Raw genomic sequence first — 57,671 nt, forward strand, 5'->3', positions numbered from 1 at the left:
CCCTGCGCGATGGTTTTACGGTTTCCTTCGTGCTCTCCCCGGTGACCGGGCTTTCTTGCCACCGTCATCTCTCGCGCGAAAAAAAGTTCGCGCGAAAAACTTAGCGCCAGCGTCGGGGCGCCAGGACCACACGACTTCGCCGTCCGCTGATGTTGCGTTCGCCTTTCGCCACACCAACGTCCACCGCATCTCACCGCAACGTTCGTGACGATCGCGAGCCGCCCCTCATCTTGGGTGAGCCGCGCGGAGTTAAATCACTGATTTGCCCGACGGCGAAAGCGGAATATTTTTCGCTGCAAGGGTGGACAGACTTTCGAGTGATTTGCCCGTCGGGTCGTTCTGTCGCGGGCCAAGCATCGAAATCGTCGTTGCGTCCGAAGCGAAGCAGGCCGTAGCGAAAACAGAATGCCGTCTCAGAAGTTCGGCCGAAATTCCCTGCATGTCCGTTTTTGGGCCGCATGCGGACTCATGCAGTGCAGCATCACTCAAACGATGGCAACTGGTTCAGACGACGGCGGTCGCAATAGCTTGCACGGCAAGTGCTTATGCGTTGCCGCTTAGCCGTCTGAGGGTTGCTGATGAACTGAAGCGGATTGAAGCGGAGCAGGGCAGTCCTCGTCGAGGATCTGCCGGACCTGCGTGAGTATCTCGCGCTCGGGGACATTTCGGCTGTCCAAGCGCAAGTGGATGCAGGTGAGACCGATCCTCGCCGAGGGTGTGTTTACCTTCGGAGTCCGTTTCTACGGATGCACGAGTAGTAGGCGTCTGCGCCAACAGCGTTTCCTTCGGCAGTGGCAGCGGGATTAGCAGAAGCATGCCCACTTGGGCTCTTGCCGCCTCATTGGCCTGCCTGAAGCATTGAGCACGTATCGCCCTAGTCCTATCCGTCTGTTGTCCTGTTTGCGCCGATGATGAGGTTGCAAGGAATGGAAGTATGGCGACTGCCAACAGCGTTCGCATATTCAGCATATTTTTCCTCCTTGAAGACGTTGGATAGCAGCGTAGTGCGGGTCTCGATCCGATCGGGGCGGGGTTACAACAATCCGAAAGGTTTTCAGCTCGCCCGCGCTGGTGCCAAGGCCGCCTGCAATAAAGGGAAGAACGGCAAGAACCACATATCGACGTAGATCAATGGCGCAGACCGGGCGATGTGTCCTGCAACGCTAGCCAAAGTCCCGGCCTTGCTGCATGGCGCACCAATTTGCGCCATACGATGCGGGCGAAGCCAAGGCTGGAGCCGAGCGCGCTGCTACGCGGTACCTTGCAGCGCGAGCACTTGATCTCGAGCCAGCCGTACCTCGCGTTGATCGCCTGGTCGACCGATCGGCCCGCCATAAGCCCACATGCGCTTGTTCGAACTCTCGGCGGCGAGAGCGTCCGCCTCGCGGATTAGCACCTCACCGGCGTCGCGCTTTTCGGCGGCGCGTTCGGCCAAGATCTTGGTCAAACGCCTGCGTCTTCGTCAGCCCCTTTGCGGGCGCTTTACGGTCGCCGCCGGAAAGGGCGTTGGATGATGTTTCGGGGCCGTGCCAGAGACAAGAGATCCGTGAACAGGCGTTAACATACAGACGGTTGGCAAGGTTTTGGCGGGTCTGCGAGGCATGGGTCCCAGCGCGACCGGCAATCAATGGATCGGCGACTTCAAGGAAGAATGATTCTCCTCGATGATTCTCCTGTGGGGATCATCTCGTGCCATCGTAAACCTCCCCGCGCACGCGCTATCGAGTTCCCTTCTGGTGAGTGCCTAAATTTCAGTCGGGCGTTGAGGCAAAATAAGCTAATTATTTCAGTGTGTTGGTCGATCACGCCCACTCACAGCGCCGTGATATTTGTGCAACATGCGTCCGAAAAGAAGCGGAGGTACCTGCGGACTCCTCTCTCTTTTGTTGCGCGTTTGGAGACCTTCGTTTCTTATGGAACAGCGACGGAGGGGGGCATCCCGAAGTCGTCCCGTTCTTGGTGGTTCGCTTAAGTCCCTCGCGTTTTCGCGGGAGTCCGAAAGCGCGAAGCGGCTTGACGGGTTTTGGGGGGACTAGGGAATCAGCTTCAGGGTTTTTACCCGGCGGATCCGCAGCTCTTCCTTACAGAGCAACTTGGAGGTTTAACATGAAGATGGTTAAGAGCCTTATCCTCGGCTCAGCGGCGGGTCTGCTCGCCATGGGCGGGGCACAGGCGGCCGATCTTCCCGTCAAGGCCAAAGCGGTCGAGTACGTGAGGATCTGTTCGCTCTACGGCGCCGGTTTCTGGTACATCCCCGGCACCGACACCTGCATGAAGATCGGTGGTTACCTGCGTGTCGACACCACGTTCAACGGCAGCATCTACAATCAGCCGGCGTGGTCGGGCGACCTCGGTCAGCAGAACCGGTATGCCGACTACTTCGCCGCCCGCTCCCGTATGGCGCTGACGGTCGATACCCGCACCGCGACCGAATATGGCGTGGTCCGTACCTTCGCTCAAGCCGACTTCCAGTTCTCGACGCTCGGCGGCAGCACCACCAACCCGAACTCGATCAACGGTTCGCTCCCGGTCGCGGGCTCTCAGTTGCTTGACACTCCCGGCGGCGGCTATGTCGCGGTCGAATTCGTGTTCATCCAGTTCGCGGGCTTCACCTTCGGTAAGTCGGCATCGGCCTACGCGACGCCGTGGCATGGTTATCCGGGCAACAACTCGTCGTTCCTGCTCGGCGGTCATGACACCGTCACCGGCGTGAACAACATCCAGTACACCGCGCAGTTCGGCAACGGCGTGTCGGGCACCATCGGCCTCGATGATCCGACCGTCTTCGACCGCACCGTCGTGGCCAACCTGACCGTGCCGCTCACGTCACAGGGCGCTGTCGCCAACGCCTATGCCGGCGTGCATGCGCCCGACGTCGTCGGTAACATCCGCATCGACCAGGCTTGGGGTCTGTTCCAGATTTCGGCTTCGGCGCATGAAGTCAACGGCTCCTACAATGTCCTGAATACGGTCGGTGCTCCTGCCGGTGCGGTCGGTCTGCCGGGTGCGGCGCCGACCAATCTGTCTGAACTCTCCGGTCACCCCGACACCAAGTGGGGCGGCGCGGTGATGGCTGCGTTGCAGATCAAGAACATCCCGACCGGTCCCGGCGACGACTTCAAGATCGATGCCACCTTTGCCAAGGGTAACACCAAGCAGGTGATCTCGACGTCGTCGACATCGCCTAACCCGTTCTCGATGTTCGGTAGCGGTAATTTCGGTTCCTTCGGGAGCATCGGCTTCGGGGCGGTGACGGACGGAGTATATGCACCGGCTGGCTTGGCGGGTCCGTTGTTTGGTGCTGATGGGAAAATCCATCTGACGACAGCATGGGGCGTCCGTGGTGCGTTCAACCACAACTGGGATCCCTACTGGTCGAGCAGCTTGTTCGGCAGCTACTCCAGCGTGAGCTACGATAACACGGCAAAATTCTTCGTCTGCTCCACCTTCACTGCTGCCCGCCTCACAGCGACCAGTGCCGACTTCAGCTGTAACCCCGACTTCAACGTCTCGCAGCTCGGTACGATCACCCGCTGGACCCCGGTCAAGAACCTGACGTTCTCGGGCGAATTCATGTGGTTCCACCTCGACCAGAAGTTCACTGGCTCTGCTATCCTTACCCCGTCGGCGCCGATGCCGACCGCTCGGTACGACTTCAAGGACCAGGATACGTTCAGCTTGAACGTTCGCGTTCAGCGCAACTTCTGATCCTCGTTTCACACGAAACTTAATCAAGCCCCCCGGCAAGCGATTGCCGGGGGTTCTGTTTGCGCGACAGGGCTTCAGTATGCGGTGCAGTGAGGACGTGGCCTCGGATAGACTGCGCTACGAAGGCAGCGGGGCCTTTTCGGCCGCGGCCTTTTCAAGCTGATGGTTCAAACTGGCGAGCCTGTCGATCACCCTGTCGAGTTCAGGGCGCCCAAACTCAGCCAGAACTAGCTCATGCAGCGCATCTTGTTCAGACGACAGCATCGCCAGATGCGAGTAGGCCGCTTCTGTCAAAGAGAGAGTTGCTAGCTGAGTGTTCGAGGAGGGGGACTCACGTTGAAGCAGACCCGCTCTCTCCAACAGATTCAATTGCCTCACGACAAAAGATGTATTCACCTGCAGTGTCTTCGCTATGGCCTCGACGGATACACCATCGCGTCCGTCTAACTCGGCCAAGGCAACAATAATGATCCACTGAGCATCGGTTATGCCCAGATGCTGCGCCCAGTAGTGGCGAATGGCCTCCAGACGACTGACCATTGCGGTGACTTCCGAAATGAACCTGCGGCTCGCTTCGTAGTTTCTCATGGAAACCTGCCGACGTGAAATCTCCGCGTGTGGAGATACTGATCTCGCGCTCAGGTTTTGTAAAGGAGATTCGGCTTGCCTGCTGCGGCCTTTGTCTTGCGCTCTTACAAGGAAGCTCGCGGCTCCTCGACCTGATTAATTGCTTAAGTAACTCTGTAGAAAGCCTCGCGAGAGAAACTGCGGAGGCTCGTGCACGTCAGTGAAAATGGATTATCCAGCAAACATTATTTTGCTCAGTCTGAACTTGCGAACCCCACTCGGTCCACGAGCTGACGATATCGCGCTGTCCCCTGCATCGCCTTGAATGCAGGATCGATAAGGATACCAAGAATATCCTGTTCCTGCCGCCTGATCGATTCCTCGAGATACTGGAGGGCCAAATCAATGTCGCCGAGGAGTGCAGCGCTCACCGCGAGCTTGTAGACGGGTTCACTGCCGAGGGCGTATTGGCGTTTCTGTTCGGCGAGCATCGCTTCCAGGAGACCTCGTTCACCGCCGCTGCGTAGGCCATTTTCAGCGGCGGTCGCGATTGCAATGCGCGCGTTGTTCTTGGTCATCTCGGCAGCCGTCCGATACTCACGCAAGAAGTCCTGGTAGCGCTGCTGACTGAGATAGATCGTCGCGAGATATTCGGGAGGCGCGCGAAGGTTCGGTTCGGCATCTGCAAGCTGCCGCAGGATCGTGACGGCGTCAGTGGACCGGCCTGCGTGAAACAGAATGAGCGCCTTGTTGGCCGAGATCACGCGGGATTCTGGATTGATCTCCTGCGCCTTGGTGATTTCCCGCAAGGGAATGTCGAACCTGCCGCTGTGCATCAGTGTCAGCGCATACCAGTGACGCGTTTGAGCGGAGGAGGGATCAAGCGCGATCGCTCGCTCGAAAAGCTCCTGCGACTGGGTGAAATTCCTTGACCAGTAAAACTCTGTGAACGCGAGCGACGCATATGCGTCAGCCAGATCAGGGTCCAGTGCGATGGCCCGTTCGGCCGCAGCCTTGGCACGGGGGTAGGCTTCGTCCGCAGGCATGAGCGTGAATTGGCTGATCGTATTATAGGCGTCCGCAAGCTTCGCATAGGCAACGGCATAGTGCGGGTCGCGGATCGTGGCCTCAGTGAAGTACTGAATTGCGCGCGTGAGGCCGTTCGATTGACGGGTGCCGAGATGGTAGACGCCTGTCAAATAAAGGTCCCGCGCTTCAGGCGAGGGTTCGTAGGGAGGCTTGCCGGAGTGAACGAGATCGATCTGGCGGGACGGCTTCAGGGACCGCTGGTCAAGCACGCCGAGAGCGGCAAACCCGAGTGCCGCAAATGACAAAACGATGACCGCCGCAAGTCGCCAGCGGGACGATATGGCCGTGAAGAAGAGACGCGGAGTTCTTTGATCTGGTTCAGCGCGTGAGGCAGGTGCCGTTGTTGCCTCAACGGCCAAATCTGCGGAAGGAGCTGCCGCAGACGCTTCGGTCCGGCGATCCCGAACATCTCCCGCCAGCCAGCGCTCGAGTTCTTCCTGGTAGGCGAAGACCAGGTTGCGCTCGCCTCCCGGAATGCGGTGAACGGGAAGCCCGCGCAGGCGCTCCCAGCGCCTGACCGTGCGCTCATCCCGATTGAAGAACGACGCAATCTCCTTCCAGCTTTCCAGCCGCCGTTTCTGCCCCTCCGCCACGCTGCTGTCCTGTTTTGCCCGCTTCTGCCCGCATACGCCCCACTGCGCATTCTGTCCCGAAAGCTATAGGTCGCAACGATTTAAGAGATTGATCCTGCCTCAGATTGTCCCGCATGCGTTCCGGGGTCAACGGCTCGGTCTCGTGGAAGAGGCTCACCGCCTCGTCGGCTGAGGCTGGGCATTTTTTGACCGACAAACAAGATTCACAACCTGGGGGGTGGGAGTTCGTGGATGCCATAGAGGCGTGCCACCAGGTTTCCACTCTCGCTCGTCTTTTCGCCCGCTCAGTCGCCGCCTACGGCTACTCGGCCTCGGCCTGCGGCGCCTTTCGTCCGATCGGGGGCGATGCAAAGCCCGAATTCTACTTCTGCAATTGGCCGGAGACGTGGACTGCGCTCTACACGCAGCGCAATCTCGCGCCCCACGACTTCACCATCACGGAGGTCCGGCGGCAATCCAGTCCTTACACCTGGCTGACGGCAAAAGCCGCGCGGCGGCTCTCTGCCAAGGAAGAAGCATTCTGGAAGGAAGTGACCGAGATGGGCTGGGCGGATGGATTGTCGATCCCAATCCACGGTCCGGGCGGACAACTCGCTTTCGTGACCATGACCGGCGGCGAGCGAACGGCAACACCTGTCCAGCGTGCGCATTTGCGATGCCTCGCAATTCTCACTCATGAGCGTGCGCGGAAATTGTGTGGCTTCGAGCGCGAGCAAGGGCCGCGTGACCTGCTGACCCCTCGTGAACTGGAATGTTTGCGCAAGGTGGGGGCGGGCAAGTCCGACCGCGCCATCGGCGAAGACCTCGGCATCGCGCGCACGACCGTCAAATATTACCTCGACCGCGCGCGCCAGAAACTTGGCGCGCGAACCCGCGCGCAAGCATTCGCGCAGCTCGCATTGTGGGGCGAAACATGAGTGGGATTTCTCGATGTCCCCCTCCAGTTGGCGGGGATACGGCTGGGAACGCTGCCGCTAAACATGGCGCTGGACAGGAATCGTCAGGTTGGGGATGGGGCGTGACGGATCGTTGGAATGCCGTGCGGACGGCGGCAGTGGCATGTGCAGCCGTTATCGGCTCGCAGTTTGCGCATGATGTTGCAAGTAATCGCGTCCTCGCCGCTGATGTCGAAATCACGGCCAACACACCGAGCGTAGATCTCGATACGTTCTCCGGAACGACAGCGCATATCGCCAATGGCGTCACGGTCGGCAGCGGCGGAACGGCCATATCGGCAACCCTGCAGCCGTGGTCGCTGACAAATGACGGTACGGTGTCCGGATCCAACACGATCGGGCTCAAGCAGGGCGGGACCATCACCAACAATGCTGGGAAGACAATCTCGGGGACTTTGACCGCGATTACCTTCGGCTATTTCGATTCCGTTGCCCATCTGCCCTCCGGTGGCGCGGGAGCGCTGAACAATTACGGGACGATCACTGGTGGTGGAGGGGAGGGCGTGACCATGTGGATGGGGGGGACGGTCAACAATTACTTCGGCGGCACGATCAAGACGGAGACCGGCCTCAATGCGGTCTCGATCGGGCAAGGAACATCACGCACACTCTTCAATAGCGGTACGATCAGTGCCACACGCACGAGCGGTTACAGCACCGGCGTGCTGATTCAGGGCGGCCCTTCGGCTTTCACAAATACCGGCACCGGCGTCATCCACGGCGATTTTAACGGCGTTTATGCGAGTGCCAGCGCTGCGTTCACGTCCTTTAGCAATGCGGGCACGATAAGGTCGTCGCGCGGATCCGCTGCCGAAATCTGGGGCGGCGGTACGGTCGTCAACAGCGGCACTATCGAAAACCTGGGAAGCGGCTCGGCGGCGGATTCGAACGGTATTCTGATTCGAAATAACGCTGCGGCCGAGGTGACCAACAGCGGCACCATCACGGGCGGGGTCAATGCTATCAACTTCGCGCTTGCTGGCGGCAGCCCCGCCGGCGCGACGCATACCTTGCGCTTGCAGACGGGCTCCGCGCTCAACGGCAATGTCGTGGGCGGCAGCGGCGCCGACAATCTGATCCTGGAAGGGACCGGCACCGAAAACATCGCGAGGTTTCAAAATTTCGAAACGCTGGCAATGAGCGGCGTCGACTGGACGCTGAGCGGCTCGGGCACGTTCTCCACGAGCACGACCGCGCAAGCGGGCATGCTTCGAGTGAACGGGCAGCTCAATAGCCCTGTCGTCAACGTGCAAAGCGGCGGCGCGCTCACGGGCAACGGAAAGGTTGTCGGCAACGTCACGAATGCCAGTGGCGGCAACGTGCGGGTTGACAGCGGCACGCTGGCATTCGACGGCAATTACATCCATCAGATGGGCGCGTTCTTCACCGTTGGCGTCACCCCTTCGAGCAGTGGCGCGCTCCAGATTACGGGGGCCGGCCATACCGCCACCCTCGACGGCGGCACCGTGCGCGTCTTTGCGAGCCCCGGCAACTATGCTCCGAATACGCAATACACGATCCTGACTACGACCGGCGGCCGCACCGGCGCCTTCAGCGGAGCCAGCTCGAATTTCGCGTTTCTTGATCCGTCGCTCGCCTACGACGCTAACAACGTGTACCTCACGCTGGTGCGCAATAGCGTCGATTTCGCCGGCATCGGCAGCACGCCGAACCAGATCTCGGCGGGACGCGGGCTTGAACTCCTCGGCATGAACAATCCGATGGTCGGCGCAGCGCTTCTGCTGACGCCGGACCAGGCGCGCGCCGCGTTCGACAGCGTGTCGGGCGAAGTCTATCCCAGCCTGCATTCGCTAATGGTGGACGAGAGTGCGCTGTTGCGCGACGCCATTCTTGGCCGGCAGCGGCAGGACACCGTGCAAGAGCCAGCCGGACAACAATCGATCGCGCTGGCGGGTGAGGACGATGCCGCGGTGTCTTATGCAAAGAAAGCGCGCAACGCCAAGGCCGGCCCCCAATGGCCGGTCAAAGCCCAGCCTCCTGTCATCGCGCCGGTCTATTCCACATGGGTTCAGGGCTACGGCAACTGGACGCGGCTGAACGGCGACGGCAATGCCGCGACGCTTCGTTCGGCCACCGGCGGCGCCGTCGGCGGTGTCGATGTTACGCTCGATCACATCTGGCGATTTGGCGTTGCAACTGGCGGCGGGAGGACGGACGCGCGTGTCGATGCTCGCCTCTCATCCGGCACGATCGACACATTCCACATCGCAGCTTATGGCGGTGGCCAGATCGGCGACATCGTGCTCCGCACGGGGGCCGCCTACTCGCATCACGGCATTTCGACGACACGAATGGTCGCTTTCCTCGGCTTCGGCGACATCGCCAAGGCGAACTACAGCGCCGGCACGGCCCAGATCTTTGGCGAAGCTGCACATCGCCTGCAGACCGGCTGGATGACCACCGAGGCCTTCGCGGATCTCGCTTATGTCCGCATCCGCAGCGACGGCTTCAGAGAAACCGGGGGACCGGCGGCTCTGACCGTGGCCGCCAACGACACCTCGGCAACGTTCACGACCCTCGGTCTTCGTGCGCAGGCTCCGATCCCTGCACCAGGGCCCTGGCTGACCACGGCTCGCGGCGCGCTCGGATGGCAGCATGCCTATGATAGCGTGACGTCTGCCGCATCGATGTCGTTCGCCGCCAGCCCCACGCCATTCGCCATCACCAGCGTTCCCATAGCGAGAGATGCCTTGCTTGTGGAGGCGGGTCTCGACACGTTGATGCGGCAAGACATGAGCCTGGCCCTGCTCTACACTGGCCGGATCGCCACTGATGCCAGTTTGCACGCCGTCAAAGTCAACGTCGCCATCAAGTTCTGAGAAATTGTTGACGATGCCCGAGACGAACCACATCGCAAACAGCAAACAGGTCGCGATGCCGACCCAGCGATGGGTGATGTAAAGCCACCGCCGTCCTCGCCGGATTATGGCGCGACGCATGATCAAAACTTCACGTTGATGGACACTTCTGCCGTGCGCGGCATGCCGAGCAGCCATTGCCCGGAAGGCGCGGACGTGGCGTAGACGGTGTCGAAGAGATTGTAGATACGAAGCGCGACCGCTGTTTGCTCGTCAGGCTTCCAGCGTAGTCCGCTGTTGACCACGGTGTAGGCGGGCCGAAGCTGGGTATTGGCGTTGTCGGAAAAGGTTTGCCCCACGATCTGCACACCGCCATAGACGGACCAGTCCGGCGCGAAATCCCAGGTCACCCAGACGTTCGATACCTGCTGCGGCACGTTGAGAGGAACGTTGCCGGCGTAGCTGACGAGTTTGCCGCCTACCACCTGGCTGAAGTTGTCGTACCTGGCCTGCAGCACCGCGAGATTGGCATCGACACGCCAGCCATCGTCTAGCGCTAGTCCGATCGACGCTTCGATCCCGCGCGAGGATTGCTGGCCGACTTGCAACGCTAGGCCGGCGGGATTGTTGGGATCTGGGACCAGCAGGTTGTTCTTGACGATTTGGTAACCTGCCAGCGTCCATTCACCACGACCGCCCCAGAACGATTGCTTGATTCCGATCTCGCTTTGCTTGCCCGTGGCAAGCTGGAAGCTTTTCGGCGTGGCCGACAGCGAGATGAGATTGGTGACGGGATCGACGGCTGTCGCATACTGTCCGTAAAATGCGAGGTTCGAGACCGGGGTGTAGACCACTCCGGTTCGCCAGCTCGTACCCGACAGCGAGATATCGAAATTATTCGTTGGTGTCCTGTAATCGGTGCGGTCGACATCCGGTCGGTCGAACCTGATGCCGCTGACAACGGAGAGCTGATCGGTTAGCGACAGCCGGTCCTCGGCAAACAATGCGTATTGATTGACGATCGCATTGTAGCCGGGCGTGGTTCGCGTCGTCGTGACCGCAAACGACCCCATGTCGCCAGCATAGGGGCTAACCGAAGACGCGCCGCCATAGGGCGAATTGTTGGTGTGGGTAAAATCCACCCGGTTGACGTCGAAACCCGCAACGAACTCGTTGGCGAAGCCCAGCAGATGGCCACGAAACGTTGCGTCCATCCGGTTGCCGACCTGAGCCTGGTCGTGGAAGATCTCGATGTAGCTGGTTCGGTTGATCAACTGTGTCGTAGGATTCCAACTATAATTCTCGACATCACGCCAGTGCCGACGGCTGGTCAGGTAGTAGAGTGTGTTCTGGACCTTGACTCCGTCCGCCGCGTCCCACTCGGTCTTGAACTGGCTCCAGTTATCCTGATAGCGGATCGCGCTGTCGAGCACGTTGTAGTTCTTGAACCGCAACGCGTCGTCGATTGCGCCGTTGATCAGCGGTGTGCCGAAATAGCGCGAGGGGCTTCGATTGCCGTAGTCGTTCGAGAGTGTGAAAGCGAGGTTTTCGGCGGCCTGGACCCGCACTGCGGCGGAGAGGGCAACATTCGATGTCTCGTCGCGGTCAACCCAACCGTTCGACATGTTGCCGACGGCATTGACGCGATAGGATACGTTCGGATTGATCGGGCCGCCGCTATCCACCGCAATGCGTCGCGTCGTATTGGTATCGAGCGACATCTCGGCATCGTTGTAGGGCGTCGTGACCGGTTTTTTGGGGATCACATTGATGATCCCGCCAATCGCGCCTTCCCCGTACAGAACGGAGGCTGGCCCGCGCATGATCTCGATGCGATCCGCCGACCACGTATCGAATGGAAAGGTCACGGTTCCGGCACCAACATAGAGGCGAGTGCCGTCATAAAGCGTCATCACCGAATTGCTTCCGGTGAAGCCGCGTGTGCTGAACGAGAGGCCGCCATTACCGGGGGCCGGGCTTGCGGTAAAGCCCACTGCGTTCTGGGTGACCGCGTCCGTGACACTATGCTGGCCGCGTTCTGCGATGGTCTGCGAGGTGATCGTTTCGACGCTGGCGGGCGTTTGCAGTGGAGTGAGGTTGAGGCGGCTGCCACTCGCGTTCTGCTTGTTCAGGCTCAGCGTCGGCGATGGCGTGTCGGATGTTGCGATCGAGGGCGCGGCACTGCGTGCCGCTGCGCTCCGGCTCGACTGAGATCGCGCAGGTCGCGCTGCGGAAGTTGAACGCTGATGATTGAGACGCTTTGCCGCAGGCTTTTGCGGCTGGGTAACGCTCACCGGAGGTAAGACATGGGGCGGATCGGGCTGCTGGGCCTTCGCCGAACAAGACTCGAGCAGCAGAACCGGGAGGAAATATCTGAAAGCGAGCCGGGCAGCATCACGCTGCCTTGGGATAGTAACGATAGAGAGCACGAGCAGGCCTCGGTATGACGTCAGTGGCACGTCACAGCGAACGAGGTCTCGCTCGAACGTGCCTATGGCACGCTGGGCGAAAGCAATGTCTGTACTCCCCGACCGACATTTTCGCGTGTGACCACGGCTGACGGCAGGTCTCCTGGCTTGCGGGTCCTAACCTTTCGTCGCCTTCCCAGGACCGAGGCTCCCAGTGGCGTATGACGAAAGATTCGCCGCTTACAGTTGCGGGGGCAGCCGTGGCTTAGGGGAGAAGTCCCGCACCACGTTCCCTTTTGATCCCCGTCGAGGGGAACCGTCACTCGTGATCTACGGGGGTGTCTGAGCCGAAGTCAATCCTGTCATTGGGCCGGCATCAGGACACCGCGCGGATCCACGTCGCGGCGGAGGATGTGCAACTCTTCTGCTGTCGGCGCCTCGGTTTCGGGAATCGATGAAAGGTCGCCGAGGTCGAATCCGGTGGCGTCCCGCAGCTCCTGCCGGCTGACACCGCAGTGGATCGAGCGGACCTTCATGTGCCCGGCCTCGCGGTCGAAGTCGAAAAGACATTTGGGGGTGACGACCATGCAGGGGCCGCCCCAATCAAGGCTGAGCTTCCTGCGCCCGTCGAGCCCTCCCGGGTAGCCGACGCCGGAGACGTAATCGACCTTCTCGACGAAGTTGCGCCGGTCATGGTGTGGCATCATCACATATTCGCGGCGGAACAGCGTCATGTGCTCGGGCTGCAGGATGGGGCCGACGAGGCGAACCTTGGGCCGGTCGTGCGGGCCGACGCAAACACTGTTGATGTTGCCGACGCGGTCCACCTGCACTGCACTGCTGAATCCGAAGCTTACATCGCCGCGTTTGAGCACGAACTGGCCCGGATAGTCGACCATCTGGGACTCGCACGGCAGGTCGCGCAGCATCGCGCTGTGCTCCGAGTCGGGCAGCCGGTCGATCTCGCTGAAGTCCGGGTTATGGTAGCAGCCGGCGAGCAGGATGGTCAGGTTCGGCGCATGCATGCGCTTGGCGAGCTCCATGGCCGCAAGCGGGATGCCGGTCCCGAACAGGGCCGCCGCGGCGCCCGTGAGGAGACCCGTGAAGCCGACCTCGCGATCGGCAAAGCTATGCGCCAGTGCGACGGCGAGCGTTTCGTTGAGGGTGGCGGGCGCGGTCATGCAAGGCTTCCGAGATCGGTGAGACGGGAAAGTTGGGCGGCGCCGAGCTTGTCCAGATAAGCGAAATGGTCTGCCGGCTGGCGGACCCAATCATCAAGGTAGGCGGCGAAGGTGCCGTTGCTTGCAGAGGCCGCCACATAGGCATCGAGGTGGGTATCGTCAGCCAGATATCGCCCCAGCGTAGGCGTCGGATGCGCGCCCCATGGGACCTCCACCACGGCGCTGATCCGATAGGAGGGCAGCTCGACGAAACGGGCGTGCCGCTTGATGAAGGATTTTGCTACGATCTTTTCCGCCGTCACGATGACATGCTCGCAAGAGCGGGCCATGAGCACGTCGCCGCTTTGCGGCAGCAGCCGCCGCGCCGGCGTTACGATGTTGCCCTGCTCGTCAGCCGCGATGGCGTGGATCACCACCACATCGGGATTTGCAGCCGGGAAAGCGTGCAGCCTGCGGCCGGTGATGGGGCAAGGGAATTCCTTGATCTCGTCGTTGTAGGTGACGACATCATTGCCGCCCAGAAACTTGGCCGGCCAGAAGTCGAAGCCATCCTGGTTGGCGCGGAAGCGGTCCCAGCAGGCCATCTCGGGATAGTCCACGACTTTGAGGCGTCCGCCTTCCACCGCGCGGCGATAGTTGCGTGCCAGGCCGTGCTTCTCCAGCCCCACATAAGACGTTTCCACCTTCTTCAAGCAGCCGGCGCCTGCCAGCATGTCGACATCGAAGGAGTGGGCGGATCCGATGATCGTCAGGTCACGCCGGCCCTGGCGGATCAACTCGCGCACGAAGGCCATCGGTTTCTGATAGACGGCGAAGCCGCCGAGAGCGAGCCGGCAACCGTCGGGAACGCGTCCGGCGGCTTCCGCCAAGGTAATCAACTTCGAGGCAAGTGGAGCTTTGCTCATGCGAATCCGTCCGCACGTGTGCGCTGCCGGCGGAGCATGCTCCACCAGACGGCGAGGATGATGACGAGGCCCTGGGCGATCAGGAACACGATGGGGTCGATGCCGGCGAGAACCATGCCGTTGCGCAGCACGGCGACGAACATGACGCCGAGCACAGTGCCGATAAGGCGACCATACCCGCCATTCAGGCTTGTTCCGCCGACGATGACCGCGGCGATCACGTCGAGTTCGATGTGCTCGCCGACGGTGGCGCTGCCCGAGTTCAGCCGCGAGACCAGCATGATGCCGCCGATCGCCGCGAGCACCTGGACAATGATGAACACGGCAATGCGGATGCCTCGCACGGGCACGCCGTAGCGCGAGGCTGTGATCGGGTTGCCGCCGACGGCATAGAGGTGGCGCCCGAAGCGCAGTTGCGACAGCAAGAGCCAACCAACTCCGATCGTGCCGGCCATGAGAACAACCGGTGTGGGCAGGCCGAGAACGGAGCCGTACCATAGACCGTCGAGCGCCTTCGGCATCGGCCCGATGGTGAGGCCGTCGCTCACGTAGAACGCGACGCCGCGCAGCGCCGACAGCAGCCCCAGCGTTGTGATGAACGACGGGATCGCCCAGATCACGCGCAGCGCCCCGATGAAGGCGCCGATGAGGACTGCAATGCCGACTGCGAGTGCGCTTGCGGTCACGAGCGACCAGCCGAGTTTCACGACCAGGAGCGACATCACGGTTCCGGCAAGGCCGACGGTTGCTCCCACCGACAGGTCGATCTCGCCTGCGATGATCACCATCGTCATCCCGACCGCGATCATCGCGACGACCGAAGTCTGGGTGAGGAGCGTCGCGAAGTTGGCTACGGTCAGGAAATTCGAAGCCGTCGCCGAGAAGTAGATGATGAGTGCCGCCAGCGCGATGCCGACGCCGATCTCGGCGCGCCAGGAGGCCAGGGCCGCCTTTAATCGCGCAGGATTGATGCCTTCGCGAGGTTGGGCGAGCGTGCTGTTCATGGACATGAGTTCTCGCAGGAAGATTCGAGGGGCTCCAAGGAACTTCGCGCCTTAGTTGGACAACGAGCGCACGAGGTCCAGATATTCTTTCACCGGCTGCTGATCGCTCTTGGTGTAGAGCTTCACCGGCACGTTGACGTAGCGGGGCTGATTTTCGCCGCGCTTGGCCTTCACCGCGGTTTCAACCGTCAGATAGCCGATGCGGTAAGGCTGTTGGTCGGCGATCGCTTCCACCGCGCTGGACGGGTCGAGCAGCATCTGGGCAAGATCCTGGCTCATGTCGATACCGTACAGCTTGGTCTGCGTGTTGGCCCGTCGCGCTGCGGCTGCCGCTCCGGCGAGCGTGCCGGCGTTGGAGGCCCAGATGGCCGTGGTGTCAGGCTTGCGGCGCAGGATGTTCTCCAGGCCGTTCGCGCCCTCCTCGGGCGTGGCGCCGCTGACCTCGGCGACGGTCTCGTACTTCAAGCCTTCGAGAGCGGACAGGAAGCCCTGACGGCGGGGCTGCATGTTGGCGTTGATCGGCGGCAGCGTGATGATGCCGATCGAGGGCTGGCCGCCCTTGCTCTCCAGGTACTTGCGCAGCTCCTTGCCGACCGCGGCGGCCAGTTCGTGGCTGTCGACGCCGATCGAGTGGCTGGCGATCGAAGCATCCTCGAGTCTGGTATCGTACTCGACGACCATGATGTTGCGGTCCTTGGCCCGGCGGGCGGACGCGACCGAACCCTGCTTGTCGAGCGGCGGCATGATCAGCACGTCGACTCCACGGGTGACGAAGTCCTCGATCACCTGGCCCTCGGTCGGCAGCTTGCGCTGGTTGAGGCCGAACGTGATCGTCGCGCCGTATTTCGCGGCCGCGTCGCGCATGCCGCGCTCGATCTGCTGCCAGTATTGCGAGTCACGCGCGTAGATGATCGCGCCGATGGTGATCTTGTCCTGTGCCTGTGCAGGCATCGCCGCGGCGGCCGCGGCCAGCGCGAGCATGGGTGCCTTGAGCCAGCGTATAGCGAACATGTAGTCCCTCCCGATAAGGGCCGGCCCTTGGCGGGGGCATCGGCCCAGAACGTTTCCGCCGTAGGGCTGCTACTCCGAAAACGATTTCCGAAAAACGTTTCTGTACACTACAGATCAGGCCCTCTCGCAAAGGTCAACCGCTAAGACCGCTGTTCCGGGCAGGTCGGCCAGCGTAGCATGGCGCCACGGGGCCGAATGTTTCGTCGGCATCCGAGGTCCAGCGCGGGCGCCGTGAGCCCCTCATCCGATCACGCGCTTTCCGATCAACTCATCGCAGCGTTCTCGGGGCCAGCCGAGCCACTCGGCAGCCACCTCGCTTGTGTGCTCGCCGACGAGAGGGGAAGGTCGGCGCACGGCGCCCGGTGTCTCGCGCAACGTGACCGTGATCCCGTGTGTCGGATATGCGCCGGCGCGTGGATGATCGACCGTCAGGATCTGGTTGCGGGCCTTGAGCTGGGGGTTCTCGACCACGTCTGCCATTGTGGAGACCTTCGCACAGGGCACACCGGCGCGGTCCATGGCCTCGACCACGGCGTCGGCGGTGTGTCTGCTGACCCAGGCCTGGACTTCGGCCTCGATCGCGGATGCGTTCGCTACGCGCGCCTTCACGGTAGCGAAGCGCGGATCCTGCAGCAGGTCCTCGCGTCCCATCGCGGTGACCAGGCGCTGGAACAGCGGATCGGTGCCGGAGGCGATATGCACCCAGGCGCCGTCCGATCCCTTGAAGGTGTTGACTGGTGATGTGTAGCGGTCCCGGTTGCCCTGGCGGCTCATGCTGCGGCCGAGGACAGCCTGCTCCGGGATCGCCGTCATCAGCAGGCTGGCTGCGCTCTCGAGCAACGTGGCCTCGACGAGCTGGCCCTTGCCGGTCTGCTCGCGGGCGGCAAGAGCGGTGAGCGCTCCGATGGTCGCGTAGAGCGCGGTCGTGTAATCCACCACGAAGGTGCCGGCCATGGTTGGCGGCCCGTTCGGGTCGCCGGTGAGCTCCATCAATCCGCTCGTCGCCTGCGCGATCACGTCGAAGCAGGGTCGTTGCGAGAGAGGCCCGGTCTGCCCGAAACCCGAGATGCGCACCATGATGAGCCGCGGGTTGAGCGCGTGCAGCGCCTCCCAGCCGCAGCCCATCTGCTCCATCGTTCCCGGACGGAAGTTTTCGATCAGGATGTCGGCCTTGCCAGCGAGCTCGCGCAGCACCTGCTGGGCCTCAGGCTTGCGGAAATCGAGCGCGAAGCTGCGCTTGTTGCGGTTGTACGTCATGAAATAGACGCTCTCGCCGCCGAGCTTCGGCTCGTTCTCGCGGGTGTCGTCGCCCGAGTCGAGGCGCTCCACCTTGACGACGTCTGCACCGTGATCCGCAAGCTGCATCGCGCAGAACGGGCCGGCGATGAAGCGCGACACATCGAGGACCTTCAATCCCTGTAGCGCACTGAACATGTCAAAGATCTCCTGCTTCCTGAACCGGAAGTCTGTCGAGGTGTTGGCGGTAGGCGAGATACTGCTTCTTGAGATGAGCGTAGGCGGCGATCGCATCGGGCGCCGGTTCGATCTTCTCGCGGATTCGAACCATCGCGGCGCTGGCCGCCCGGAGGTCCGCATGGAGTCCGACGCCGACGGCTGCCAGCATGGCGGCACCGAGCGCGGAAGCCTCGGCGACCTCCGGTACGATGAGCGGCTTGCCGAGCAGGGCGGCACGAATTTCGAGCCACAGCGAAGACTCGGCCCCACCGCCGACGGCGCGGATCTCGCGCACCGGCATGCCCGCGGCCGCCAGCGCATCGAAGACCTCTGCGACCTCAACCGCTACGCCTTCGAGCGCGGCGCGGAACAGGTGTCCACGTCCGTGCTCGAAACTCAGTCGCGTCAGGCCGCCGCGTTCGGTGACGTCCCATCGCGGGGTCCGCGAACCCGCCAGCATGGGTGAAAAGATCAGGCCGTCGCTGCCGGCTGCGATCGCGGCGGCTTCGGCCGTCAGCGTCGGCAAGTCGGCGCCGAGCACGCCGGCAAGCCATGCGACCGCGCCGCCGGTGGCCGCCATGGGACCGCCGACGCACCAGGCTTCTCCAACGGGAAAGCGATTGAGGACGAGGCGGCGATCCGGATCGAAGCACGGCTGGTCGGCGCAAGCGAAGATGACGTCCGTGGTGCCCATGACGTTGACGGCGATGCCGGGCTCGACCATGCCGCCTCCCATTCCGCCCACGGTGCCGTCAGGGCCGCCGACCACCACCGATGTTCCATCCAGCAGCCCGAGAGCACTCGCCGCGTCCCAGGTCAGCCGGCCGGCGACCGCAGTGCCGTCGCGTATCTCGGGAAAAAGGTCGCGCGGCAGCTCCAGCGCTGCGATCAAGTCCTGGCTCCAGGCCCCCCGCCCGACATCGAACAACAGCGAATAGGAAGCGCCCGCAGGGTCGCAGACGGCTTCGCCGCAAAGGCGCATGAGCAGCCAGTCCTTCATGGTCAGCATCAGGCGCGCCTTGGCGAAGACGTTGGCCCGGTGATCGCGGAACCACAGCAGCAGCGGCCCGGTCAGCTCGGGGGCGATCCGGCGACCGGAGATGCCATAGACCGTTGCGGCGCCAAGCCGGTTCTCGATGAGGGCAGCTTCACGCGTCGCGCGCCGGTCCTGCCATGTGCAGATGTGCGCAAGCGGCAGCCCATGCGCGTCCGTGAGCACCATGCCAATCGCGGCAGTGACGCCGATCGCGGCGATGCCCGCCCCATCAACCCGGAGGTCGCGGACCGTTTCGACGACCGCTGCCCATAGCGACGTTGGATCGGCCTCGGCGAACGACGCCTGAAGCGCAACGCTGAAGGGGCGGCTGGCATGGGCAAGCCGCACGCCGGTCGCGTCGAAGAGTGTGGCCCGCGTGCTGCTGGTGCCGGCGTCGATGGCGAGGATCAGGTCACCCCGCATTATGAACCGATCCTGTGAAGGTGATGGCGGCGGGAGAGGCAGGCAAAATTCATGGATCCCGTACGTCGGTTTGGCGTACTGGCATAAAGACACAAAAAACGATTTCCGAAAACGTTTTTTTCTGCTACGCGTCGCTGCCATGGCCAAGGCGGCCGCAGACCTCAAAGACAGTCAGGAGTGCAGCAGATGACGACTTCACAGCCCGCGCGAGCGAAGATCGGAGCCGCACGCGCGGTCATCCAATGCCTCAAGCTCGAAGGGGTGGAGTTCATCTTCGGCGTGCCTGGCGGCCAAACGCTCTCGATCATGGACGCGCTCTACGACGAGCCCGGCATCCGTTTCATCACGACGCGCGACGAGCGTGCTGCCGCACACATGGCCGACGCCTACGGTCGCCTGACCGGTAAGCCCGGCGTCTGCCTCGCGACCACCGGCCCCGGGGCCACCAACCTGATTACTGCCGTGGGCGGTGCGCACCGCGATTCAAGCCCGGTTGTGGTGATTACCTGCAACAACCGACGCCGGCATATCGGCCAGGATGATAACCAGGATGCCGATCACGTCACGCTCTTTCGGCAGTTCACCAAGCTGAGCCGCTTCGTACCGGACAGCGAGGGCATTCCGCAGGCTGTGCGCGAGGCCTTCCGTGTGGCGACGACGGGCAATCCCGGCCCCGTTCTCCTCGATTTCGCCCGGGATGCGGTTGAGGGCGGCGAGATCGCGTTCGAGCCGATCGATCCGCAGAATTATCGCTTCAACGAGCGCCCGGTCGCTCCTGAAGCCTCCATCGCGGTAGCCGCCCAGGCGCTGGCCGCCGCCAGGAAACCGGTACTGTGGCTTGGTCGCGGCGCGATCATCGCGCGGGCCGGCGAGGCCGCGCTGAAGCTGGCCGAGGTGCTCGGTGCGCCGATCGTGACGAGCTTCAATGGCATCTCCGCCGTGCCCGGCGACCACGATCTGTGCTTTGGCCCGCGCAGCCGCTTCGGCACCAAGGTTTCCAAGCATCTGCTGCAGGACTCAGATTGCATCCTTGTCGTCGGCAACAGCATGAATGCAGCGTCGACCTCGCGCTGGACGCTGCCGCTCACCCGGAACATCGTGCAGGTGGACCTCGATCCGGCGATCGTCGGTCGCAATTACCCGGTCGCGGTGGGCGTGATCGGCGACGCCGCCGATGCCTTGCGGCGGCTCGCGGCGGCGCTGCAGGGCAAGCTATCGGCCAATGCCGCCGCGCGGGCGGACTGGCTCACTCAGGCCAGGCGGCAGCGGGAGGATTGGCGCAAGGAAGTTTTCGCTCCGGCCTACGCGACGTCACGACCGATCAAGCCGCAATGGGTCATGCAGACGCTTGGCGCGGCGATCGACGCGAACACGGTGATCGTTGCCGATGCAGGCAACCCCGGCGTCTGGACGCATATGCTGCCGATCAAGACGCCCGGCGCCTACATGAAGCCGGTCGGCTACGGAAACATGGCCTTCGGTCTGCCGGCTGCGATCGCCGCCAAGCTTGCGGGGCCGGGCAAGGACGTCATCGCCGTCGTGGGCGATGGCTCGCTCGGCATGAGTATGGGCGACATGGAGACCGCCGTGCGTGAGAAGGCGCCGTTCACGCTGATCGTGATGAACGACATGGCGTACGGCAACATCAAGCAGGAAGAGCTGCACTTCCACGGTCAGCGCTACATCGGCGTGGATTTCGGCGACGTGGACTATGCGGGCATCGCCAAGTGCATGGGCGGCGACGGTGAGAAGGTTGCCAATCCCGGCGATCTGGCCGCCGCGATTGCACGAGGCAAGGCCTCCGGCCGCTTCTACCTGATCGACGTCCGCATCGACGGGAGCGAGAACGTCTGGAAGGATCCGATCTGAGGCCTGCAGCCGGGTGCGGCGGCTTCGCGGATCAGACCCTCAACACTCGGTCGGTCGTGATGCCGAGCAGCCGTCGCGAACCGACCGCATCGAGGGCAGCCCAGTGATCGCCCGGCTTGAAGACATGCTTGTCCAGCCAGGCCCGTAGGGCCTGGTGCGACCGCGTCGCGTCGGCGATCTTGCCAAGCGCTGCGTGGTCCGCTTCGTAGCGGGTGTCGCAGGCGGCGGGATAGGCGCCGTAAGGCGCCTCGACGATGCAGGCGACGGCCTCACCGGACAGGAACGGATCGGTGGGGCGCCGGGCGATCGCCTGAGCGCTGACGACCTGCTCGACGGACACGATCGCTTTTGCGCCTGCCTTCGCGAGCAGCAAGTCCGGGAATTCGGGCTCCCATTGATCCATCGCGAAGCGAGCATTCCCGTCCGCATCGGCCCACTGCGCATGCAGGAGCACGACATCCGGCCGCAATATGCGGAAATGGGAGTCCCACGTGCCCGATGTGGAGGGCAAGCCGAGCGCGATGGCGCGGATGCGATCCCGCGTCTCCATGTCATCGGCCGCGATACGCGCGCCGCAACCCGCGGCAATGAGGAGTTCGAGCGCCAGGCCTTTGTCCCAGGACACGAGACGAAGGTCCTTGCGGCCCTGCCGGATGATCTCGCACGCCAGCGCCATTGGTGGCCTGCGCCCTGCGTGACCGCCAAGGGCGACACAGTCGGCGTCACGAATGAGGCCGATTGCATCGGCGAGCGAAACGACTTTGTGTCCGGCGGACATTGGCGGGAATCCTCGGGTGTGCTCAGCGCTCGTCGCGGCCGACATAGACCCCGTCGGGGTCGATGACGTCGCGCAGCAGACGCAGCAGATGAAGATCGGGCTCCGGCTCGATTTCGAGCGTCGGTGCCGCATCGATGGGAAAGGCGATGTGCTCCTGCACCTCGGCAAGCGTTACGCCGGGATATAGGTGCTCCACGCGCATGCGCCTCGAGGCCGGATCGAAACCAAGGATCGCGCGATCGCTGATCACCCTGACCGGGCCGGCCCCCGGCAAGCCCGCCGCTTCGCGTGCGCCAGGACCGGTGAGGAAACCCGGTGTCGTCAGGTACTGCACCTTCTCGACGAAGCGCTTGCGGTCGAGGCGCGCGATCACCACGAAACGCTTCGCCATGCTGGCAATGTCGTTAGCGCCGCCGCTACCCGGCAGCCGGACCCGCGGCCGGTCGTAGGGCCCGATCACCGTGGAGTTGAGGTTGCCGTAGGGATCGATCTCGGCCGTGCCGAGGAAACCGATGTCGACCTTCGCCTGCTGCAGCAGGCTGAGGGCGTAGAACGTACCGGCGACCTTGGTGGAGCCGTGCACAAGCCGGTAGTCGCCCACGCCGGTGGCGAGATCGACAGGCTGGGGATCGATGATGCCGGACTCGAACACGAGGTTGACGCGCGGCGCGTGCGTCGCCTTGGCGAGATAGGCGGCTACCATGGGCAGGCCGGTCCCGATGAAGGCGGTGTCGCCGTCGCGAATCTCGCGCGAGGCGGCGACGGCCATGTATTCGTCGCGGCTGACATCAGTCATGACGGACCTCACGCAGGTAACCCAGCGCAGGGTCGACGCGCAGGCGGAGCAGCCGGGACATCGTCAGCGCGTCCAGATAGGCGAAATGGTCGGGCAGGCCATGCACCCAGCGGTCGAGCCAGGCGGCTGTATCAGTTTCCGAGCGCGACGCTGCGTAGTAGTCGGCAAGGTGAGGGGCGTCATGGTCGTAGTAGCCGTAGACTCCCGTCGGATGCGCGCCGTAGGGCACATGGACCACCATGTCGACCATCAGCGCCGGCAGCAGCGTGAGTTCCGGTTGACGGCGGATGACGTCGGTGTCCACGATCTCCTCGACGGTGACGATCACCTGTGCCGCAGCGCGCGCCTGCTCCTCGATCACTGACGTTGTCCCGAATAGCTGCACATTGCCGAGCCGGTCCGCGCGGGCGGCGTGAATGACGGCCACGTCGGGTTTGAGCGGAGAGACTGCGGTGACAACGCCGTTGCCGAAGGGCGAATCCAGGCGCTTCGCCTTGTGCGCCGCCGGCTCGAAACCAGAGACCGCGAGGATATCCGTCCCCGCCATCGCCCTCATGGGCATGAATGGCAGACCGAGCCCCGCCGCCATCAAGCGCGATACCATGCCGAAATGGCTGTGATCTTCGACCGCGATGGTGCCGGCCTCCACCGCCTTGGAGAAGCGCTGGCAGCGGCCGTAACCCTCGAACATGAAGTTCGAGAAATAGACCTTTTCGAGCATGCCCGCGGCGGCCAGGAACTCGGCGACCCAGCATTCAGCGACGCTCATCAGCGTGAGCCGCGAGCGCCCTTGCCGGACGAGCTCACGCGTGAAGGCAAGCGGCTGATGGGAATGTGCGAAGCCGCCGGCGGTCAGCGATGCGCCGTTGGCGACGGATTGCGCGGCCTCGGCCAGCGAGACGAGTTTCGACGGCGTTTGCGCCATTGTTGGGCCTTGTCCGTGAAGCGCTCAGGCCGCCTCTATCCATGTCTGGCGGGCGCCGGTGATCAGCGACACGATGTCATCGCCGTTGACCGAGGCGGTCGGTACATCGCCGACCTTGGTCCCGTGCCGTAGAACCACCACGCGATGGCTCATCTCCATCACCAGCGGCATGTTGTGGCTGATCAGCACGATCGAGATGCCCTGTTCCTGCAGCTTCCGCACGGCGTCCATGGCGCGCTTGGTCTCCTGCACGCCGAGAGCGGCAGTCGGCTCGTCGAGCAGCACGAGCGAGGATTTCCACAGTTTGGTGCGGGCAACCGCAACGGCCTGGCGCTGGCCCCCGCTGAGGCCGGAAACGTTGGCGTCAGCTCGCGGCACGTTGACAGAAAGGCCCTTGAGGGCATCGTCGGCGGCCGCGCGCATGCTGCGCTTGTCCAGGAAACGCAGCGGGGCGATCCCCCAGGTTCTTTCCCGGCCCAGGAATATGTTGTCGGCGACGCTCAAATTGTCGCAGAGGCCGAGGTCCTGGTACACGGTTTCGATTCCCAGATTCCTCGCCACCTCGGTGGAGGAGATCGCGATGGGGCGGCCGTCGGACAGGATCTCTCCTCCGGTCGGCTGAATGGCGCCGGACAGGATCTTGACGAAAGTGCTCTTGCCCGCGCCATTGTCGCCGACGAGCGCGACGGTCTCGCCTTTGCGGATGCGGAAGTCGACTCCCCGCAGGGCATGCACCGGGCCGTAGGATTTCCTGACGCCACGCGCTTCAAGAAGGGCCGCGCCGCTGGTGCCGTGTGTCATTCGCATCCTCCATCTGGACCTGAACGTGTCGACTTGAAAAAGCCACGAAACGATTTCCGAAAACGTTTCTTGGTTTTGCAAAGTACACGTGCTATGACGCTGGGGTCAACTGCGGACTTAATCTGCTTGCGATGCGCGTTCTCTCAGGGTCTGAATCTGGACGAAGCCCGGCCGGCCGCTATTGGTGCCGAACGGTGCATGGGTGTCGGAGAGCCTGAGACATGAAAGACAAGAAGCGCGTAACGATCAAGGATGTCGCCAACGAGTGCGGTATCGCCCTCTCGACCGTCTCCAACGCGCTGGTTGGCAAGCAGCATGTAAGCGAGGAGACCCGGCGGCTGGTGAAGGAGACCGCCGAGCGTCTCGGCTACCGTGCGTCCGCCGTGGCCCGGGCGTTGCGGATGCAGCGCAGCTTCACCATCGGCGTCTTGATTGCCGACGTCGCCAACCCGGCCTTTCCGGATTTCGTCCGTGGCGTGGAGGACGTGGCGATCCGCGAAAAGTGCAGCCTGCTTCTCTGCAACACGGATGGCGATGAGGAGAAGCAGATCTGGCATATGCGTGCGCTGCTCGACAGCCAGGTCGACGGCATGGTGCTGATCTCCCAATACACGGATACGCCGCGCGTTCGCGAGTTGCTCGACTCGGGGACGCCTTTTGTGCTGGTGCAACGACGCAGTCCGCGCCACGAGGATGACTATGTCGGTTCCGACAATGTCGGTGGAATCACCCAGGCCGTAGATCATCTCGCCAGTCTCGGCCATACCCGCATCGGCTTCGTGCGTGGTCCGATGGACTCCTCGACCGCCGCCGAACGGCTCGAGGCCTACAAGGCCGCGATCCGCCGCCTGAAGCTCGACCGGGACGCCGAACTCATCTTCAACGGCGACTACAACCTGCCGACCGGCTATGACGCCGGCCTGCGCTTGTTGTCTCTGCCCAATCGCCCCACCGCGATCATGGCCAGCAACGATCTGAACGCCATGGGCGTGATCGAGGCGGCCATGGAGCTCGGCATCAAGGTGCCGGCCGACCTTTCGGTTGTCGGTCTCGACGACATCCGGCTCGCTTCCTTCCGTCGCATCGACCTGACCACCATCCACCTGCAGAAGCGCATCATGGGCGCGGCTGCGGCCGAGATGCTGATGAAGCGGATCCGCAACCAGCGTCCGTCGCCGGCACGCGAGCAGATTTTCCCGACGGGACTCGTTGTCCGCGGGTCCACCGCGCGCGCCCCCCATGCGGCGGGCAAAAAGCGCAAGAAAGAAGCCGTATAATTCCAGTCAAGGAGAGGAAATGGCCGGTTCGCTTGAGGGGATCAAGGTCCTCGATTTGTCGCGCTTCATTGCGGGACCCGTTTGCGGAATGCTGCTGGGCGACATGGGCGCCGACGTCGTCAAGGTCGAGCGGGCCGGAAAGGGTGAGGATGCCCGGGCGATCGCGCCAAAGATCGCAGGCGAGAGCCTCTACGTCATGATGTTCAATCGCAACAAGCGCAGCCTTGCGCTCGACTATCGTAGCGCCGAGGGCCAGCAGCTCCTGCGCGACCTCGCCGCCAAGGCGGACATCCTGATCGAGAATTTCCGGCCGGGCACCCTCGAGAAGATGGGATGCAGCTACGAGGAGCTTTCCGCCATCAATCCGCGTCTGATCATGGTGCGCATCTCGGGCTTCGGGCAGACCGGACCGCACGCGCAGCGCCCCTGCTTCGACGTCATCGCGCAGGCCATGAGCGGCCTGATGGAGATCACGGGCGAGGCCGGCGGCAAGCCGGTCCCTTCGGGCGCCTTCGTCGTCGATCAGGTGACCGGCCTCTACGCAACCGTCGGTGCGCTCGGAGCCTTGCAGGCGCGCGAGCGGACTGGACGGGGGCAGGTGGTTGACGCAGCGTTATTGGACAGCGCGGTGACGCTGCTGCTGACCGCCATTCCCGAATACGCGCTGTTCGGAACGGAGGCCACGCGCAAGGGCGCGCGCGACCGCTATTCGGCGCCGGCCAACAACTATCGTTGTAAGGACGAGCGCTGGATTCACTTCAATGCCGGCAATGACGCGCTGTTTCCCCGCTTGTGCAAGGCCGCCGGTCTCGAGCACCTGCTCTCGGATGATCGGTTTGCCACGCACGCCGGACGCATGGCCAACGCTGATGCGATCGAAACCATCATCGCCGGCTGGATCGCCCAGCACCACTCCGACGACGTGGTCGAGACGCTGGCGCGTGCCGAGGTGCCCTGCGGGAAGGTCGCCACCATTGCCGAAGTGGTCACAAACCCGCAGCTCAAGCATCGCGAGCAGATCGTCGATATTGCGTATCCCGACGGCAATGTGCCGATGCACGGGGTCACCGTGAAGCTCTCGGAGACCGCCAACAGCATCCGCCGGCGCGCGCCGTCGATCGGAGAACACACCAGCGAGGTGGTCGCGGACTGGCTCGGCTGAAGCGGACGCTTAGACCCGCATCAGCACGCCGCGCGGGTCGATCACCTCGCGCAGCAGGCGCAACTCTTCTAGCGAGGGTTGCTCAGTGACCGCGATGTTTTCGGGGATGGTCGGCGCGAAGCCCATGCGCGAGCGCACGTCGTCGGGCGTCACGCCCGGATGCAGCGAACGCAGGCGCATGGCGCCGTCGGACCCGAAGTCGAAGACGGCCTTGTCGGTGACCACGAGCGCCGGGCCGGGCCCTGGCAGGCCAAATTCCCGACGCGGAGTGCCGCGGACCCGATGGCCGACACTGGTCACGAAATCGACCTGCTCCACGAAAGTACGCTTGTCGAGGTCCACCACGATGATGGGGCGGCGTACAAAGGCCAGATGCTCGGGCTGGGCGAGGCAGCCGACCAGCCGTACGTCCGGCTTTGCATAATCGCCGATCGCGGTGATGTTGAGATTGCCGTGGCGATCGACCTGCGCCGCGGACTCGAAAGAGACGTCGAAGCGACCGCGGCCAAGCATGTCGCACTTGAAACCCGTGTCGGCCGGGCAGGCAGCGGCATGCCAGCGCGTCAGGCTGTCCTGGCGGAGATTGTCGGGCATGTTGGAAAGGTCCGGATCCAGGAGGTTGCCCCAGTAGACCGTGGCGCCGGGCGCGTGGCGCAGTTGCGCGAGGCGACACGCGGCGAGCGGGATGCCGACAGCGAGCGTGAAGGCGCGTCCGTTGGTGCCGACGCCGACAAAGATCAGGTCGTCATCCCGGATTTCGCGCGCAATGATACAGGCTGCGAGTTCGTTGACGGTGAAGCCGGTGACGGCGCCGGAGGCGGTAAGCGTGTTCATGCGTCAGCCCTGCTGAACGGAGAGGGACGGGAGGCGGGCGGAAGCGCCGCTGGCGTGAAGGTACTCGTCGTGAGCCCGCGGCGTGCGGACGAAGCGGTCGAGATAGGTCGCCATGCCCTCGGGAGTCTTGGCGTGCTCGAGGTAAAGCCGCAGGTGCTCTTCGTCTTCGTCGTAGATGGAGTCGCAGGCGGCCGGATGCGCGCCTTGCGGGACTTCGACGATGGCCTCGACCCACTGGCCGGGAATATAGGTGAGCGTCGGCTGCGCCTTGACCTGCTCGTGCGGAATGATTTTCTCGACGGTGACGATGAGCCGCTTGGCACCGCTCGCCATGAGCTGGTCGATGTCGTCGCTGTCGCGCACCACGGGCCACTGCACGTTGCCATAGCGGTCGCCGGCGTAACCGTGAATGATGGTGAAATCGGCGTCGGCTGCGGCGACCGCATGAAGCTTGTCCCCGCTGAAGGGGCAGGTCATGGGCCGGATTTGCTCGGGATTGCGCGCCGCCATGTCGGAGCCGAGCAGCGAGCGAACGGGCATGAAGGCAAGCCCGGCTGCGGCTGCGCGGAAGCGCGCCACGATCGCGCATTCGGAGAAGTCGCGCGCCGTGATGGCGCCGCTCTGGACGCCGCGCCTGAAATTGGGCGCGAGGCCGTGGCTGAACATCCCCGCATAGATGCCTTCCCAGCGCCGGATCGCGCCGGCCGCCGCCAGCATGTCGGTCGCGGTGGTGGTCGCCCACGTGATCAAGGTGAGGTCCTTGACCCCGCGGCGGATCAACTCGCGGACGGCTGCATTGGGCTGGCGCCGCAGCAGACTCCCGCCGATCGCGAGCGTCACGCCGGACGGGATCGGGGCCAGCGCGGCCTCGAGTGAAACGAGCTTGTTCTTCATGGCGGCTCCCGGCACCGTGAGGCGGACCCCACGAAATTTCAGAACGTATTGGCTGCCAGATTGCATTTTCAGCTTGCGCGGCCGATACAAAAACGTTTTTATATCGATCATACGCCGCGCGACAAGTCTTAAAGCTGTGGAGACGCGGGTGAGATGGAGGAAATACTTGGCGTCGGTCCCGGCTTTTCTTGATGTTCGCGGTATCTCGAAGTCGTTTCCCGGTGTGGTGGCGCTTGATCAGGTGTCATTGCTGGTCGATCGCGGCGAAATACACGCACTTATTGGAGAAAACGGCGCCGGAAAATCCACCCTGATGAAGGTCCTGGACGGAATCTACACGCCGAATGACGGCGAAATCTTTCTAGAAGGTCGTCCGGTTCGGATTCCAGATCCCTTCGTGGCACTCGAGCTTGGGATCAGCATGGTGCACCAGGAGCCCAAACTCTGCGGTCCTTTGTCTATTTCGGAAAACGTTTTTATGGGGCGCCTGCCCCTGGCGGCCTGGGGACGGGTGGATTGGGCCGAGGCCGATCGCAGGACCGCCGAATTGCTGGAGCGTGTCGGCCTCGATCTCGATCCGCGTACTCCGGTCGAGGCATTGTCGATCGCGCAGCGGCAGCTCATCCAGCTCGCCAAGGCGCTCGCATTCAAGGCGCGCCTGATCATTCTCGATGAGCCGACTGCGAGTCTGACTCCGGTGGAGGTCGACCGCCTGTTCACGATCGTGCGGGGGCTCCAGGCCGATGGCGTCAGCTTCCTTTATATTTCGCATCATCTGGACGAGATTTTCCGGATCGCTTCGCGCGTCACCGTCCTCAAGGACGGTCGCAAGGTGACGACCCTCGACGTGGCGTCGACCAGCAAGGATGCGCTGATCGGCCTCATGGTCGGGCGTGACCTTGGCGAGCGCTTTCCCGCCAAGGGGAGGGCGCCAGGCAAGCCGGTGCTGGAGGCGCGGGAGATTTCAGGCCACGGCTTCAGGGACGCAAGCCTGACATTGCGCGCTGGCGAGATACTCGGCCTCTCCGGCCTGGTCGGCGCAGGCCGAACGGAGCTGGCGCGCGCGCTGTTCGGTGCAACCGCGATCTCGGCGGGACGCATCCTGATCGACGGAGGACCGGTCGTCCTGCGCAGCCCGGCCGACGCCATCAGAAAGGGTGTGTCCTACATCGCCGAGGATCGCCGCGATGGTCTTTTCATGCCGCTTTCGGTTCGTGAGAACATCGCATTCGCGGCTCCGGAGAAGCACAGCCGTTTCGGCGTGCTCAACAGCCGCAAGCAGGCCGAGCAGGCCCGTGCGTTTATCGGCCGCCTCAACGTGCGCACTCCCCATGCCGAGCAGCCGGTCGCCGTGTTGAGCGGCGGCAACCAGCAGAAATGCATCCTCGCGCGATGGCTCCTCAAGGGCGTGCGCGTGCTTATCCTTGACGAGCCCACCCGCGGTATCGACGTGGGCGCCAAGCGCGAGATCTACGCGCTCGTCGATCAACTCGCCCGGGAGGGGATTGCGGTCCTGCTCATCTCCTCCGAACTGCCCGAGATCCTGGGCATGGCCGATCGCGTGCTCGTCATGAGCGACGGGCGGATCACCGGCGAAGTCGAGGGCGACCGTGCGACGGAAGAAAGCCTGCTCGCGCTCGCCCTCCCTGTCGAATCCATCAAGCAAGAGCTTCACGCATGACCGACACCGCCATCACGGAGGGCGCGGCCTCTCCCAAATCCGCTAACTCCGGTTACAATCGGGCCCTGGGCTTGTTGGTGCGCTACAGCAACGTGCTCGCGCTCGTACTGCTGCTCGTTGTGGCAAGCCTGCTGTCGCCGTACTTCCTGTCCTCTCGCAACATCCTGAACGTGTTGCGCGGGGCGACCATGATCGGCCTCGTCAGCATCGGGATGACCTACGTCATCCTCAATCGGGGCATCGACCTCTCGGCCGGCTCCATCGTCGGCATTTCGGCCGCCTTGACGGCCGGCTTCGCGCACTACGGGGTGGGCGCCGCGGTGCTGGTCGGGGTCGCGGCGGGCGTCGCGGTCGGCATCGTCAACGGGCTACTGATCACGCGCCTGCGCCTGCAGCCCTTCATCGCGACGTTGAGCACGATGATCTTCGTGCGCGGCCTCGTCTACATCTATACGGAAGGCAGCAACGTCATCGTGCGAGATGCGTCGGCGGCCTTCACCTTTTTGGGCTCGGGCTTCATCGGGCCTGTTCCGGCACCGGTGGTGCTGTTCGCGATCGTATGGCTGATCGTGGCTCTGACGTTGCGCTACACCGTGTTCGGCCGCGCCGTCTATGCCGTCGGTGCCAATGAGGAGGCGGCTCGCCTCTCGGGCATCGCAGTCGAGCGCAACAAGGTGCTCGTCTACACCGTGAGCGGGCTGCTGGCGGGTCTTGCCGGCGTCGTCCTGGCGAGCCGCCTCACTGTCGGGGAGCCCAATGCCGGCACGCTCTATGAGCTCGACGCCATCGCAGCCACGCTGATCGGCGGCACCACCTTCGATGGCGGCGTCGGCGGTGTCGGCGGCACCGTGCTCGGCGTGCTGATCATGGCGTTCCTGTCGAACGTCCTCAACCTGCTCAACGTGTCACCTTATTCTCAGATGCTGCTCAAGGGCGTGATCATCGTTCTGGCGGTCGTCATGAGCGAATGGAGAAAGCGGCGCTGAAGCCCGCAATTGGAGGAGAAATCATGACCCACGACGGAACGCGGCGGACGAACCGCCGTGATATCCTCAAGCTCGGCGCCGGCGCTGCGGCGTTTGCGTCCGCCGCCATCTGGGGACAGGACTCGTTTGCCCAGGCCGTGCAGGGAAAGACCGTCGGCTTCACGATGTCCTTCTCCAACACCGAGTGGATCAAGCAACAACAGGCGGGCATCGAGGAGACCGCCAAGAAGTACGGTCTCAAGGCCGTCGTCTATGATGCCAACGACCAGCCGGCCAAGCAGGTGCGCGACATCGAGGACCTGCTGGTCCGCAACGTGGACATCATCATCATCTCGACCTACTACGCCGAGGCGATCACGCCCGCGGTCAAGCAGATCAACGAAGCCAAGGTTCCGATCGTGGTGCTCAGCTCGCCGCTGGCCGGCGGCGCCGATTTTGCGTGTCACCTCGCGACCGACACGCTGGCGACCTCGCGTTCGGCGGGCGAGTATTACGTCAAGAAGCTCGGCGGCAAAGGCCTGGTTGCGCAGATCGAAGGCAAGCCTGGATCGGTGATCAACCAGCAACGCGGCAAAGGCTGGCGTGAGGTCATCGAGAAGCATCCCGACATCAAGGTCATTGGCCACATCGTCGCCAACTACGACCGCACGCAGGCCATCAAGGGCATGGAGGATCTGCTCCAGGCCAACAAGCAGATCGATGCGGTCTACTGCCATAATGACGACATGGCGCTCGGCGCCGTGCGCGCCGCCAAGGAGGCGGGGCGCAAGGACCAGATGTGGTTCACCGGCTACGACGGTCTCACCGTCGAGGCACTGGAAGGCATCTACAAGGGCGATCTCGATGGCGTGTGGGAGTATCTTCCGTTCGGCTCGGAGGGCATCGAGGCCGCAGTGCAGATCCTGCGCGGCAAGCCGATCAAGAAGACGATCGCCTTCGATTCGCCTCTGATCACCAAGTCGAATGTGACCGAGTGGTATGACCCGGAGAGCCGCAAGCGGAAGGTCCTGCCTTCACGCCTGACCTTCTGATGCTCCCGACTCCGGCCAGGCGCGAGCGGCCGGGGTCCGTTGTTTCTTACATTCGGCCGAAGCCGCAGCCGGCCACCGCTCGCGCACCTCTCGAAAAGCGATTCCAGGACGAGACCATGACCCAATCGACCGCCACCGCACCGAACCCCTGGCGCGACCTGACCGACCCTCGCCGGGCCGCGACCGTAGATGACCTCGAGGTCGGCCTGAAGGAGCCAGTGTTCGAGAACCTGCGGATACCGGAGGAACTGGGGCCGGTGACGATCACCGTCGACGATCACAAGATCAAGCGCTTCGCTTTCACTCAGGACGACTACGGCGACTGGTATCTGCGGGGCGAGAGCCCGTTCGACGGTGCGCGCATCGGCCATCCGGCGCTGCTGGGCAACGATCTCGTTCAGCTCTTCACCACGCGCTATCGCGCCAGCAAGACGGTGGGTTTCCACACCGAGGAGCAGATCTGGTTCGACAGCCCGGTGAAGCTGGGCGAACGCGTGACGCTCTCCGGCCAATATGTCGATGCCTATGAGCGGCGCGGCCAAGGCTATGTGGTCATGGAAGCCCAGGCAACCGGCGAGGATGGGCGCAGCATCGTCCGGCACCGCGGCGTCGAAATCCTGCGCACGGTGCCGGGTCTCATCGCCGGCCGCGGCAGCAGCAAGACGACCGAACGCAGCGTGACGGGAGAAGTTGCGGACTGTGCGCGGCGGATCGAGAAGGCCGGTAGCGATGTGGCTGTAGGTGACGTGTTGACGCCGTTGAACAAGGTCTTCACGGCCGAGCAGACGGCGGTCTTCTCGCGCATCGGCGAATACGTGCGCAACACGCACAACGATTTGCAGATTGCCAAGAAAGGCAAGTTGCCGACCCTGATCGTGCAGGGCCAGCAGGAATACGGCGCCGCCGCGGAGCTGATGGCGCGGGTGTTCGGCGCGGCCTGGTTCACCAAAGGCTGGCTGAAGATGAAATTCATCAACACGCTGCAGGTCTTCGATCCCGTGTCATTCTCCGGCGTGGTGACGGCTGTGGGCACGCTGGCCGATGGCGCGCGTGTCGTCGAGCTCGAGGTCTGGGCGCGCCGCATGTCGGATGCCAAGCTCACCGCGGTCGGATGGGCGTCGTGCAGGTTGCCCGCGTGACGGCTTTATCGGTTCGAGCAGCGCTGCCTCAGGTGGCCACGCCGCGGATGCGGTAGCCGAGCCGAATGGAGAGCGCATCGGCGTGCCGGACGACGAGCGGCGCAATGTTCTGGCCGGTTACGGCCGGAAGGTAATCATGGCTCATAAGGCTTTGCGGGCCGAGCAATCACGGCCAGTAACATGCGCGCACCAAACGAAGCGATCCGCACCTCTTAGCGAACAGGAGTAATCACTGCAGCACGCTGAGATCAGCCAGGAGCTGGGCTATACATCGCGACAGCGCTCCAAGCACTGGCATTTGTGGAAAGCGCTGCAGCGTGGGATCTAAGCCATCTGGCATAGACGACTGCCGAACGCCAAACCCGCAACAAATAAATGGAAAAAATTCGGTTGTCGTCCGAGCGCTGACCATTATTGTTCGGCCAACGGACGCGGTCCGTTCCGGCGTCTCGGCATCTCTGAAAGCGCCAAGCGTCATGGTGGCTGCTGACTTCGATCAGATCAGGCCTTTGCCAGGTGGTGTGGTGGGAAGGCCAAGCACGAGATGCGCTTTACGCAACTCATTGGATGAGACACGGACAGTGATGTCGAAGCAAGGCTCCTTCGCTATGTCCAGGCGTATTGGCCAGGACAGAACGCGGCAGGGCGAGCAGGGGTTCACTCTTGTCGAAATGCTGGTCGTCATCGCCATTATCGGCTTGATCATGGGATTGGTCGGCCCGCGTGTGCTCAGCTATCTGAGTGAGTCGAAGGTCAAAGCGGCGAAGATCCAGATGCAGAGCTTTGCGAGCGCGCTGGACCTCTTCAATCTCGATACCGGCCGTTACCCATCGACCGCGGAGGGCCTCACAGCCCTCGCGCAGCGGACTCCGGGCGTCGCCAGTTGGAATGGTCCTTACCTGAAGAGCGGTGTCGTTCCAAATGACCCGTGGAGCCATCCCTATGTCTATCGTGCGCCCGGCGAGCGCAACGCATACGATATCATCTCCTACGGTTCGGACGGTCAGGAGGGCGGCAGCGGGCTCGCTGGAGACATCTCTTTGGACAAACTGGCAAGCGCCAGCAATGAATGATGTGGGCACCGTACTGCTCGGCAGTCTTCTCCAAGGAGCCTCCTACCTCTTTTGCCAAGGCATCGAGTTCCGGCCGGGCTTGCCGGGGCCCTCGGTCGAGCGCTGATCTGTCTGCTGCGGCCTTGTCGTTCTCTCGTCCGACGGAATGTCGAACCCGGCAACCCACCGATCGTCTGCCGATGTCGGCGGAGTGCGACGTCCCGGTCGATCGGTCATGATCGTGCCCATGCCGCGCAGGTCGTCGGGCGTCAGCCACGCGATGTCGTGGGCGTGCGTCGTCACCATCTGCCGGGTGATGCGTGGCGGCACGCCAAACCCGCTCGCGATGCGGGCCATAGCCATGGTCGCCTCTTCGGTCTGCGCGGTTTCGTGGCCGAACTTGTCGGACACGCCGTGGACGCCGATCGCGGCGTCGTAGCTCGCGAATTTCTCTATTCCTGCCGCGAACACGATGAAACAGGCCGAGGCGCAACGCGACCCGGCCGCGACAATCGTCGGCAGCTTCGCCCTGCGGATCAAATTGGCGAGCTGGACCGCCTCGGAGAGGCTGCCGCCCGGTGAATCGAGCCGCACGGCAGAGATCAGGCGGTTGCTGTCGTTGGCGGTCTTGATCAGCGCTTCGGCAGCCTCCGTGTCGCCCCCCGCCACGTCGCCGCTAAGCGCGATGATGGTGACGTCATCCTTCAGTGTCACGCTGTTCAGCTCGGCGGCGGTCGCGGCCGTGCTGACGATGGCCGCTCCCAGGAGCCCCAGCATGGATGACAGTATCGTCATCACGGCTTCAGCCTTCGTCTTACTTGCGTGCGATCGGCGTCGGCGCCGCAGCGGGCGCGTCGAAGGTCGTCGGTGCGCGCCGCATGGTATCGAGGCGCTCGCGGAACTCCTCGGCGACCACCTGGGCGTCGTGGCTGTTGCGTACGACCTTGGTGGTGACGAATACGATGATCTCCGAGCGATTCCTCATGTCGCTCTTCTGGCTGAGCAGGTCGCCGAGATATTTGATCTGGTTGAGGCCGGGCAGTCCGGACACCGTGCGCTCGTCGTCTTCCTTGATCAGGCCGCCAAGCAGCACGGTCTGGCCGCTGCTGGTGCCGACGGTCGAGCGGATGCGCCGCTGCGAGATGGTCGGCGTCAGGTTCTGGGCGCTGAAGCCGCCCGGATTGACGACGTTGGAGACTTCCTGCTCGATCTCAAGCTCGATCGATCCGTTCGGATGCACATGCGGCAGCACTTTCAGGATAATGCCGGTGTTCTGCCGGCTGATGCTGCTCACCACGTTCAGTCCGGTGACGGTGCTGCCGGTCGAGATCGGCACCTGGTCGCCGACCTCGAGGATCGCCGGCTCGTTGTCGGCGACCACCAGCGATGGCGCCGACAGCACCTTGATGGTGGTCAGGGTGGAGAGCGCGTTCAGGACCAGCTTGGGATTGGATTCGGCGCCGAGCAGCAGGTTGAAGCCGGGCAGCACGCGCGCGAGCAGGGCCGACTGCGTCGCCGATTGCGCAGCGCTGAACAGGCCGACCGATCCTCTGTCCTGGCCGAGGTTTGCGTTGGCACTGGTCAGATAGGCCTGCACGCCATACTGCAACTGGTCGGTCAGCGTGACCTCGGCGACCATGGCATCGACAGCGACCTGCAGCCGCGGCCGGTCGAGCGACTCCAGCGCCCGCTCGATCACGAGATAATCTTCCTGGTTGGAATAGACCATGATCGCGTTGGTCGACCTATCGGCGGTGATCCGGACATTCTGGAACACCCCGCGCGGCATCGCGCCCGATCCCGTTCCACCGAGCCCCGCCGCATCCTGGTCGTCGTCCTTGCGATCTGAGAAGCCGGCTTGCGTCGCGCCGCGGTTGGCGTTGTTCGAGTTGTCGGTGCCGCCCTGCGTGGTCGTGCCTTGATTGTTGTTGCTGAGCGTGCCGGTGCCGAGCGAATCGAGCCGCGATGTCGTTCCGCTCTGTCCGGGCGCGGTCGTGCTGGTCTGGCTGTCAAGACCGGCTGACTGCGAGGAGCGTCCGACGAACATCTCGTTGAGGATGCGGGCGATGCTGCGCGCGTTGCCGTAGCGCAGGCTGTAGACTCGTACCGTGGTGCCGGTGGGATCGGAGCGATCGAGCCGCCGCACCCACTGGGTCGCGCGCTCGAGCACCTTGCTGTTGCGGCTTACCGCCAGCACCGCGTTCATGCGCGACACCGGCTGGAACTTGATCACACCCTGACCATTGCCGCCTTCGGCGGTGTCGAACACCTTTTCAAGCTCGCGGATCATGGTTTCGGGCGCGGTCGATTTCAGCGGGTACAGCCCGACCGATTGATTGCGCAGCCACTCCACGTCGAGGGTTCCGATGACGCCGAGCGCGGCCTGGCGCTCGGAGGCGGTGCCCTGGACCAGGAGAAGGTTGCGCGTCTGATCGGCGCGCACGGCGCCCGGCCGCGACAGGAAATTTTCCGCCGTCTTGGCGATCGCCGCCGCCGAGATGTAGCGCAGCGGCACGATCGAGACGCCATAGCCCGGCTGTCCAGCACCGAAGGTGGAGGGGCCCGCGCCGGAGGCTTCCGGCAGCGGAACGATCCTGATCAGCTTGTCTTCGCGCAGTACCGCGACGTTCGACATCCGCAGCACGCTTTCGAAGATGGGCAACACGTCCTTGCGCGGGATCCGTTGTGCTGAGGCCAGAGTGATCACGCCTTGCACGCGTGGATCGATCACGTAGTTCAGTCCGAGGCTGTCGCCGAGCACCGATTTCACGGCCGTCGGGATATCCGCGCTGTCGAAGTTCATTTCGACGCCGCCGCCTTCGGTTGCGAGATCACCGTCGGTGGCCGAGGCGACGCGCGCCGCCCCATTCACCTCACGAGAAGACGGCGCCGGTGTGAGATCCTGCTCGGCGCCGGGAAACACCATCGGCTGCATCGAACGGCTGGGCGCGCTGCCGCCCGACGACGGTCCGCCGACCGGACCGGTCCAGCGCGCGCGCAGATCCGCATCGCGGATCGGATCGGTCACCGGATCGCGACCCGGCAGATCGATGCTCTTGTCGATCATGCAGCCGCCCAGAAGGCCGCCGATTGCAAGCCACACGCCGGCCATGGCGCCAAGTGACGTCGCGCGCGACAGGCGGGACCGTTCGATCAACTGCACGATGGCTCTCCCTTGTGCTCTCCTGCGAGACGCGCGGACTGCGCCCGCCGCGCTCGTGTCAATGCGCATCGCTGGCCGCCTTCCACGGACGATCGGCGGGTGCGACGCTGCCGCCTGCGAGCTCCTCAACCTCGTTGAGCAGCGCTCCGGCGCGGTCGATCAGCGGGCGGGCCGCGGCCGGGTTGACCGGGCGGCGCGCGAACGCCGCGCCGTCGAGCACGGCCTTCATCTCGCCCGCCAGCGCATCGCGGGTGGCGGTGACGGCCCCGATCGCACGGAGATAGCGCTGATAGCTTGTATCGCTGCCCTTGATCGCTTGGGTTGCGAGCGCAAGGCTGTTGCGGCCGAGTTGTCCGAGCGGATCGTTGAGGGTCTTGTAGGCGCGGGCGAGCGCTGCATATGTCTCGCGGCCGCCTGCGGGCCCCAGTGGCAGCGCATTCGCTTCCAGCAGGTCCACCAGCACGACGCCGTCGTGGACGTAGCTGTCGGCAAGGCCGAGCAGGGCAAGCATCGTGGGCCGTAGGTCGGCGTGATGGGAGGGGATGTCAGCCGTCTGTCCGAGATGGGCGACGCCCGGACCAGCTATGGCGAACCAGCTCGTGCCTGCGATCTGCGCCATGTCGCCGCCGACCCACGCCACGTCTGGATCAATCGCGACGCAGGCGGGCGGGGTGGCGCAATCGGCGCGGCTCGCTGCGGTCCGGTTGTTGTAGTCGGGATCGCCGAACATGATGAGGTGCGGCGTGCGCGCCGGGCTTGCCGTGACCATGTGCATCAGTTGCATCTGCGCGCGGTCGGCGAGCATCGCCGCGAGCCGGTCGGTCTTGCCGGTGACGGGGTTGAGCGCGGTGAGCTTGCTTGCGTCTTGCGCCAGCGTGCGCGTCAGCGGGTCGGCAGCAAGCGGGTTGTCGTGGATGTAGAAGGCCGGCGCGTTGCCGGCACGCAGGTCGAACGCTGTGACGTTGCGACGCTGAGTGAAGAGCAACCGGTCGATGAACGCATTGATCGCGCCGGTCGCTTCATAGCTGCAGGGCAGGGCGACGCCGTCGCACTCCGGCGGGCTCGGCGGTCCGCCGACAAAACGGTCGTTGCCGCTCGGCACCACGATGAACAGCGTGTTGCCCGCCGTGATGCCGCCGGCCGCCAGCCGGTCGATGAACGCCTTGAACGCGGCATCGAAGGCGGCGAGCCTTGCGACGTAGTCGCGCTCGCCGGGACCGAAGCTGCGCCGGCGCGCGGCGATCGCGGCCGGCTTGTGTGCATCGCCGATCGCGACATAGACCACCGGCACGCCGGCCTCCAGCATCGCCGCGGCGTAGCCAAGAGACTGCGCCGCCGTTGTCTCTGACGCGCCGGGAAAGCCTGGATGGCCGGCGTCGTCGGCAATCACGTCACCCTGGATGTCCGTGACCGCGCTATTCGGCGAGATCGGGGGCTGTACATGGCGGTGGCCGAACAGCGCGCTGAAACCTGAATAGCCGCCGGGCTCGTCGGGCAGAAGATCGGGCCGTGCGTGGGCGTTGCTGCATAGCGTGCTGCCGCGCGCGCAATGGATGGCGACGCCGACGAGCTCTGTGCGTGCCTTGGCGGGATCGCCGGCTGCGGCGCGCGCCTCCGACGCCCCGAGCACAGTCGCGACGTCGGCGATGTCCTGCAGCGTCAGCCCCATGGTCGCGTACGCGCCGACGTCACAGCCCGCGCGGGTGAACGGCACCCATGGCGCCGGCACGGTCTTGCCGGTGTCGGCGAGCATCAGTGGCTTGCCGTCGCCGCCGCTCGCGGTCCAGTAACCGAATGCGCTGGCGAAGCCGACGCTGCCGTCGCTGCGGAACGTGCCGCTGCCGTCGCCGATCGGCACGCCCATGCGGTCGCCGTGCAGGCCGGTCAGAACGGTGAGGGTGTCGGTCGCCGTCTGCGCCAGCGGCGTGGTGTGATGGTTGCTGCCGATGGTGCCGTTGCTGGCGAGGAAGTCGCGCAGGTGCGGCATCTGCTCGAGATCGGACGGTACGTTGGGGTCGTCACGGCGCAGGTGCACGTTGTCGAGCTCAATCTGCACCACGCGCGTGATCGCGCCGCCGCGCGCCTGCAGCGTGCATGCAGCCCGCGCCTGCCCGAAGCCGAAGGCGCATTCCACGATGGAGCCCGAGGCCATGAGCATGGCGCCGAGTGCGAGCGGCGCAAGGCCGGCAGGAATGCGACTCGTACGCATGACGCCACGTCTCTACTGTCGATCTCTTCGGTATCGATGTCGTTGGTATCGATGTCTTCAAGTGTCGCTTGAAAGCTCGAGCGCCGGTAAGATGTCGTCCGCTCGTGCGCGCGAAGTGTGTTCGGCTTCGATGACGCGGTTGTAACAGCGGCGCTCACATCCCGCGCATGGCGAGAATGCCGCGTTGTGATTCGTGTTCACCGATTTGACGCAAACACTCTGCGCAGACACGACGCGTTCATCCATGACGTCTTGCAACGATCGATGATGTCTTGCAACGCGCCGCTGCGTGATGCACCTTGATTGTCGCACGCGCTGATGACGGTATGTCGAAGACGACGCGGGGATCGCACATGAACAGACGCATGGATGGCGGACGCAGAAGCGTCACGCGGCGAGTATCGATCGCACCGGCGTCGATCCTGCAAGTATCGATGGCGGTTGCGCTTTGCCTGTGCGCGTCGCTTACCCGCGCGGCAGAGCCGCCTGCAAGTGGTGACGTTGCCGTCAGCAATCCGGTGGAGCTGCAGCCGTTGCCCGAGCTCGGCGCGACGCGCGACAAGCCGCTGTTCTCGCCGACGCGACGGCCTCCGCCCAAACCAGTCGCACCGGTGGCGCGGCAGGAGCCGCCACCGCCACCTCCGCCGCCGCCGAGTGTGGTGGTGCTTGGCATCGTCAGCGAGAACGGCGACGGCCGCGCCGCCATCCGCGCCGGCGGCACGGGCGACAAGGTGACGCGCGTCCGCACTGGTGACGACGTCAGCGGCTGGAAGGTGGAGCGGATCGAGCCGCGCCGGCTGGTGCTGACCCAGGGCGAGCGCGCGGTCGATTTCGCGCTGTTCGGCGGTGGGGCAAAGAGCGTCAAGACCGCGGGCTCGGCCGTGGAGCAGCGCCTGCGCGAGATCCGCAAGCTTCGCGTCGCGCCAAGCAACTGAAATGACGCTGGTTTCGCATCGTCCGCGGCCGCCGGCCCGCGCGCCTGCCAGGGTTAAAATTTTTTTCCGGAATCGCTTCGCGTTAGCCTGTCTCAACCTGTCTTGAGAGTGAGGAGAGGCGTCACGGATTGTCACGTGCGTCCGCTTGGGTGCAGGCGGTCGCGCAAGCGACTATGCGTGCGCCGATCATCGACCTGTCGGCATCGCGCCAGGCTGGTTCCAGGCTGGCCGGTGCGTTGCGTCGTATTCGTTTCGCATCACCTGCTGCTTTGGAAGGCTCCGCATGCATTCGCTTCTCCGCCCCCGGTTGAATTCGCGCCGCGCTTTGCTTCTCGTCGGCGCAAGCACGGTCGCGATTGCGGTCAGTTCGGGAGCCCATGCCCGCCCGTTCGGCTCATGGGGCGCGAACACCGCAGCCACGCAAGCGGCGACCGCTGCGGCGCAGGCCGCGGCCCAGCGGGCGCAACAGGCGGCGCAGAACACGCAAGCGTCGATGGCGCGCGCGGCGCAGGCGATCCAGGCCTTGCGGGCGGCGCAGAGCGCGGCGCGCGGTCTCGCGGCGAGCGCGCCGAGTTCGATCCCGAACGGTCTGAACATCGGCGGACTGGTGCCGAGCAGCGGCCTCGCCGCGCCCGGCGTCGCCAATCCAGTCACCAATTGGGTCGGCGCCAACACCCCGACGCAAACGACGAGCAACGGCCAGACCACGGTCAATATCGAGCAGACGCAGTCGCAGGCGGTGTTGAACTGGCAGTCGTTCAACGTCGGCAGGGACACCACGGTCAACTTCAACCAGCAGGGCAACGCGAGCTGGGCCGCGCTCAACCGGCTCGCGTCGAACGCCTCGCCGAGCCAGATCATGGGCGCCATCAAGGCCGACGGCGCGGTCTACCTGATCAACCAGAACGGCATCATCTTCAGCGGCACCAGCCAGATCAACGTCCACACCCTGATCGCCTCGACGCTGGATCTGTCGTCGAAGCTCAGCGCCACCAACTACCAGGGCTTCCTGCAGAACGGGCTGTTCTCGCTGCTCAGCGACGTGCCGCAGGCGGCCGGTGTCACCGGCTCGGGTGCCGCGATCTTCAATCAAGGCAGCGGCACGGGCAAGGTCATCGTCCAGCCCGGTGCCATCATCGACACCAGCGCCAAGATCACCTCCACCGGCGACGGCGGCTATGTGGCGCTGCTCGCCGACGGCGGCGTCAGCAATGCCGGCCGCATCACCACCCAGAATGGCCAGATCATCCTCGCCTCGGACAGCTCCGTCTACCTGGTCACGCCGCCTTCGAACTACGTTGGAACCAGGACCGCGATGCAAGTGGTGGCCGGCGGTGGCGCCGTGACCAACGAGGCCGGCGGCCTGCTCGTCTCCAATGACGGCGCGGCGACGCTCTCGGGCGGCGCGATCAACCAACTCGGCGGCATCGTCGCCACCACCGCCACCACGCGCACCGGCTCGATCAGCCTGAGCACGGTCTGCCCGCAAGGCGGCTGCGCGAGTGGCGCGAGCGGCGACATCGTGCTCGGAGCATCAAGCCTGACTACGATCCTGCCGGACGAGAGCAGCGGCACGCTGCCGACCGCAACAGCGAATTCCTCAGTCACGGTCAACGGCAGCAACGGTGCGTCGCCGTATTTCCAGGCGGTACTGCAGCCGACGATCAAGATCCAGGCGATAGGCAGTGTCGACGTGCAGGGCAGCGGCACTGGCGGCGCCGGCGCGCTGATCAAGGCGCCGGGCGCTGCGCTGACGATCGGCGCCGGCATCGACGGCACGGTCCTGCTCGAGAAAGGCAGCACCATCGATCTCTCCGGCATCGCCGGCGTGACGCTGCCGATGTCGGTCAACCAGCTCAGCATCACGATCACCTCCGCCGAGGTGGCCGACAGTCCGCTCGCCAAGAGCCTCATCGGCAAAACCGTGCTGATCGATGCTCGGGTCGGCTCGCCCATCATCGACGTGGACGGCTATATCGGGCTGATCCCCCAGAGCATCCAGCAGATCCTCACCGCCGGCGGTAGCTTCACGACGTCGGGCCGCAACGTCGTGCAACAGCCGGGTGCGGTGATCGATGTCTCGGCCGGTTATGTGCAGTACACCGGCGGCGTCGTCACCACCACCCGCCTGCTCGGCGCCAACGGGCGCATTTACGACATCGGCAGCGCCGATCCCAACGTCGCCTATCTCGGCCTCGCCAACGGCTTCACCGTCCTGCACAAGGTCAACGGCACCGTCGACCCGAGGCTGACCGAAATCTATTCCAATCCGTTCGGCGGCGGCAGCTACTCGCACTACGAGGCGGCCTACATCGCCGGCGCGGATGCCGGCTCCGTCACCGTGGCCGCCGTCAACCCGATCGTCAACAACATCATCGGCAATGCGGTCGCCGGCACCCGCCAGCGCGCGGGCTTGGACAAGATGCCGAGCGGTGCGTCGCTGAGCATCACCTTCGCAAAGCCGTCGACCGATGCCACCAGCTTCAACCCGAACAACGTGGTGCTGCAGTCGCAGGCGGATGCGGGAGCGGACCCGTATGGCCTGAGCGGCCTCAGCTTCACCAATGGGTCCACCTGGTCGCCGACGCTCGCCAACGGCGTGTTCTCGATTTTCACCGACGTGCTCTCCAATGCGTCGCTCGGCAGTGTGACGATCACGGGCGCGCACCAGCTCGACATGGCGACCAATGCCGTCCTGTCGGTGCGCCCCGGCGGCAGCATCACCCTCGACGGTGTTGGCACCATCGACGGCACGCTGAGCGCATCCGCCGGCAAGATCAGCCTCACCGGCTTCACCTATGCCGTCAACAATCCGCAATCGCCACCGACGCCGGCGCTGGTGATTGGCTCGAACGCGGTGCTCAACGTGCGCGGCCGCTGGGTCAACGACACCGGCCTGTTGTCGGATCAGCTCGAGGGCCAGGCTTTCATCAACGGCGGCAGCGTGAGCATCTCGACGCTCGCGGCCGGCAACGCGTCGGACAGCGGTGACGGAACCTTCGTCGACGTCACCCAGAGCATCGTGCTGGCGCCCGGCAGCATCATCGACGTGTCCGGAGGTGGCTATGTCGACACCACCGGCAAGCTCAGGACCGGGTCCGACGGCCTGCCGGTCGGCAAGGGCGGCAGCCTGGCGCTTCAGACATACACGTCGAAGAGTGGGGGCAACCGGTGGGTTCTTTTCAGCAATGACCCCCAGGCCCCGGCTAACGCGTATAACTTCCTTCCGACGGGGACTAATCATCCCGATCAAGCCAATGTGCTGTTTGGCGGCACCATCTATGCGGGAGGCTTCGACGGCGGCGGCACGCTGACCCTGCAGGTGCCGACCATTGTGATCGACGGCGCGGCGGCAGAGGCCACGTCCTATGTGTCGAGCGCGACAGCCGCCAGGATCGGGTCGTCCGCCGCGGGCTTCGCCGTGTCGGATGCCCATACCGGCCAGCTGGTTCTGTCACCCTCATTCTTCACCAGCGGCGGTTTCTCGCAGTATACCTTGAATGATGTTTATGGCGGAACCACAGTCACCGCCGGCACGCAGGTGGTGCTGCAGCAGCCGACGGTCGTGCCACCCACAGGCGGTGTCGTGCAGATCCCGACCGGCGTGCCGATGCGCGATTTTGCGTCCGCGAGGCTGCTGCCGGACGGCTTGCGTAAGCCGCTCAGCCTGACATTGAACGGGACCAGCGTTGTCATCGACAGCGGCGCCGCCATTGTGGCCGATCCGCGGGCCACCGTCAGCCTGGTCGGGGGGAATGCAATCGTCGTTGGACCCAACAACATCACGTCTGCGTTGGGCGACGTCACCGTCCTCGGCAGCATCGTTGCGCCCGGCGGCGCCATCAATGTGTTCGGCGAGGTCTCAATCGGCTCCAGCGCCGTGCTCGATGTCGGCGGCGTGTTCGTGCCCAATCCGCGGGTTGTCGCGTATTCCACCGGCGCGCTGCTCGATGGCGGCACCATCACGCTCGGCGGCAACACCGTGGTGGTGCGGCCGGGCGCGCAGTTCAATCTGCAGGGCGCGGCCGTCGCCGCGGAGAGCAACCTGATCCAGCAGCCGCAGGGCGGGCTCGCGCCGCGTCTGGTCGGGCAGGCGGCCTGGAGCAATGGCGGCAAGCTGCAACTCGTGGGCTCCAGCCTCTATTTTGCCGGCAGCATCGATGCAGCCGGCGGCGCGCCGCTGGCGACGGGCGGCAGCCTGACCATCGGCGATGTCGCCATCCCCAGCGCGGTCGCGAGCCTCCTGCCGGTGGCGGTCCTCAACCTGCCCGACGCGATTGTCATCGAGCCGGCCGGCCGTGTCGCGGCGAACCTGCCCGCGCCCAGCGCATCGCCCACGGCTGGCGCTTTCATCGGCGCCGACACGCTCAGCAACAGCGGCTTCGATTCCGTGACCCTGAATGCCCGTGCCGCCGTCGCATTCGCCGGTTCGGTCGATGTGACAATCCCCGGCGCGCTGACCCTGCGCGCGGACAACGGACATGTCGTGCTGTTGCCGGCGGGCACCGGGCTGCTGCCGTCGGGCATCGACTTCGCCAATCCGGCGACCTTTGCGCCGGCCTGCGGGACGGGGTGCACGATCCCCGGCATCGGCGGCACCACCGTGAACCTGAACGCCGGCTATGTCCGCGTTGTCGGAGACACCCCGAACCAGAGTGGTAGCTTCCGCAGCCCGACCCTTGCCGACGGCACACTGAATGTCTCGGCGCAATGGATCGATCTGCAGGGCGGGATCGCGCTCGACAACATCGCCACCGCCGGCTTCGCCAGCACGTCCGCCATCCGGCTGCTGCCGGATAGTTATGGCTTTGTCACCAGCAGCAACGGCTCCGGACGGCCGACCTCCGGCGGGGCGCTGGTCGCGCCGGGCAACCTCACGCTCAAGGCGGCCGAGATCTATCCGGTCAGCAACACCGACTTCGTCCTGATGTCGACCGGCAAGCTCGACAGCGCTAGCACCATCACCATCGCGCAGAACGGGACACCGACGGCGCCGCTCTCGGCCGGCGGCGGCATCCTGCTCAGCGCGCGGGTCATCGAGCAGGGCGGCACGCTCTGGGCGCCGCTCGGCAGCATCATCCTGGGCGTGCGGACCGCCGGCGATGTCCCGACCCAGTTCGCCAGTGCGCTTTCCGGCGTCGGCCTTGGCGGTCTCCTTGCCCCGAGCGCGTTCACTGCGACGAAGAGCGTGACGTTGGCCGCCGGCAGCCTGACCTCGGTCTCGGCGGCGGGTCTCGTCATTCCCGACGGCTACACCGTCGACGGCACCACCTGGTACCAGGGTTCTCCCACTGACAGCAATCGCACCAACAACGCGCCGCCCCTGCTGTCAGCGCCGCCGAGCAAATCCATCAGCCTGTTCGGCGACCGTGTGACCACCAGCGAAGGCGCCGTGCTGGACCTGAACGGCGGCGGCGACATCTATGCCACCGAATTCGTCGGCGGCACCGGCGGCACCCGCAATGTGCTGACGACCTACCAGCAGAACCTCGCGAACGGCGCCGTCACACCGCAATACGACGACGGGCGGCAGGTCTATGCCCTGGTCCCGACCTATCAGGCCGCGGTCGCGGCCTATGATCCCAACTTCGCCTATAAGCCTTATTATTCCGGCGCGAGCGCATCGAGCGGCGGGGCATTCCCCAACGCAATCGCGCCGGGCCAGTCGGTGACCATCGGGCCCGGCAGCAGCATCCCGGCCGGCACCTATACGCTGCTGCCCGGCATGTATGCGACGCTGCCCGGGGCCTACCGCGTGGTGCAGGTGGCTGGGAACGTCAACCCGAACACGCCGGTGAACTTCACCAGCCCCGACGGCTCGCAGTATGTCACCGGCAAGCTCGGCAATGCGCTCACCGGCACGCAATCGTCACAGACCGCCATGTTCCAGCTGCAGTCGCAGGCGGTGTGGTCGCAATACTCGCGCATCGACATCACTTCGGGCACCACCTTCTTCCGCAACCAGGCGCTCGCCGCGGGCAAGGCCCCGCCGCCATTGCCGATCGACGGCGGCGTACTGCTGCTCGGCGCGAACACCTCGCTTGACCTTGCCGGCACCAACCGCTTCGCGCCGGGGACCAGCGCTCTCGCGCCGGGCCTGGTCGGCGGCGGCGGCCAGGTCCAGATCGGCGGTGAGAATATTCTGGTCGCGGTACGCGAGGCCAATGGAGAGCTTCCGACCCGGAACGGCTATCTCGTGCTCGACGTCGACCAGATCAGCGATCTCGCCGCGTCCTCGGTGATGATCGGCGGCACCGCGAAGATCGTCGACGGCGTGCAGAACATCACCGCGACCGCGCTCAATCTCGAGATTGACAACGATGCGGCGCATCCGCTCACCGGGCCGGAGCTGTTGCTGGTCTCGCTCGCCGGCGGCCGCGGCGTCGTGGTCGGCGACGGCAGCGTTGTCCAGGCGATCGGGACGGTGCCGGCCGGCACCAGCCGCGACATCAGCTTCGGCGCCGATCCTGTCGCGCAGTACAATTCTCAGGGAGTTCTGACTGGATACACCGCAGGCATCACCGGCGACGGTTCGCTGTTGCGCGTCTCCAACGGCACCGTCGTGAACGTCACGCGGTTCTTCGTGCCGGGACAATACACCGGTCCCGGCACGCCGCCGAGCAGCTCCGTGCCGCGGGGCGCGTTCTCCGTCGGCGCCGGTGCGATCATCGACGGCGGCAACGCGCTGACGCTGGACACCAGCGGCAGCGGCACGCTCGCGTCCAACGCAATTTTGAGAGCAGCGAACTATGACATCGCCGGCTCGGTCATCAACATCGGCGGCGGCTCGTCCGGCATCGTGCTGAACGATGCGGTGCTCGCGAACTTCAACGACGCGGTCTCGGTGCGCCTGCGCAGCGCGACGGTGATCAATCTCTATGACGCGGGCGGCCTGCGGATCGGCGATCCCTCCCATCCCATCGGCACGCTGACCTTCGACGGCGCGGGGCTCTACAGCGAGGGCGGCAGCACCACGGTCAGCGCCACCAACATCACGCTTGCCAACAGCCGCGGCGCCACCGGCAACGGCATCCTCGGGACCGGCGGCACGCTGACGCTGAACGCCACGGGAACCATCACCGAGGCTCTCGGCGCCAAGAGCCTTGCCGGCTTCGGCCAGATCAATTTCAATGCCGGCCAGGCCATTGCCTTCAGCGGCAGCGGCAGCCTCGATACCGGCCCGGTCGCGGTCGCGGCGCTGACCTTCAACGTCGGCGGCGCCGTGATCACCAGCGGTGGTTCCGGTTACCTCAACAGCATCCCCGACGTCGTCATCTCTGGCGGCGGTGGCTCCGGGGCAACGGCGACCGCGTTGATGGGCGTGGCCGGCTTTACAGTTTTCTACGGTGGTTCCGGCTACAGCAACGGCGATGTTGTCACGGTCCTCGGAACAGACGCCAACGGAAACCAGGTAAAGGCCACCGGCACGGCCGTCGTCGATTCCAACGGCACGATCACCAGCGTCAGGCTCATCTCCTCCGCGTCCGGCTTCCCCGTTTCTTTCTACGACTCCCTCACTGTCGATAGCCTGACAGGCGATGGCAGTGCTTCCATCGACGTTTCGTCGTACAGTGTCACCGGTGTGACCATCACCAATCCGGGGGCAGGCTACACCAGCATGCCCACATTCTCCTTCATCGATAATAGTGGCAGCGGTGGGAGCGGCGCGGCGGCGAAGGCTCTGGTCAACGCCACCGCCATCACCGTCACCGGTGGGGGCAACGGCTATGTCAGTGCGCCGACCGTGACCATCAGCGGCGGCGGCGGATCGCAGACCACGGCCACCGCGTCGGTGTCCGGCCTGGTCGTCTCCGGGCTGAATCTCACCCAGGCCGGCACCGGCTATTCCAGCCTCCCGACCATCACTTTCTCCGGCGGCGGCGCCAGGTCGGCGAACATGCTGCTGTCCGCCCCCGTGATCGTGGTCAACGGCGGCGCGACCCAATCGGTCCTGACCTCAGGCAATGTGACGCTCGCCACCGGCGCGGGGACCGCGCCGGCCGGCGTCGCCACCAACATCGGCGGCGCGCTCGCCATCAGCGGCGGCTCGATCACCGACAACGCCACCATCCGCGCGCTGTCCGGCAATGTCACCCTCGCTGCGACCGCGGGCGATGTCGTGCTCGGTGCGGGGGCTTTCATCGATGCCTCCGGCTCGCGCATCACCGTCCTCGATCTCGCCCAGGATGCGCCAGGCGGCAATGTGCGGCTGGTGTCGGCCACAGGCAACGTGACCATCAATCCCGGCGCGACCGTGAGCGTGGCTGCGGCCGGCAACGGCTTTGCCGGATCGCTGTCGGTCGTGGCCGCGAACACGGCGACCCTCGACGGCACGCTTGACGGCCATGCCGCCTTCAAGGATCTCGGCGGCGATTTCACGCTCGAGGCCGACCGCCTGGGTGGATCTCGTGTGCTGCCGCTGGGAGCGGGCTTCAGCAGCAGCTTCACGGTGCGGCTCGGCGGCGGCGACATCACCGTCGCCGCCGGCCAGACCCTGTCGTCCGACAAGGTGCTGCTGGTTGCGAACAACGGCAGCGTGATCGTGGACGGCACCATCGACGCCAGCGGATCGACCGGCGGCGAAATCGCGCTCTATGGCGCCGGCAGGATCGTCAATGGCTCGACCACCGGCGAAGGCGGCGTGAGGATCGGCGCGACCGCGGTTCTCAATGCCTCGTACGTGGCCGACGATCCCCGCGATCCGCTGTATTCCAACGGCACGTCCGCTCTGGTGCAGAAGGGCGGCACCATCACCCTCGGCACCACGGGCACGCCGGACAAGGATGGCACCGGTACGATCACCCTGAACGCCACCCACGGCTACCAGAACGTGACCACATCGGGCGCCATTAGCGTCGCCGACGGCGCCATCTTCAATGTCAGCGGCGGCCCCGGCGGCGCCAACATCGACAACACCGGCGGCTCGGTGATCATCCGCGCGCCGATCCTGACCAGCGGCGGCGTCAATGTCGACTTCAGGGGCACCGTCATCACCAATGCCGACGCGTTGGGCAACGCAAGCGGCGGCGGCGTGGTGCTCAACGCCTATGCCGTGTGGAGCACCACCGACGGCTGCTCCCTGATCCCCGGCGGTTGCAGCACTGTCACCACGGTTGCGGCCTACAACGCGCTGACGCCGGAGCAGCAGGCACAGCTCCGGCAGCATTTCGACGGCATCATCGATCCCGCCGGATTCTTCGACGCCACCCTGACCAACGGCAAGCCGACCCAGCTCATCTTTGCCGCCGACGGCCTCTATCCCATCTCGACGATCGACCGGCCGGCGGAGGGGGCCTACATGCCCCATGTCGAGTTCTACCAGAGCGCGCTGCTGGGCTTCGTCAACAATCCGTTCAACGCGGATGCCGTGAAGGCGAGTTTCGCCGGGGCCAAGCTGCAGATCGCGGGATCCAGCGCTCCCGCGGTGGCGTTGTCGTCGACGTCCATGCTGCACCTGCGGCCCGGGATCGATCTCGTCAATCCCAGCTCGACCATCAACAACGGCAACATCACCGTCGCCAGCAACTGGAATTTCGGTGCCGGTGCGCCTCTTGGTGGCGCCGGCACCACGCTCTACTATCGCACGGGGGCGGGCGAGCCCGGCACGCTGGCGCTGCGTGCGCTCAACAACGTGCAGATCAACGCCACCATCAGCGACGGCTTCTATCAGCCGGTTGCAGGAACGCCGAGCAACGCGGCGGAGGCCTACGCACTGGAAACCGCAACGGCCGCCTATGCCGCCTATGAAGGTCTGTTCCAGGGCGACCTGCTGTTGTTCAAGGCTGATGCCGTTGGATTCCCGCCCGCCCCCTCGCTGGGGGACGCGGCGTTTTTCGGCCTCGATGGCACAACCGAGAACCTCAATCTGTTCAATTCACTGCAGTTCCACCTGCAGAAGCCGGCTCTCATCAGCGACGATCCAAACCTGCCTGGCGATCCGATCCTGCGCGCGCAGGTGATTGATCAGTATAACCAGTTCTATATTCAGTACGTGGACATGTATCACGCCTACCAGGTGGAGATCGTGCAGGGCAATACGAATGCTGCCACCATAACAGGGACACCGGCTGGAAGAGGCGCGTATTTCACTTATGCCGATGTATCGAGGGTGCTGCGGACCAATTTCTTCGTGACGGCGGTCCTCCCTCCATCCATCCCGGTGGCGCCGACCAAGGAGGTGAATCCCTACCTTTATTACAACATCAATGGCGCTGCAGCGGGGGCCGATTACGCATCGTTGTGGCAGAACTACTTCTTTGATGTCATCGATGCAAATTTGCAAAACAACGGCCGGCTTATATCTGGAGCGCCGCGCTCGCTGGACGCAGCCTTGAACGGCAAGCCGCGAACCCTTGACAATGTCGCGGGGATTGATGCTCAGTTCTGCTTGGCCTGCTTTGCGGTCACGCCGCCGTCCGCGCCGCTGGCCTATCTCACGCTGTTCGCTGATACATATGCGCCCATGCCCCCGCCGACGTTGCCGTTGCCGTCGGCGCTGCCACCGGCCAACCAGATCGCCAACAATCCGGCGATCTATCTGGGCATGCCGGTGTACAACGCCACGGCGGCCATCGCGCTGATGCCGGCGGGCCTCGGCGGCAGCAAGGGCTCGTTCTCCTACGACTTCGTCGCCGGGGCGGCCTTCAGGTCTGACGACACGCCCTCGGTCGATCCGAATGCGGTGATCCCGGTGTCGTCGCTGCCGCCGACCGTCACGGGGAATGTCACCATCGACGGGCATACGTCGTACAAGAATGTTTTGATGCCGACGCCCGATCCCTTCGGCAACCCCTCGAATTTGATCATCAACATCCCGACCCTGGTGCGCACCGGCACCGGCTCCATCACCCTCGCGGCTGCCGGCAATGTCGAACTGCTCGACCAGGTGGCGCCCGGCGCGGTCTACACCGCCGGCGCAGCCACTGCGACGCCTGGGGACTTCAAGGCGCCGACATTGCCGAGGGCCTATACGGATACGCCGAACGGCCTCGTCAGCACCCCGGCGTGGGCCACCGGCGGTGGCGCGGTGACCGTCACCGCCGGCGGATCGATCATCGGCATCGAGATGCCGACCGACACCGACGGCAGCCAGACCAAGGTCGTCGGTGCCGCGACGGGGCAGATGTGGAGCGACTGGTATATCCATTACGGCGTGTCGAACGGCAGCAGCGCGACGCCGTTTGCGGACTGCGCGGCCGCAGGATCGATTGCCTGCCAGACCGCGGCCTGGATCAACTACGCCACCTTCTTCCAGGGCTTCGGCGCGCTGGGCGGTGGCAACATCACGCTCTCGGCGGGCGCCGACATCGTCGACGTCGGCGCGTCACTGCCGGAGACACTGGTGGTCGGCGGCGGCCTTACCGCGGCGAACGCGAAGGCGACCTACTATGGCGGCGGCAACCTCAGCGTGACTGCCGGCGGTGATCTCCTGAGCAGCAATTTCCTGGTCGGCCGCGGCACCGGCGTGATCCGGGTCGGCGGGGCGGTGCAGGCTACCACCAGCAATCCGCTCAACGGGGGCAGGCCGACCAGGGGGATCACGACGGACGACACCCTTGGAGTCACCGGCTCGTACGCGCTGCCGCTGCTGCTGGCGGTGCAGGACGGCTTCATCACCCTGAGCGCGCGTGGCTCGGTGACGCTCGGCAATGTCTACGATCCCGCCGCGTTGCCGCTGAACACGACAGTGCGGACGCCCCGCGGATACCTGCCCGGCTCGGCTGGCGAATCCAATTCCATCTGGAGCAACCTGTTCACCAGCTATGGTCCCGGCAGCGGCATTTCGCTGACCAGCGTCACCGGCGATGTGACGGCGCTGACGGTGGCGCCGGCGGCGAGCACCGGGCTGTTCGCGGGCAAGGCGCCCAACGAGATCTTGCTTCCCAGCACGATCGGGCTGCTGCTGCCGGCCACGCTCGATCTGGCGGCGCTCAGCGGCAGCATCGTCTTCAACAGCGGCACCACGTCCATCGACGGCATCGGAAACGCCAACCTGGTGCCGTATCCGACCCTGAGCGGAGACAGCACCGGGACCATCAATTTGGTCGCCGCCGGCTCCATCGACCTCGGGGCGGGCCTGACGATGCCTGACATCATCAACGGGACCATTCAGTATCTCGGATCGACTGGCGGGTTGGACTACGGCAACTACATCAGTCCGCTCGGGGGACCGCTCCCCATTCTGACCCAGGCATTGCACGCGAACGATTCCAACCCGGTCGTCATCGCGGCCGGCCAGGCTATCGATGCCACCGGCACGGCGGGTAACCCGGCAGTTCTGAAACTGATCAAGCCGGCGCGGATCGAGGCGGGGAACAATATCTACGCGGCGACCGCCCCGTCGGGGGCGCCTGCGACCACCGGCAGCGGCGCTCAACTGAAGCCGTTTGTTTTCATCGGCCAGAACAACAACGCCTCCGACATCACCAGCATCGCCGCCGGCAATGATTTTGTCGGCGGTTCCTATGTCCTCTACGGGCCCGGCACCTTCGTGCTGCAGGCCGGCCATGACCTCGGGCCGTTCACGCCGTCGGTGTACGAGCCGTCGCAAACCTCTGGCATTGCCACGCTCGGCAACGGCAGCGCGCTCGGCAATACGTTCGGAAGTATGTTCGCTGTCGGCGCGGACCCCGTGAAGCCGTACCTGCCGGCCCAGGGCGCCGAGATCGACGTGCTGTTCGGCGTCAAGCCCGGCATCGATTATGCCGCGGCGATCAATCAGTACATCGATCCGGCCCGTGCCGGCACCGGCGGCATCGACCTTCTCGCCGGCATTGCCACCGCCCTCGGCCAGCCGCGCGACCAGGCCTGGACCACCTTCCAGGGCCTGTCGCCGGCGCGTCAGCGCCTCCTGGTCAACCGCGCCTTCCTGGATTTCGTGATCCAGGTGGGCAAGGACTACAAGAATCCGTCGAGCCCCTATTTCGGGCAGTACGCCCGCGCCTATACCGCGATCTCCACATTGTTCCCGGCGGGCCTGGGCTACACCGACAACAGCCTGAGCGTCGACGGCAATGCCGCGCCGAAGATCGCGACCGGCAAGCTCAACATCGCCGCCTCCGTGCTGGAGACCCAGATGGGCGGCGACATCAACATCGTCGGCCCGGGCGGCGGCATCACCGTCGGTCACACCTCGCTCGACATCCTCCGGCCGAACCAGGAAGGCATCCTCACCCTCGGCGGCGGCAGCATCCGCGCCTTCGCCGACGATTCCATCCTGGTCAACCAGAGCCGCATCATGACCCAGCAGGGCGGCGACATCGGCCTGTTCGTCGCCAATGGCGACATCAACGCCGGCTCGGGGCCGAAGACCTATGTCTCGAGTCCGGCTGTCAGCGTGATCTGCACGGTCGTCGGCTACTGCTACACCAATCCGCAGGGCTTGATCACCGGCGCCGGTATCGCCGCCCTGGTCACGCTGCCGGGCCAGGATCCGACCAGGAGCAACGTCACCCTGGTCGCGCCACGCGGCACCATCGATCTCGGCGCCGCGGGCATCCGCGGCAATGACATCACGCTGGTGGCGCAGGTCGTGCTCAATTCCTTCAACATCCAGTCCACCGGCACCGTGACGGGCCTCGCGTTCACCCCGCCGCCCAACACCGCGTTGGCGGCCGTCAACAACAACGCGACCGCCGCTACGCAACAGGCCGGCCAGCCCGGGCCGGCCAAGCCGAATGACCAGCCCTCCATCGTCATCGTCGAGGTGGTGGGCTATGGCGGTGGCGGCGGCGATGGCGAGACGCCGAGCAGTAGCGGAGGTGGTGGTCAGGGCATGCGGAGCACCAATGACGACGATGAGCGTCGCCGGCGCGAAGAGGCGCAGTAGTCTTAAGAGGGGCAGTCGTAGGGCGGGTTAGCGCAGCGTAACCCGCCGTGTCGCGCGGTGATCATGATGGCGGATTACGCTGCGCTAATCCGCCCTACGAATTTTTCTTTGTCGTTGCCGGGCTTGTCCTGGCAACCCCGATCAGGCGGCAGTGCGTTGCCGCTTCAGATCAGCAGAGCACTGCCATCCTAAGCGAGATCACCGGGACAAGCCCGGTGATGACGATGGTGGGTGGGACCAAGTCCGGCGACAAAGTGGGATATGACCTGCGATGACATCAGACCACATAACTCAACCCACACCACTCCCTGCCTCCGCCAACGCCGACCCGCTGTCGGCGCTGCTCGCGCCCGAGCGCCTCACCGCCGTGGTCGATATCGGCGCCAACCCGGTCGGTGCCGACCCGCCGTACAAGACCATGCTCGAGAGGCGCCTGTGCCGCCTCTACGGCTTCGAGCCGCAGCGCGCGGCGCTGGCCGAACTGAACGCCCGCAAGAGCGAGTTGGAGACCTATCTGCCCTATGTCGTCGGCAACGGCGAGCAGGCCCGCCTGCGCGAATGCTTCGCATCGGGCATGACGAGCCTGCTGGAGCCCGACCCGCACATGCTCAAGCATTTTCCGGGCTTCATCGAGTGGGGGCGGGTCGTCGCCGACTCCAGGATGGCAACCCGCAAACTCGACGATGTCTGCGAAATCGAGGCGATGGATTTCCTCAAGATCGACGTGCAGGGCTCGGAGCTTGCGATTTTCCAGAATGGGCGGCGGCGCCTGGCCGAGGCGGCTGTCATCCAGACCGAAGTCTCGTTTGTCCCGCTGTACAAGAAACAGCCTGTGTTCGGCGAGATCGACCTGGAACTGCGCGGCCAGGGCTTCATTCCGCACGCCCTGACCGAGTTCAACCGGCGCATGATCTGGCCGTTGCACGGCACCGATCCATTTGCGGCGATCCATCAGTTGGTCGAAGCCGACGCGGTGTATGTCCGCGATTTCACCCGGCCCGACACGATGAGCGACGAGCAGCTCAGGCATCTCGCCCTGGTGGCCCATCACTGCTACGGCTCCCATGATCTCGCGGCCATCTGCATCCAGCATCTGATCCATCGCAAGACGCTGGAGCCGGAAGCGGGCAGCCGTTATTTCGACATGATCCGCACCACCCGCGGCGGCAGCACGGTCCGCGACGCTGGCGCGGCGGAGCCGGCGAAGGTGTGAGGGGCGAGGGGTCTCTACAAATTCAGTGTCATCGTCGGGCTTGACCGGACGATCCAGTAAACGCCGAGTTCAGTAATAGAAATGAAGCGGTACGACGTGAACAATCGTACGTCTTGGTTCGCCGTGATCTCAATCATGGGTACTCTCGGTTACCGGATCGCCCGGTCCTTCGGCCGGGCGATGACACCGGTGGGGATGATGCGCGCGCGATAAGAAGTCGAAGCACTTCTGCAAACTCTGCGTAACAACGAAAAACGGCCGGGCCTCGATCGAGGACCCGGCCGTTGCCGTTTGTTGTCGCTGCGATCGTGATCCGCTGATCTCTCACCGGATCACGATCTCATATGCTTCCTTACTTCGCGCCGCCGGTCACGCCCTGACAGCCGTCGATCTGCGCACCCGACGGGTTGTACGCCGCGATCGCGCTCGGCAGGCCGCCCGCAACGCTCGTCGTCAGGTAGACGCTCAGGGCGTTGGTCGCCCATGCGGGATCGAGCTCGTGGAAGCCGTTGTTGCGGATGACCTTCGCGACATTCGGATCATACCCCGGTGAGTTGGCATTCGACGTCGCCGGATTGTAGGCCGGCAGCGCGTCGATCGATCCGCCGAACAGCCAGGCCAGCCAGTTCTTCAGGACGGGCACCCGGGTGCCGGTGGCATCGCTGTAGCAGCTGTAGACGTTGATGTAGCTCGCACCCGTGAGCGGATAGACATTCTCCGCCACGAGCGGGACGCCGATCACCGACAGGCCGCTGTAGTTGACGCCGGCGATCACGGTTCCGGCGGCATAGCGCTGCCCGTAGATATTCCAGGCATTGTAGCCGCCATCCAGCGCCGGAGGCGTCAGGCCGCTGAAGGCCTGAGCGGTGTTGTCCGGCGTCGGCGGCACGAAGTTTTGACCCGACTGGCCCGGATGATAGACGCCGAGGAGGCGCTGCACCTCGTTCTGGACGCTGGCCGACCGCGGAGCCGGGCCGGAGAGCATGACGCCGGCGACTTCCTCGGTCACCGTCGTCGCATAGGGCTGGGTAAAGTCGGCGCTCAGATAGCCGATCCGGCCGGCGAGAAGGGAGCCGGTTCCGATCTTCAGCGCCTGCTGGTTGGCGCCCTCGGCGTTGATCCAGCGCGGATCGGGCCGCTCGGAATCGTCGTCCACATCGTACGTATCGTTGTGGTCGTGATAGGCCTCGCCCTTCACCGCCTTGATGTTGTTCAGCAGGTTGCGGAACTTGCTCGAGGGCAGGTTGGCGGTGGTGGCGCCGTCGACGCCGACGCCGGTGAAGATCTTCTTGTAGTTGTAGGTGCCGGTCGGGTCGAGCAGCGGGCAGAGGTTGGCGAGGTAGTTGGTCAGGATGTAGCTCGTGCCGGCGTCGTCGGAGCGGTAGACCACCTTGATGGGCAGGCGGCGGCTGGTATAGCTGACCGGGGTCAGGGTGCCGTTGGTGTTGTCGTCATAGAAGTGCTGGAACTGCTGCACGCCGTTCTCGTCGAGATAGGGGATCAGGGTCGAGGTGTCGTTCCAGTCCGTCACCGTGGCCGAGAAGATCGCGCAGAGCTGCGCCGAGGAGAGCTGGATCGCGCCGCCGGCCTGGGTGTTCGGCGACAGCGCCGACTGGTTGGTCCAGGCCGCGCCGGTGAGGGAGTTCGCGGTGTTGACCGCGACGGCGACGGGCACTGCCATGGCCGGGATCTGGATCGGCGTGCCGACGGCCGCGGTGTTGAAGCTCACCGCCGTGCTGATCTTCGCCGCGATCAAGAGCGTGTTCTGCCAGTTGGTCGTCGGCAGGAAGCTGCCGAACGAGACCGTGGTCAGGCTGGCGACGGGGCTCGCCAGCGGCATGTCGCTGGCGGCGAAGTCGAGCCGCGGATACGGATAGCTCGAGAAATTGGCGTTGGCCGTGTCGCGATACGGCGGCTTTGCGGAGGGCTTGCGCACCAGCGCC

General features: G+C 64.6%; 34 protein-coding genes and 1 riboswitch (1 of these 35 running past the window's edge). Of the genes, 14 read left to right on the forward strand and 20 right to left on the reverse strand.

All coding sequences use genetic code 11. The annotated features are described in order from the left end of the window. Nucleotides 1-1,249 precede the first annotated feature (1,249 nt). Nucleotides 1,250-1,447 (reverse strand): hypothetical protein, encoded by a 198-nt coding sequence (locus OZ411_RS23070; protein WP_282529784.1) that lies wholly within the window; start codon nt 1,445-1,447, stop codon nt 1,250-1,252. A gap of 659 nt (nt 1,448-2,106) precedes the next feature. On the opposite strand from OZ411_RS23070, the gene OZ411_RS23075 reads away from it, so the two are divergent. Next, on the forward strand, nt 2,107-3,708 hold the full coding sequence (locus tag OZ411_RS23075; RefSeq protein WP_130584076.1) for a porin: 1,602 nt from the start codon (nt 2,107-2,109) through the stop codon (nt 3,706-3,708). Between the two features lie 117 nt (nt 3,709-3,825). On the opposite strand, the gene OZ411_RS23080 is transcribed toward OZ411_RS23075, so the two are convergent. Together OZ411_RS23080 and OZ411_RS23085 are read right to left on the reverse strand one after the other, a co-directional pair. Beyond that, a complete protein-coding gene (locus OZ411_RS23080; protein WP_282529785.1) occupies nt 3,826-4,296 on the reverse strand; it encodes a MarR family transcriptional regulator in 471 nt (156 codons plus the stop codon). Between the two features lie 233 nt (nt 4,297-4,529). Then, a complete protein-coding gene (locus OZ411_RS23085; RefSeq protein ID WP_282529786.1) occupies nt 4,530-5,957 on the reverse strand; it encodes a hypothetical protein in 1,428 nt (475 codons plus the stop codon). 227 nt (nt 5,958-6,184) lie between these two features. On the opposite strand from OZ411_RS23085, the gene OZ411_RS23090 reads away from it, so the two are divergent. Both OZ411_RS23090 and OZ411_RS23095 read left to right on the forward strand, forming a co-directional pair. Further along, nucleotides 6,185-6,874, forward strand: a complete 690-nt coding sequence (locus OZ411_RS23090; RefSeq protein ID WP_282529787.1) for a LuxR family transcriptional regulator — start codon at nt 6,185-6,187, stop codon at nt 6,872-6,874. Nucleotides 6,875-6,975: 101 nt separating this feature from the next. Then, entirely contained in the window at nt 6,976-9,753 is a 2,778-nt protein-coding gene (locus tag OZ411_RS23095) for an autotransporter domain-containing protein (RefSeq protein WP_282529788.1), read from the forward strand. Between the two features lie 122 nt (nt 9,754-9,875). On the opposite strand, the gene OZ411_RS23100 is transcribed toward OZ411_RS23095, so the two are convergent. From OZ411_RS23100 to OZ411_RS23130, 7 genes are all read right to left on the reverse strand, one after another. After that, nucleotides 9,876-12,026, reverse strand: a complete 2,151-nt coding sequence (locus OZ411_RS23100; protein WP_282529789.1) for a TonB-dependent receptor — start codon at nt 12,024-12,026, stop codon at nt 9,876-9,878. A gap of 249 nt (nt 12,027-12,275) precedes the next feature. Beyond that, nucleotides 12,276-12,476, reverse strand: a riboswitch (cobalamin riboswitch). 26 nt (nt 12,477-12,502) lie between these two features. Next, on the reverse strand, nt 12,503-13,321 hold the full coding sequence (locus tag OZ411_RS23105) for a hypothetical protein (RefSeq protein WP_282529790.1): 819 nt from the start codon (nt 13,319-13,321) through the stop codon (nt 12,503-12,505). Next, a complete protein-coding gene (locus OZ411_RS23110) occupies nt 13,318-14,226 on the reverse strand; it encodes a CoA-transferase (RefSeq protein ID WP_282529791.1) in 909 nt (302 codons plus the stop codon). Before OZ411_RS23110 ends, OZ411_RS23105 begins: the two co-directional genes overlap by 4 nt. Further along, a complete protein-coding gene (locus OZ411_RS23115) occupies nt 14,223-15,236 on the reverse strand; it encodes an ABC transporter permease (RefSeq protein ID WP_282529792.1) in 1,014 nt (337 codons plus the stop codon). The genes OZ411_RS23110 and OZ411_RS23115 overlap by 4 nt, the downstream gene beginning before the upstream one ends. Before the next feature lie 45 nt (nt 15,237-15,281). Then, nucleotides 15,282-16,211, reverse strand: coding sequence for a sugar ABC transporter substrate-binding protein (locus tag OZ411_RS23120; RefSeq protein ID WP_282529793.1), 930 nt, complete (start codon nt 16,209-16,211; stop codon nt 15,282-15,284). A gap of 270 nt (nt 16,212-16,481) precedes the next feature. Then, on the reverse strand, nt 16,482-17,675 hold the full coding sequence (locus tag OZ411_RS23125; RefSeq protein WP_282529794.1) for a CoA transferase: 1,194 nt from the start codon (nt 17,673-17,675) through the stop codon (nt 16,482-16,484). A 1-nt stretch (nt 17,676) separates the two neighbouring features. Further along, nucleotides 17,677-19,155 (reverse strand): FGGY family carbohydrate kinase, encoded by a 1,479-nt coding sequence (locus OZ411_RS23130; protein WP_282529795.1) that lies wholly within the window; start codon nt 19,153-19,155, stop codon nt 17,677-17,679. A gap of 186 nt (nt 19,156-19,341) precedes the next feature. Here OZ411_RS23130 and OZ411_RS23135 point away from each other — a divergent pair, with 186 nt between their 5' ends. After that, on the forward strand, nt 19,342-21,024 hold the full coding sequence (locus OZ411_RS23135; RefSeq protein ID WP_282529796.1) for a thiamine pyrophosphate-binding protein: 1,683 nt from the start codon (nt 19,342-19,344) through the stop codon (nt 21,022-21,024). Nucleotides 21,025-21,055: 31 nt separating this feature from the next. On the opposite strand, the gene OZ411_RS23140 is transcribed toward OZ411_RS23135, so the two are convergent. The 4 genes from OZ411_RS23140 to OZ411_RS23155 form a co-directional block, all read right to left on the reverse strand. Continuing rightward, on the reverse strand, nt 21,056-21,700 hold the full coding sequence (locus tag OZ411_RS23140) for a hypothetical protein (protein WP_349017030.1): 645 nt from the start codon (nt 21,698-21,700) through the stop codon (nt 21,056-21,058). A gap of 124 nt (nt 21,701-21,824) precedes the next feature. Continuing rightward, a complete protein-coding gene (locus tag OZ411_RS23145; protein WP_282529797.1) occupies nt 21,825-22,598 on the reverse strand; it encodes a CoA-transferase in 774 nt (257 codons plus the stop codon). Next, nucleotides 22,591-23,523: a CoA-transferase gene (locus OZ411_RS23150; RefSeq protein WP_282529798.1), complete on the reverse strand. Its 933-nt coding sequence runs from the start codon at nt 23,521-23,523 to the stop codon at nt 22,591-22,593. The genes OZ411_RS23145 and OZ411_RS23150 overlap by 8 nt, the downstream gene beginning before the upstream one ends. 24 nt (nt 23,524-23,547) lie before the next feature. Then, complete coding sequence (locus OZ411_RS23155) at nt 23,548-24,324, reverse strand: ATP-binding cassette domain-containing protein (RefSeq protein ID WP_282529799.1); 777 nt, start codon at nt 24,322-24,324, stop codon at nt 23,548-23,550. Between the two features lie 221 nt (nt 24,325-24,545). Between OZ411_RS23155 and OZ411_RS23160 the strand changes: the two genes are divergently transcribed. Then, nucleotides 24,546-25,601: a LacI family DNA-binding transcriptional regulator gene (locus tag OZ411_RS23160; protein ID WP_130579630.1), complete on the forward strand. Its 1,056-nt coding sequence runs from the start codon at nt 24,546-24,548 to the stop codon at nt 25,599-25,601. Nucleotides 25,602-25,620: 19 nt separating this feature from the next. Continuing rightward, the gene (locus OZ411_RS23165; protein WP_282529800.1) at nt 25,621-26,763 is read left to right on the forward strand and encodes a CoA transferase; all 1,143 of its coding nucleotides are present in this window, start codon (nt 25,621-25,623) and stop codon (nt 26,761-26,763) included. A 9-nt stretch (nt 26,764-26,772) separates the two neighbouring features. Here OZ411_RS23165 and OZ411_RS23170 read toward each other — a convergent pair whose 3' ends face one another. Next, nucleotides 26,773-27,597, reverse strand: a complete 825-nt coding sequence (locus OZ411_RS23170) for a CoA-transferase (RefSeq protein ID WP_282529801.1) — start codon at nt 27,595-27,597, stop codon at nt 26,773-26,775. A gap of 3 nt (nt 27,598-27,600) precedes the next feature. Then, on the reverse strand, nt 27,601-28,491 hold the full coding sequence (locus OZ411_RS23175; protein WP_282529802.1) for a CoA-transferase: 891 nt from the start codon (nt 28,489-28,491) through the stop codon (nt 27,601-27,603). A 166-nt stretch (nt 28,492-28,657) separates the two neighbouring features. On the opposite strand from OZ411_RS23175, the gene OZ411_RS23180 reads away from it, so the two are divergent. The 5 genes from OZ411_RS23180 to gspG all read left to right on the forward strand — a co-directional run bounded on the left by OZ411_RS23180 (nt 28,658) and on the right by gspG (nt 34,401). Next, nucleotides 28,658-30,172, forward strand: a complete 1,515-nt coding sequence (locus OZ411_RS23180; RefSeq protein WP_282529803.1) for a sugar ABC transporter ATP-binding protein — start codon at nt 28,658-28,660, stop codon at nt 30,170-30,172. Further along, complete coding sequence (locus OZ411_RS23185) at nt 30,169-31,158, forward strand: ABC transporter permease (RefSeq protein WP_282529804.1); 990 nt, start codon at nt 30,169-30,171, stop codon at nt 31,156-31,158. The genes OZ411_RS23180 and OZ411_RS23185 overlap by 4 nt, the downstream gene beginning before the upstream one ends. 23 nt (nt 31,159-31,181) lie before the next feature. Then, nucleotides 31,182-32,189, forward strand: a complete 1,008-nt coding sequence (locus OZ411_RS23190; protein ID WP_165421164.1) for a substrate-binding domain-containing protein — start codon at nt 31,182-31,184, stop codon at nt 32,187-32,189. 116 nt (nt 32,190-32,305) lie between these two features. Then, complete coding sequence (locus tag OZ411_RS23195; RefSeq protein WP_282529805.1) at nt 32,306-33,328, forward strand: hypothetical protein; 1,023 nt, start codon at nt 32,306-32,308, stop codon at nt 33,326-33,328. Nucleotides 33,329-33,912: 584 nt separating this feature from the next. Then, nucleotides 33,913-34,401 (forward strand): type II secretion system major pseudopilin GspG, encoded by a 489-nt coding sequence (gene gspG, locus OZ411_RS23200; RefSeq protein WP_282529806.1) that lies wholly within the window; start codon nt 33,913-33,915, stop codon nt 34,399-34,401. Nucleotides 34,402-34,443: 42 nt separating this feature from the next. Here gspG and OZ411_RS23205 read toward each other — a convergent pair whose 3' ends face one another. The 3 genes from OZ411_RS23205 to OZ411_RS23215 are packed head-to-tail and all read right to left on the reverse strand — an operon-like array spanning nt 34,444 to nt 39,752. Further along, the gene (locus tag OZ411_RS23205; RefSeq protein ID WP_282529807.1) at nt 34,444-35,175 is read right to left on the reverse strand and encodes a hypothetical protein; all 732 of its coding nucleotides are present in this window, start codon (nt 35,173-35,175) and stop codon (nt 34,444-34,446) included. A 19-nt stretch (nt 35,176-35,194) separates the two neighbouring features. Further along, nucleotides 35,195-37,543 (reverse strand): type II secretion system secretin GspD, encoded by a 2,349-nt coding sequence (gspD, locus tag OZ411_RS23210; protein WP_282529808.1) that lies wholly within the window; start codon nt 37,541-37,543, stop codon nt 35,195-35,197. A gap of 58 nt (nt 37,544-37,601) precedes the next feature. Then, a complete protein-coding gene (locus OZ411_RS23215; RefSeq protein WP_282529809.1) occupies nt 37,602-39,752 on the reverse strand; it encodes a hypothetical protein in 2,151 nt (716 codons plus the stop codon). A 353-nt stretch (nt 39,753-40,105) separates the two neighbouring features. On the opposite strand from OZ411_RS23215, the gene OZ411_RS23220 reads away from it, so the two are divergent. The 3 genes from OZ411_RS23220 to OZ411_RS23230 all read left to right on the forward strand — a co-directional run bounded on the left by OZ411_RS23220 (nt 40,106) and on the right by OZ411_RS23230 (nt 55,728). Continuing rightward, entirely contained in the window at nt 40,106-40,687 is a 582-nt protein-coding gene (locus OZ411_RS23220) for a hypothetical protein (protein WP_130579618.1), read from the forward strand. A 283-nt stretch (nt 40,688-40,970) separates the two neighbouring features. Further along, nucleotides 40,971-54,515 carry a filamentous haemagglutinin family protein gene (locus OZ411_RS23225; RefSeq protein WP_282529810.1) on the forward strand — a complete coding sequence of 4,515 codons (13,545 nt, stop codon included), beginning with the start codon at nt 40,971-40,973 and terminating at the stop codon, nt 54,513-54,515. A 367-nt stretch (nt 54,516-54,882) separates the two neighbouring features. Next, nucleotides 54,883-55,728 carry an FkbM family methyltransferase gene (locus OZ411_RS23230; protein ID WP_207234604.1) on the forward strand — a complete coding sequence of 282 codons (846 nt, stop codon included), beginning with the start codon at nt 54,883-54,885 and terminating at the stop codon, nt 55,726-55,728. Between the two features lie 352 nt (nt 55,729-56,080). Here the strand turns inward: OZ411_RS23230 and OZ411_RS23235 are convergent, their stop codons facing one another. After that, nucleotides 56,081-57,671: the 3' portion of a substrate-binding domain-containing protein gene (locus OZ411_RS23235; RefSeq protein WP_282529811.1), read on the reverse strand. It continues 377 nt past the right edge of the window; the window shows 1,591 of its 1,968 coding nt (coding positions 378-1,968); the start codon falls outside the window, past its right edge; the stop codon is at nt 56,081-56,083.

This window comes from Bradyrhizobium sp. Arg237L (genome assembly GCF_029990105.1).
In the GTDB taxonomy this organism is placed as follows: domain Bacteria; phylum Pseudomonadota; class Alphaproteobacteria; order Rhizobiales; family Xanthobacteraceae; genus Bradyrhizobium.

Coding starts and splice junctions, on each gene's coding strand:
- OZ411_RS23075 (WP_130584076.1), top strand. CDS start 2,107: ATGAAGATGGTTAAGAGCCTTATCCTCGGCTCAGCGGCGGGTCTGCTC.
- OZ411_RS23080 (WP_282529785.1), bottom strand. CDS start 4,296: ATGAGAAACTACGAAGCGAGCCGCAGGTTCATTTCGGAAGTCACCGCA.
- OZ411_RS23105 (WP_282529790.1), bottom strand. CDS start 13,321: ATGACCGCGCCCGCCACCCTCAACGAAACGCTCGCCGTCGCACTGGCG.
- OZ411_RS23110 (WP_282529791.1), bottom strand. CDS start 14,226: ATGAGCAAAGCTCCACTTGCCTCGAAGTTGATTACCTTGGCGGAAGCC.
- OZ411_RS23115 (WP_282529792.1), bottom strand. CDS start 15,236: ATGTCCATGAACAGCACGCTCGCCCAACCTCGCGAAGGCATCAATCCT.
- OZ411_RS23120 (WP_282529793.1), bottom strand. CDS start 16,211: ATGCTCGCGCTGGCCGCGGCCGCCGCGGCGATGCCTGCACAGGCACAG.
- OZ411_RS23125 (WP_282529794.1), bottom strand. CDS start 17,675: ATGTTCAGTGCGCTACAGGGATTGAAGGTCCTCGATGTGTCGCGCTTC.
- OZ411_RS23130 (WP_282529795.1), bottom strand. CDS start 19,155: ATGCGGGGTGACCTGATCCTCGCCATCGACGCCGGCACCAGCAGCACG.
- OZ411_RS23135 (WP_282529796.1), top strand. CDS start 19,342: ATGACGACTTCACAGCCCGCGCGAGCGAAGATCGGAGCCGCACGCGCG.
- OZ411_RS23140 (WP_349017030.1), bottom strand. CDS start 21,700: ATGGCGCTGGCGTGCGAGATCATCCGGCAGGGCCGCAAGGACCTTCGT.
- OZ411_RS23145 (WP_282529797.1), bottom strand. CDS start 22,598: ATGACTGATGTCAGCCGCGACGAATACATGGCCGTCGCCGCCTCGCGC.
- OZ411_RS23150 (WP_282529798.1), bottom strand. CDS start 23,523: ATGGCGCAAACGCCGTCGAAACTCGTCTCGCTGGCCGAGGCCGCGCAA.
- OZ411_RS23155 (WP_282529799.1), bottom strand. CDS start 24,324: ATGACACACGGCACCAGCGGCGCGGCCCTTCTTGAAGCGCGTGGCGTC.
- OZ411_RS23160 (WP_130579630.1), top strand. CDS start 24,546: ATGAAAGACAAGAAGCGCGTAACGATCAAGGATGTCGCCAACGAGTGC.
- OZ411_RS23165 (WP_282529800.1), top strand. CDS start 25,621: ATGGCCGGTTCGCTTGAGGGGATCAAGGTCCTCGATTTGTCGCGCTTC.
- OZ411_RS23170 (WP_282529801.1), bottom strand. CDS start 27,597: ATGAACACGCTTACCGCCTCCGGCGCCGTCACCGGCTTCACCGTCAAC.
- OZ411_RS23175 (WP_282529802.1), bottom strand. CDS start 28,491: ATGAAGAACAAGCTCGTTTCACTCGAGGCCGCGCTGGCCCCGATCCCG.
- OZ411_RS23185 (WP_282529804.1), top strand. CDS start 30,169: ATGACCGACACCGCCATCACGGAGGGCGCGGCCTCTCCCAAATCCGCT.
- OZ411_RS23190 (WP_165421164.1), top strand. CDS start 31,182: ATGACCCACGACGGAACGCGGCGGACGAACCGCCGTGATATCCTCAAG.
- OZ411_RS23195 (WP_282529805.1), top strand. CDS start 32,306: ATGACCCAATCGACCGCCACCGCACCGAACCCCTGGCGCGACCTGACC.
- gspG (WP_282529806.1), top strand. CDS start 33,913: ATGTCGAAGCAAGGCTCCTTCGCTATGTCCAGGCGTATTGGCCAGGAC.
- OZ411_RS23205 (WP_282529807.1), bottom strand. CDS start 35,175: ATGACGATACTGTCATCCATGCTGGGGCTCCTGGGAGCGGCCATCGTC.
- OZ411_RS23215 (WP_282529809.1), bottom strand. CDS start 39,752: ATGCGTACGAGTCGCATTCCTGCCGGCCTTGCGCCGCTCGCACTCGGC.
- OZ411_RS23220 (WP_130579618.1), top strand. CDS start 40,106: ATGAACAGACGCATGGATGGCGGACGCAGAAGCGTCACGCGGCGAGTA.
- OZ411_RS23225 (WP_282529810.1), top strand. CDS start 40,971: ATGCATTCGCTTCTCCGCCCCCGGTTGAATTCGCGCCGCGCTTTGCTT.